This is a genomic window from Telluria sp. ZB4P36 (assembly GCF_059685865.1).
The window spans coordinates 112,699-168,450 of the sequence record NZ_JCASIE010000012.1 but is presented as its reverse complement, the minus strand read 5'-3'; the positions used below and the strand labels follow the sequence as shown (position 1 = coordinate 168,450).

The window sequence follows — 55,752 nt, the reverse complement described above, 5'->3', positions numbered from 1 at the left end:
GCAGGCCTTCGAGGCGGTCGGTCAGGCCTGGCTGACCGAGGCCCAGCTGGAACGCATCATCGAGACCGACGGCCCGCTCGAGGACGAGTTCTACTCGACCCAGTTCATCGAGCAGATGGATGGGCAGGTCTGGGGCCAGGGATTCGCGCCGCCGGTGTTCTGCGACGAGTTCCGCGTGGTCAGCCAGCGCATCCTGAAGGAGCGCCACCTCAAGCTGCTGCTGGAGAAGAACGGCCGGCGCTACGATGCGATCTGGTTCGGGCATACCGACAGCCTGCCGGAGCGGGCGCGCGTGGCGTTCAGGCTGGATGCCAACGAGTACAACGGCGTGACCAAGGTGCAGCTGCTGGTGGAGCACGCCGAAGCGGCCTAATTACTTCTTGGATGGCGGCGGCCCGAAATCCGAGCCGCGGTCGAACACCACTTCCCACTGCCCCGGCGCCTTCAGGCGCCAGATCGAATTGAAGCGGCCGATCCGCTGGCCGGCCGCGTTGTAGATCGGCCCGCCGCTGTAGGCCAGCGTCCCCGAATCCACCACCTCGACCTCTTCCGGCTCCCACGAGAACGGCGGCTGCGGCTTGTCGTAGAACTGGCGCCAGCCCCTGGCGATCGCGCCCTTGCCGCGCAACGGTCCTTCCGCGCCGAAGAAAATCGCTTCGTCCGCGATGAAGCGCTTGAAACCCTCGAAATCGCGCGCCTTCATGGTGGCGGCGAAAGCGCGCTCCGCTTCCATCACCTGTTTCTTCAGGTCATTGTTGGAATCGCGCGCATTGCCGGCCGTAGCCAGCATCAGACATGCAACAAGAAGAGAAAGCGAACGCAGACGCATCAGTGTATCCTCCCGAACCTTTTCTGTATGGAAAGGTTGACGATTCTGTCACGGGTGCGCGCCGCTTACAACCGGTAGTTGCAATGCATCCGAAATCGGAGTATAACAACTCCAATTACGGAGATTCCTATGAGCTTAGCCTACGCCTACCCCAAGAGCCGCTTCGAACCGGCGGTGCTGGTCGACCTGAATTCGCGGGCCGAGCGCGAGCGCCTGTCGCGTTCGGCGCTGATCGGTTTCTTCAAGCTGGCGGCAGCCTGGGGCGTCCGTGACGACGACGCGCGCGAGCTGCTCGGCGGCCTGTCCTCGTCGTCGTATTACGACTGGAAGAAAAACCCCGACCGGGTGCTCGAAGTCGACCGCATCACGCGCGTGTCCTACCTGCTCGGCATCTACAAGGCCCTGCACATCCTGTACGGCGACAAGCTCGCCGACGAATGGGTCCACCTCCCCAATACCAATCCGGTGTTCGCCGGCCGTACGCCGCTGGCCTATATGCTGGCGGGCGGCCTGATCGCCATGCAAACGGTGCGCAAGCTGCTGGACGCCCGCCGCGGAGGCCTCTGATCTTGCCGCCGCTGCACAAACTCACCCAGCTGCGCCAGTACGACACCTGCCGCCTGATTCCCTCCCGTTTTGCCGATGCCGAAGATTCCGTGCTGGCGCCGCTGGCCGACAGCGACGCGACCCTGGCGGACCTGTTCGACCTCGACAACGCGACCAATGAACGCCTGCGCGGCGAGTCCGGCCTGCTGCCGGGGATCGGGATGGACGAACTGGTGTTCGGCGTGCCGAACTTCCGCATCATCAATGCGGCCTTCACCTATGCGCGCCCGGAAGGCAGCCGCTTCAACGACGGCGAGCGCGGCGCCTGGTACTGCGCCTTCGCGGCCGAGACGGCGCTCGCCGAAGTCATCTTCCACAAGACGGTCGAGTACTCCGAGATCGATCGTTTCGACGACAGCGTCAGCTACCAGATGCTGCTGGCCGATTTCAGCGCCGGTTTCCACGACCTGCGCGGCGTCGACGCGTACAGGAGCTGCCTGGATCCGGACAGCTACATCGCCTCGCAGGCGCTGGCCGCCGAGCTGCTCGAAGCCGACTCGATGGGCATCATCTATCCGAGCGTGCGCGACCCGAACGGCACCTGCCTCGCCTGCTTCCGCCCCGCACTGGTGGGCAATGTACGCAAGGCGCAGACCTATCGGTTAACATGGGCGGGTTCGCCGCAACCGGCGGTCGAGATCACCTAGATTTTTTAAGCGTATGAAGACGAATCCCGAAAAAGACACCGAACTGCACGACAAGATCAACCGCGAAACCGGCCGCGTCAAATGGCGCGAACTGGAACGCCACTTCGCCAGCGGGTCGGTGATCTACGTGAGCGAGGAACTGGACCTGATCGACGTCGCACTGCGCGTGGCGCACGACGACAAAGCGAGCATCCTGAAGTGGATGACGGCGGGTACCGTGGCCAAGGTCAGCGACCTGCAGGCCCAGACCTGGACGGCGGCCGATGCGACGCTGTGGGCGTCGGTGGTGAGTCCGTTCGTGCTGGTGCAGCCGGAAAAGAAGTCCTTGCACTGAGCGGGCCGGCGCGCGCTCAGCGCTTGCCCTCGGCCCGATGCGTCAACGCATGCGCCGCCCGCCGCATATACTGGGCCGCCTTCTCCGGATCCTTCTCCATCATCCCCAGCTGCTGCCAGGCCTCCGGATAATCCAGCTGGGTCGCTTCAATCAGCCAGCGCCGCGCCTCCGCCTCGTCCTTCGGCACGCCATCTCCTTCGAGCAGCATATTCGCCAGCAGGAACATCGCCTCCGGCATGCCGCGCGCCGCCGCCACGCCCAGCCAGTGGGCGGCGAGCGCCGGCTTGCCGCCGTCGCGGTAGGCCATCCCGCGCCGCAGGGCGATGTCGCCCTCGTCGCCATGCTGGGCCAGCGCAGGCTGGAGCAGCATCAGGGCGGCCAGCGCCGCAACAAATAAGCGCTTCATTTCGACAGGTCGATCGCGTACAAGGCCATGCCCTTGCCGCGCCCATCGTCGGCGGCGATCTGGCTGACATTGTGCAGCCCGGCCGCATGGGCGAGTTCCGCCATGCCCGGCGCCGACGAGAACACCACCGGCCCGGCGGTCTTTACTGGAGCGAAGCGCCAGCTGCGCGCGGACGCGTTGGCCGCACGGGTCAACTCCTTCGCCGCTCGCACGTAGGCGATCATGACGTCGCGGTTGTTGTCAGGCGACGCGATCACGGTCTTGCTGCCGTCCAGTCCCGGGAAGTGGCCGCCGCCGCTGGCACGGTAGTTATTGGTCGCGACCAGGAATTCCTGCCCCAAGGCCACCGGCTTGCCGCGCCAGGACAGCTTGTGGATACGCTCGCCCGGGGCGCGCGTCACGTCGATCTCGTAGGACACCTCCGGCGAGGTGACGGTATCGAAGTTATAGCTCGGCACCGCCAGGTTGACCAGCACCTGCGGCTCGGCCCTGCCCGGGTCGATGGTATGGAAGCGCTGCGCCGCCTTCTCCAGCCAGGCCTTGAACTGGGCGCCGTTCACCTTCACGGCGTACAGGGCGTTCGGGTAGAGGTACAGGTCGGCCGCGTTGTTCAGCGCCAGGTCGCCCGCCTTGACGTCGGTGTAGTCGGCAGGCCCGGCGGTGCCGCTCTTGAAGGGCGCGGTCACCGACAGCACCGGCAGGTCCTTGTATTGCGGCAGGTTGGCGGCGACGTACTTCTGCACGTACTCGGTCTGCGCCTGGTTGATCACCTGCAGGGCCGAGATCTCGCCCACGTCGGCAAAATAGCTCGACATGCGGAAGTCGGTCCGGCCGACCGGCGTCTTTACATACCGGATGGTCGCTTCATGCTCTTCCCGCACCAGGGCCATGACGGCCGGATCAGCCTCGACGTAGGTCTTATTGCCAGTCTGCGCGGCGCGTGCCTCGACCCGGGTCTTGTCCTGCTCGACCCGCCAGCGCTTGCCGTCGTGCTTCAGGTGCAGGCCGATCACCCCGAGGTGCTTGCCCCACAGGTTTGCCATCACGGTCGGCACGCCATGCACCAGGCCTTTGGCCTTGTCCACGCCCGGCAGGTTGAACTGGGCCACGGTGCTGTCGGCGGCCGGGAACAGCTGGTGCGAATGCCCCAGCAGCATGGCGTCGATGCCCGGCACTTGCGCCAGGTACCAGTTGGCGTTTTCCATGGCCGGCGTGTAGGGGCTGTCATCGAGGCCGCCGTGCGAGATCGCGACGACCAGGTCGGCGCCCTTCCTGCGCATCTCGGGAACGTATTTCTGCGCCGCCTCGCGCACGCCGCTGGTGTAGACGCGGCCCGCGAGCCAGCGCTTGTCCCATTCCATGATGGTCGGCGGCGCGAAGCCGATGATCCCGACCCGCACCGTGGCCTTGACCGGCCTGCCCTTCGCATCCAGCGCATCGAGCTGCTTGTCGATGATGGCGTAGGGGTTGAACAGCGGCTTCATGGTCTTCACGCTGTAGACGTTGGCCAGCACTGTCGGGAAGGCCGGGCCGGCGCAGCGCTTCGGCTGGTCGACGCCGGCGACCTGGAAGCGGCTGCCGGTCACCTGGTTCAGGAATGCGAGGCCGTAGTTGAATTCGTGGTTGCCGATGCCCGCGCCGTCGTACTTCAGCGCATTCATGATCTTGTAGATGCCCAGGGTCTGGTCGCAGCGCAGAGGATTGACCTGGGCCTGGTAATCGGCCAGCGCGGTGCCCTGGATGGTGTCGCCGTTGTCGAGCAGGAAGGTGTTCGGGAATTCCTTGCGCGCCTGGTGGATCAGCGTGGCGGTACGGTCGAGCCCATGCGAGGCTTCGGGCGCCAGCTTGTAGTAGTCGTAGCCGACCAGGTTGGCGTGCAGGTCGGTGGTCTCCAGCACCGCCAGCGTGGCCGTGGTGCCGGCGGCCGGCTTGGCGGCAAGCGCCGGCACGCTGAGGAGCACGGGGGCGAAGGCGATGCAGATTTGATAACGCAAGGTGGTGGCCATGGCATGTCGGTTGAACAGAACCGGGCGATGATATGCCAGCACTATGCTACGGAGCAAGCAACGGCGAGCGTAGCAGCCGGTCTTGCTGCGTCCTGGGGTATAATCGAAGGTTCGATTCAACCTATTCAAGAGATTGCCCGAGACCATGGAAGCTGAACGCATCAATGCCATTTCCGCCCTGCTGAACGACCTGACCAGCCGTGAAGCCGAACTTCGGAGGTATCTTTGACTTCGATCGCAAGTCAGAGAAACTAGAACAGGTCAACCAGGAACTGGAAGACCCGACCGTCTGGAACGACCAGAAGCGCGCCCAGGACCTGGGCAAGGAAAAGAAAGCGCTGGAAGCCGTCGTGCTGACGCTCGAGAAAGCGAAGGCCGACCTGGCCGACGCCACCGACCTGTTCGAAATGGCAAAGGAAGAAGGCGACCACGATACCCTGGAATCGATCGGCGGCGACGCCGAGGCGATCCAGAAGATCATCGAGTCGATGGAATTCCGCCGCATGTTCAGCAATCCGATGGACCATGCGAACTGCTTCATCGACATCCAGGCCGGCGCCGGCGGCACCGAAGCCCAGGACTGGGCTTCCATGCTGCTGCGCCAGTACCTGCGCTATTGCGAACGCAAGGGTTTCAAGGCCGAGATCCTGGAACAGTCCGAGGGTGAAGTCGCGGGCATCAAGACCGCCACCATCAAGGTCGACGGCGAGTACGCCTACGGCCACCTGCGCACCGAGACCGGCGTCCACCGCCTGGTGCGCAAGTCGCCGTTCGACTCGGCCAACGGCCGCCACACCTCGTTCACTTCGCTGTTCGTGTATCCGGAGGTGGACGATTCGATCGAGATCGAGATCAATCCGGCCGACGTGCGCATCGACACCTACCGCGCATCCGGCGCGGGTGGCCAGCACATCAACAAGACCGACTCCGCGGTGCGCCTGACGCACGGCCCGTCGGGTATCGTGGTGCAGTGCCAGAACGACCGCTCGCAGCACCGCAACAAGGCCGAGGCATGGGACATGCTGCGCGCCAAGCTGTACGAACTCGAGCTGCGTAACCGCATGAGCGAGCAGCAGAAGCTCGAAGATTCCAAGACCGACGTCGGCTGGGGCCACCAGATCCGCTCCTACGTGCTGGACCAGTCGCGCATCAAGGACTTGCGTACCGGCTTTGAAACCGGCAACACCAAGAACGTGCTGGACGGCGACCTGGACGATTTCATTTCCGCTTCGCTGAAGCAGGGCGTGTAAATGACGACGGCACCACGCGCCTTCCTGTTCGACATGGACGGCACCATCGTCGACAACATGGCCTTCCACACGGACTCGTGGCTGGCATTCTTCGCGCGCCGCGGCCAGGCCCTCGACGCGGACGCCTTCTTCCGCGCGACGGCCGGCCGCCAGGGCGGCGAGATCATCCGCAGCTACCTGGGCGAGCACCTGTCGGCTGAGGAAGTCGCGGCGCTCAACCACGAAAAGGAATCGGTCTACCGCGAGCTGTACGCGCCCCACCTGAAGGCGGTCGACGGCTTCGATGGCTTGATCGCACAGGCGCAGGCGAACGGCGTGAAGCTGGCCGTCGGCACCGCCGCGCCGCCGGCCAACGTCGACTTCACGCTCGACGGCCTCGGCCTGCGCCGCCGCTTCGATGCCATCGTCGGCGCGACCGACGTGGCGCGTGGCAAGCCGCATCCGGACGTGTTCCTGAAGGCGGCCGAACTGTGCGGCGTGGCGCCCGAGAACTGCATCGTGTTCGAAGACGCGCCGCTGGGCGTGGAAGCGGCGCGCCGCGCAGGCATGTCCTGCATCGTCCTGACAACCACCCTGCCCGCTGCCGCGTTTACCGGGTTCGACAACGTCATCGCCATCGTGCGCGACTTCTCCGAACTGAAGGCCGAACTCCTGTTCGCCTAAACACCCAATAAGAACTGCCTATCCCATCATGACTACGGAAAACCAAGACCAGTCGCCCGTCGTGGCGCTCGACGAGAACAAGATCATGGCCGAGCGCCGCGCCAAGCTGGCCGCGCTGCGCCAGCACGGCAACGCCTTCCCGAACGACTTCGTCCCGCAGGACAAGGCGGCCGACCTGGTCGAGACCTACAGCGGCAAGACCCGCGAAGAGCTGGAAGCCGAGCCGGTGAACGTGGTGATGGCCGGCCGCATGATGCTGCGCCGCGAAGCCGGCAAGAAGGCGGCCTTCGCCACCCTGCAGGACAGCTCGGGCCCGGCGGCTTCGGGCCGCATCCAGATCTACGTCACGCTCGACAGCGCCGGCATCGATGCCATGGACGCCCTGCGCACGTATGACTTGGGCGACATCCTGGGCATCGAAGGCACGCTGTTCAAGACCAAGGTCGACGAGCTGACCGTCAAGGTCACCAAGCTGCGCCTGATCGCCAAGGCCCTGCGCCCGCTGCCGGACAAGTTCCACGGCCTGGCCGACCAGGAGACCAAGTACCGCCAGCGCTACGTCGACCTGATCATGAACGAAGAGACGCGCCGCACCTTCAAGGCGCGTACCGCCGCGATGTCGTCGATGCGCCGCTTCATGGAAAAGAACGGCTTCATGGAAGTCGAGACCCCGATGCTGCACCCGATCCCGGGTGGCGCCGCGGCCAAGCCCTTCGTCACCCACCACAACGCGCTCGACATGGAAATGTACCTGCGCATCGCGCCTGAGCTCTACCTGAAGCGGCTGGTGGTGGGCGGCTTCGACCGCGTGTTCGAAGTCAATCGCAACTTCCGTAATGAGGGCGTGTCGGTCCGTCACAACCCGGAATTCACGATGATGGAATTCTATGCGGCCTACACCGACTACAAGTGGATCATGAACTTCACCGAAGAGGTGATCCGCCAGGCCGCGATCGACGCCCACGGCAGCGCTGTCTTGACCTACGGCGGCCGCGAGCTGGACCTGTCCAAGCCCTTCCAGCGCCTGACCATCGTCGAAGCGATCGACAAGTACGCGCCGGGCTATACGCCTGAGCAGCTGAACTCGATGGACTTCCTGAAGCAGGAACTGCTGAAGTTCGGCGTCAAGCCTTTCGCCACCGCCGGCCTGGGCGCGCTGCAGCTGGCGCTGTTCGAAGAAACCGCCGAAGCCCTGCTGTGGGAACCGACCTTCATCATCGACTATCCGGTCGAAGTGTCGCCGCTGGCACGCGCCTCGGACACCCGCGAAGGCATCACCGAGCGCTTCGAGCTGTTCATGGTGGGCCGCGAGATCGCCAACGGCTTCTCGGAGCTGAACGATCCGGAAGACCAGGCCGCGCGCTTCCTGTCCCAGGTGGCAGCGAAGGATGCCGGCGACGATGAAGCGATGTTCTACGACGCCGACTACATCCGCGCGCTGGAATACGGCATGCCGCCGGCTGGCGGCTGCGGCATCGGCATCGACCGCCTGATGATGCTGATCACCGACTCGCCGAACATCCGCGACGTGCTGCTGTTCCCGCACCTGCGCAAGGAAGACTGAGCTTTCGTGCTCGAGTAGAAAAGGGCGGCCCGCGCAAGCAGGGCCGCCCTTTTTTCTGGATGAACGCTTACTGCACGATGGTGTAGCAAGGCGTGTAGGCCTTGCCCGGCAACTTCATGCGGCTCTGCTCCACGAAGGATGCCAGCAGCGCATCCATCGGCTCCATGATTGCGCTCTCGCCCTGGATCTCGTACTTGCCGTACTGCTCGATCGCGCGGATGCCCTCTTCCTTCACGTTCCCCGCAACGATCCCGGAAAACGCCCGGCGCAGATTCGCCGCAAGCATGTGCGAATCCTGGGCCCGGTGCAGCTTCAGGTTGCGCATGTTCTCGTGGGTCGGACGGAAAGGCTTCTGGAATTCCGGATCGATCTTGAGGCGCCAGTTGAAGTAATACGCGTCGCTGTGGGTCTTGCGGAATTCGCGCACCGCCTTGATGCCGGCATACATTTCGCGGGCCACCGCATCCGGATCGTCGATGATGATCTTGTAGCGCTTCTGCGCCGCCTCGCCCAGCGTGAGGCCTATGAACTGGTCGATCTGGTCGAAATAGGCGCGCGCCGTGGCCGGGCCCGTGAAGATCAGCGGGAAAGGCATTTCGGCGTTTTCCGGATGCAGCAGGATGCCGAGGATGTACAGGATCTCCTCGGCCGTGCCGGCACCGCCCGGGAATACGATGATGCCGTGGCCGGTACGCACGAAGGCTTCGAGGCGCTTTTCGATGTCCGGCATGATTACCAGGTCGTTGACGATCGGGTTCGGCGATTCGGCCGCGATAATGCCGGGTTCGGAAATGCCGAGATAGCGTCCGCCGGAAATGCGCTGCTTGGAATGGCCGATCGCGGCGCCTTTCATCGGGCCTTTCATCGCACCCGGACCGCAGCCGGTGCAGATATCCAGATCGCGCAGGCCAAGGGCATAGCCGACTTCCTTCGTATAGTTGTATTCGATCCGGTTGATCGAATGGCCGCCCCAGCAGACCACCAGGTTCGGATTGCGCTGCGGCTGCAGCACATTGGCGTTGCGCAGGATATGGAACACCGCGTCCGTAATACCGTCCGGACGGTTCAGGTCGAATTTGGGATTCGAGGTGATTTCGAAATGCACGTACACGATATCGCGCAGCACGGCGAACAGGTGCTCGTGGATACCGCGGATCATCTTGCCGTCGACGAAGGCGATCGCGGGGGCGCCGCGGATATCGAGCTTGATGCCGCGCTCGCGTTGCAGGATGCTGATCTCGAAGCTGCGGTAGCGCTCCATCAGCTCCTTGCCATCGTCGATCGAGCTGCCGCAATTGAGCACGGCCAGTGCGCATTTGCGGAAAATATCGTACAAGCCGGCTTTGCTGGTGTCGAGCAGTTTCGTGACTTCGGCTTTCGACAGGACTTCCAGGCGGCCTTCCGGAGAAATCAGGATATCGAGTACTTCACTTGTCATGGTTTGTGTTCCCTTTCACTCTGTAATACGGTTTGGCCTGACTGCCAATATACGCCAAAGTGCAACATTTTGCGCCCCGATTGGGCGCATTCCATGATGCGTTGCGCACCGTCCGCGGGCGTCAATACCACATCCAGAAAAAGTTCGCTTGCGATGAGCGATTTACACTAAAATGCGTGCCTATTGGAATTTCCGGGACACGGATTTTCCAGATAAAAAACGTTCGACTCAGATAAACATTTTCGGGAGGAACCGCATGAGCGGTGCAGCTACTTCAGCCAAGGGACCTATCCCAGAGTTCAAGCAGATCATGGGCCATCCAGCGCCACTGTGGATGCTCTTCATGACCGAGTTCTGGGAGCGCTTCGCGTTCTACGGCATTCGTTGGGCCCTGGTGCTCTATATCGTCGCCCAGTTCTATGGCGGTGACGCCGTCGGCCAGGCCGACGCCAACCTGACCTACGGTTCCTACCTCGCACTGGTGTATGCCGGTGCGGTCCTCGGCGGCTACGTGGCCGACCGCGTCATCGGTTACCAGCGCTCGATCCTGGTCGGCGCCGTTTTCATGGCGGCCGGCCTGTTCATGATCACCCTGCCGGACCCGGACATCTTCAAACTCGGCCTGGCCACGATCATCGTCGGCAACGGCATGTTCAAGCCGAACATCTCGGCCATGGTCGGCCAGTTGTACTCGATCGACGACACCCGCCGCGATTCCGGCTTCACCATCTTCTACATGGGCATCAACGCCGGCGCCTTCTTCGCGCCGATCGTGACCGGTGAGCTGGCCGAACGCCTCAGCGATGGCGCCATCCCGGCCTACAAGGCCGTGTTCTTCGCGGCCGGCATCGGCATGCTGCTGGCACTGGTGTGGTTCTACGTCGGCCGCAAGCAGCTCAAGGGCATCGGCGCCCCGGTCGGCGAACTGGCCAGCCCGAAGCGCCTGATCGGCGTGATCATCGGCTCCCTGGTCGTGATCCCGGTCGTCTACTTCCTGCTGCGCGCAGGCGCCGCCAACCTGCAGATCGTGCTGTCGATCATGTTCGTGATCCTGGCGCTGATGCTGATCGTCGAAGGCGTCCGCGAAGGCAAGGTATCGCGCGACAAGACCATCGCGATGATGATCATCTTCTTCTTCAACATCCTGTTCTGGTGCTTCTTCGAACAGGCCGGCAGCTCGTTCACCTTCCTGGCCGACCAGATCGTCAACCGCAACATCTTTGGCTGGGACATGCCGGTGGCGTACTTCCAGTCGGTGAACTCGGTGGCGATCATCCTGTTCGCGCCGATCATCGCCATGATCTGGGTCGCGATGGGCAAGCGCAACGTCAACCCGTCGATCCCGCGCAAGTTCGGCCTCGGCATCATCTTCAACGGCCTGGCCTTCGGCCTGCTGATGTACGCGCTGTCGCAGCTGCTGGACCCGGTCGGCCAGATCCCGGCCTGGACCCTGCTGGCCGTGTACACCATCCAGTCGATCGGTGAGCTGTGCCTGTCGCCGATCGGCCTGTCGATGGTCACCAAGCTGGCCCCGACCCGCCTGGTGGGCCTGGGCATGGGCGGCTGGTTCCTGTCGACCGGCATTGGCAACAACCTGTCGGGCATCTTCGCTTCGCACGTTTCGGGCGAAACCGGCATGTCGGTGGCCTCGGCGCTGGACGGCTATACCTCGGGCTTCTGGATCCTGCTGGGCGGCGGCGTGCTGCTGTTCCTGCTGGCCCCGCTCATCCAGAAACTGATGCACGGCGTGAAGTAAGCAGTTTTTCGCTTCGAATAAAAACGGCAGCCCACGCGGGCTGCCGTTTTTCATGGGGCCGGCGTTTCAGCGCCGGTCCAGCGTCGATTCCATCTCGCGCATCTCGGCCACCATCCAGTCCCGGAAACGCTGCACCTTGAGCATGTGCTCCTTGTGCGGATTGACCAGGAAGCGGTAGCCGCTCTCGAAGCGCGCGCTGCGGCAGGGGATCTGGCGTAGCGCGCCCGACTTGATGTCCTCGAAGGCGATCCCGTAGGGTACCAGGGCCACGCCCTGCCCGGCCACGGCGGCCTGCACCAGCACACCCCAGTGCGTGTACACGCGTGAGAAATCGTACTTGCCCTTGAGCGCGCGGTTCTCGTTCAGCAGCTGCAGCCAGGCTTCCGGCGACTGCACCACCAGCAGGTTATGCTGCGGCAGGTCGGCCAGGCTCAGGGCTTCCTGGCCGGGCGCCAGCAGCTCGGGGCTGTAGACCGGCACCAGGCGCTCGCGGAACAGCACCGCCGGGTCGCCTTCGCTCACCGGGCCATAGCGCACCGCCACGTCGGTGCTGTCGGCCTGCAGGTCCACCGGCGCGTCGTTGGAGTCGATGCGGATGTCGAGTTCCGGATAGAGCTTGGTGAAGCGGTGCATGCGCGGCACCAGCCACTTGATCGCGAACGAGTGCGTGGTCGAGATCCGCAGCACCGCCTCTTCGTCGCCACGCTGCAGCGCAGCGACCTTGGCGCGCAGGTCGGCCAGCATGCGTCCGGTGGCGATCGCCAGCTCCTCGCCCTTCTCGGTCAGGGAGATGTGGCGCGGATGCCGCACGAACAGCGGAAAGCCGACGTTCTCCTCGAGCTGTTTCACTTGCAGGCTGACCGCCGCCGGTGTCTTGTGCAGCTCGCGCGCGGCCAGCTTGAAACTGCCCCAGCGCGCGGCGCAGTCGAAGTCGATCAGGCCCGACAAACTGCGTAAGGGCTTCATGCCGTCTCCTTGCATAAGTTTTTCTTATTCAACGCCTGCACTTTTTCTCGGTTGAAGGTTTTTGCTGCTTTGCAGAAAATATACTCGATCCTACAAGGGAAAGTCATGCAAAAGAATAGTTTGGTGATCGGCGGGACCCGTTATTTCGGCAAGCTCCTCGTCCAGCGCCTGCTGCGCGCAGGCCACCGCGTGACCATTGCCACCCGGGGCTACGCACCCGATCCTTTCGGCGAGCGGATTTCCCGCATCCGCGTCGACCGCCGCAACGAACACGCGATGCGCAACGCTTTCCGCGACTGCCGCTTCGATGTCGTCTTCGACCAGATGTGCTACTCGCCGCTGGATGCCGCCATTTCGGTGCGCGTCTTCGCCGGCAAGGTCGGCCGCTATGTCATGACCTCGACCATCGACGCCTACCGCGACCTGGCGCCGCGCGACACCGCCTTGCGCGAGGCCGACCTGCCGGTGCTGGCCCAGCGCATCGATACGGCCTATCCCTGGCACGACCCGGCGCGCGCCATCGAGAGCTACGTCGCCGGCAAGGTGCAGGCCGAGGCCTACCTGGAACGCGACGGCAGCCTGCCGTTGGCGACCGTGCGCCTGGCCCACGTGCTGGGCGGCCCGGAAGACTTCACCGGGCGCCTGGCCCATTACGTCGACCTGGTGCGCCTGCGCGGCACCCTGCGCTACACCAACGCGGCGGCCAAGGTCTCGTTCATGGAAGCCCAGGAAGCGGCGGATTTCCTGCTGTGGACCGGCATGCAGGACTTCCGCGGCGCGGTGAACGCCGCTTCCGACGGCGCGTTGTCGGCGTTCGAGCTGCATGCCTGCGTGGCCAGGGTGCTCGACGAAACGCCACGCGCCGTGAAGGTGGCCGCGGAAGCCCCGGGCCTGCTCTCCCCCTTCGATTTCGCCACGCCTCTGGCGCTCGACACCTCGCGTGCCAAGGCGCTTGGCTACCGTTTCGGCCATACGGCCGAATGGCTGGAAGACGCCATCCGGCATCACGACCTGGCGCACGTCTGAGCCGCCGGTCGGCTCCTTAAGGCGTGCCCGGACCGTATTCCCAGGTCCAGGGCATGCCCGACTCCCCCATCAGGCGCTGCACGATGCCGGGAAACAGCGCCTCCGCCCGTACGTCGTTCGACAGCAGGACGACGCAGCGGCGCTTCCGCTCCAGGCACACCAGCATATTCCCCGTCGTGTCGTTGTGCCCACCCTTGAAGAAGCCCGCGCCCTGTGGGCCGGAAAAGCTGATGACCCCCAGGCCGGCGGCAAGCGTGGGATGTCGGCGTTCCGGCGGCGCGTCCGGCTGCAAGCTGGGAAACTGCGTCGCGGTCGCGATGGGCAGGTGGGGACGCAGCATCTCCGCGCGCGATGCCGGAGCGAGGCCTTCGCCACGCATGAAGGCGGCCGCGAACAGCGCCATGTCCTTGATCGTCGTGTCCATGGACCCGGCGGCACGCACCCGGCTGCGTTCGTCGTGGGGTTCCGGCTTGCCCTGGGCATCCCAGCCATCGGCCAGGTTGGCGGCGAAATCGGGCCGCCACATCATGCTGGTGTTGCGCATGCCGAAGCGGTCGAAGATCCGCCGCTGCATCTCGTCGCCCAGGCGCAGCCCCAGTCCACGCTCGAGGACGAACTGCAGCAGGATCAGCCCTTCGCCCGAATAGGCATAGCGCGCGCCCGGATCGAAATGAAAGCGCAGCCGTTTATCCGGTTCGACGAAGGCGAAATTGGCGAAGCCCGAGGAATGGGTGAGCAGGATCCGCGGCGTCAGCCGCCGCCAGCGCTCGTCGCCCGCCAGATGGCTCCAGGGACCGTAGGCGGATTCGTCGGGATAATCCGGGAGCGGATGCGACAAATACTGCGCAATCGACCGGTCGAGGTCGAGCTTGCGCTCTTCCGCCAGCTGCAGCACCGTGTAGGCGAACAGCATCTTGGTCAGCGAAGCGCCGTACATGACGGTATCGGTCGTGAGCGGCTGCCGGGCGGCGTTGCGCACGCCCCAGCTGGCCGTGAAGGCGACTGTTCCCTCATCGATGAATGCCAGGGCCAGGCCTTGCACCTGGGCCCTGGCCATCGCTTCACGCACATGGCGGTCGATCGACGGCGGCGCCGTCATCCGTTCGGCGCTCCAGGCCGGGACATGGAAAAGCAGACTGCAGGCGGTGATGACGGTGGCGAGGCGCATGCTCGTTCTCCCGGCGGTCCAATGCTCAGTGTGCGGTTTTCGAGAATACATTCATGATAACGACGCCGGCGACGATCAGGGCCATGCCAATCACCGCCGGGGCATCCAGCTTCTGGCCGAACAGGATCCACCCTGCCAGCGAAATCAGGACGATGCCGACGCCGGACCAGATGGCATACGCAATACCGACCGGAATCGCTTTCAGGGTCATCGACAGGCAATAGAAAGCGATCGCATAGCCGACCACGACGACGATGGAAGGGACCAGCTTCGTGAATCCCTCACTGGACTTCATCGCGGACGTTGCAATGGTTTCCGCCACGATGGCGATGGCGAGGACGGCCCATTTGTTCATGTCGCCTTCTTCGCCTTTTCCCGCGCTACCCAGTACAGCAGCGCGATGATCAAGCCATACGGTATCAGGGTCAGCAGGTTCGCATCCGGACCCGCGAAGAAGGGATTCGAGGCTTCCGCCCACTTGGCCATGCTGCTGTCGAAATCGGTCAGCACGCCGGCGGTGATGGCGATGATGATGCCGGCCAGCGCACCGCCCGCGATGTAGCCCGACGCCAGCAGCGTGCCCGAGCTGCGGTCGCCCGCGGCCTGGCGCTCTTCCGCGTTCATGGCCGCATTCTGAGGCAGCTTGTTGTTGCGGCGGTCGGCCAGCCAGCGCACCATGCCGCCCACCGCGATCGGCAGCGTCGAGATCAGGGGAAGGTAGACGCCCACCGAGAAGGCCAGCGCATGCACGCCCGCCATCTCGAGCACCACCGAGATCATCACGCCGAACAGCACCAGGGTCCAGGGCAGCTCCTGGTCGAGGATGCCCTTGATAATGTAGGACATCAGGACAGCCTTGGGCGCATCGTACTTCTTCACCTCGGTGCCGTCCGGACGGACCTTGTGGGTGCCGTTGATGCCCGGGTCGACCAGGTAGGCCAGCTTGCCGTCGTCCGCCACCAGGTATTTGCCGGCCGGGCCGCCATTGGTGTCGGTCTTCTGCCAGACCTTGTAGGTCTTGCCGTCATCGGCCGCCTGCGGGCCTTGCAGCTGCGCGGTCTCGGTCAGCCTGGAGGCATCGACCGTGAGGCCCGGCGCCACCTGGGCCGCCGGCACGTACACGGTGCCTGCTTCGTTCAGCTTGAGCAGGATCGGGCCGAGGATCAGGGCCGAGGCGAAGGCGCCGCACAGGATCGCATACTGCTGCATGCGCGGGGTCGAACCGACCAGGTAACCGGTCTTCAGGTCTTGCGAGGTGGTGCCGGCATTGCTGGCCGCGATGCAGACGATGGCGCCGACCGACAGCGCGGTGACGTAGTACTGGCCACCGGTCCAGCCCATCAGAAGGAAGATCAGGCAGGTGAACAGCAAGGTGGCCACCGCCATGCCCGAGATCGGGTTCGAGGACGAGCCGACTTCGCCGGTCAGGCGCGAGGACACGGTCGCGAACAGGAAGCCGAACACCAGGATCAGGAGCGCGCCCAGCAGGTTCATGTGCAGCGGGGTCGCCACCGTGATGATGGCGATGATGGCCAGGCAGCCGATCAGCACCCATTTCAGGGGGATGTCACGGTCGGTGCGCAGGGTTTCGCCGCTTGCCTTGGCCGCGGCCGAACCCTTGCCCATTCCCGCCAGGCCGCCGCGCAAGCCGCTCCAGATGGCCGGCATCGAGCGCGCCAGCGCGAACAGGCCGCCGGCGGCCACCGCGCCCGCGCCGATGTAGAGCACATAGGCATTGCGCACGTCGTCCGGGCCCATGTCCTTGATCAGGGTGGTCGCCGGCGCCAGCGGCACCGTCAGCAGCTCGCCGAAGAATTTGATCATCGGGATCAGCAGCAGGTAGGACAGCACCCCGCCCGCCGCCATGGTGAAGGCGATGCGCGGGCCGATGATGTAGCCGACGCCGAGCAGTTCCGGCGAGACTTCGGCGCCGGCCGAGCCGCCCCGGAGCGGGTTGCCGAATTCGAAGTTGACGTAGTCGCGCCAGCCCTTGAAGGACACGCTCAGGGTCTTGTACAGCAGGCCGATGCCGAAGCCGCCGAAGATCAGCATGGCGCGGCGCTTGGCGTCGCGGGCCGCATCCGAACCTTCGATGCGCTCCTCGCCGGCGGCGGCGCGCGAGGTCTCGGTGGCCGCGGCCTTGAGCACTTCGGCGCAGGCCGTGCCTTCCGGGTACTTCAGTTCGCGGTGGGCGTCGACGATCATGGTGCGGCGCATCGGGATCATCATCAGGATGCCCAGCAGGCCGCCCAGCACGCCCACCAGCATCACGCGCGATAGCTCCAGGTCGAAGCCGAGGATCATGATGGCCGGCATGGTCACGCCCAGGCCGAAGGCCAGCGATTCGCCCGCCGAACCGGCGGTCTGGGTGATGCTGTTCTCGAGGATGGTCGATTCGCGCGCGCCGAACTTCTTCGCGGTGTGGAACAGGGTGATGGCGATGACCGCCACCGGGATCGAGGCGCTGACCGTCAGGCCGACCTTCAGCACCAGGTAGAGCGAGGAAGCGCCGAAGATCATGCCCAGCAGCGTGCCCATGATCAGGGCGCGCAGGGTCATCTCGGGCAGCTGCGCGCTGGCGGGTATATACGGCTTGAAGGCAGCGCTGCTGGATTCGGGAGGCGGATCGTAAGGCATGGGATGCATACTTATGTCGGGCTGAAGGCGTGACTATCGCATATGCCGAAATGGAATGAAAGCAGTTTAGGGGGTTAGAATGCGCGGGTACAATGCGTCGAAACGCAGCGTACATACAGCCCGACTTCGAGAGTAACGTAGTGACCAAATCCGCCCAGCAGCCCGCCAGGCGCCCCCGGCGCCTCCGCACGTTCCTGTTCTTCACGCTCGCCGCCTTGGTCGGCGTCGTGGCCGCAGCCGTCATGTACGCCATGACGGCGATCCTGCCGAACGTGCCCAAGCTGGACGCGGTGCTGGACTACCAGCCCAAGATCCCGCTGCGCGTCTACACCGCCGACAATCACCTGATCGGCGAATTCGGCGTCGAGCGGCGCGACTTCGTCACCATCGACAAGATTCCCACCCGGATGAAACAGGCGCTGCTCGCCATCGAGGACGCGCACTTCTACCAGCACAAGGGCATCGACTGGCGCGGCGCGGCGCGCGCGGTGTTCACCAACCTGCGCGAAGGCTTCGGTTCCGGCGGCGCCTCGACCATCACCATGCAGGTGGCGCGCAACTTCTTCCTGTCCAAGGAAAAGGTCTTGTCGCGCAAGATCACCGAAGTGGCGCTGGCCTACCGCATCGAGGATGCGCTGACCAAGGACCAGATCCTCGAGCTGTACATGAACCAGATTTTCCTCGGCAACCGCTCCTACGGCTTTTCCAGCGCCGCGCGCAGCTACTTCGGCAAGTCGCTCGACGAGCTGACCCTGGCCGAAACCGCGATGCTGGCCGGCCTGCCGCAGAACCCTTCACGCCACAACCCGATCGCCAATCCGAAGCGCGCGCAGCAGCGCCAGCACGCGGTGCTCAAGCGGCTGCTTGAACTCGGCCAGATCACCGAGCCCGAATACCGCCAGGCCCTGGACGAGCCCCTGCGCCTCAAGCGCGGCGGCCAGGTCTTCGATACCAAGGCCGACTACGTGGCCGAGCTGGCGCGCCAGGCCGTCTTCGCCCAGTTCGGCGAAGAAGCCTACGAACGCGGCATCGTGGTCACCACCACCATCCTCAAGGCGGAACAGGATGCGGCCTACGAGTCGGTGCGCCGCAACGTGCTCGATTACGACCAGCGCCACGGCTACCGCGGCCCGGAGGCGCGCATCGAGCTGCCCCTGGATCCGGTCGAGCGCGAGGAAGCGATCATCGAGGCCCTGCAGAAGCGCACGCCGAGCGACGGCCTGCTGCCGGCGATGGTCGTCGCGGCCTCGCCGAAGCAGGTGCGGGTCGAGCTGCTCAGCGGCGACGAAGTGACGATCGAGGGCGCGGGCCTGAAGTTCGCCGCCCGCGGCCTGGCCGAGAATGCCAGGGAAGCGCTGCGCATCGCGCCCGGCGCCATCGTGCGCATCACCCGGAAAAAAGCCGACAAGGGCGGCCAGGACGGCTGGTCCATCACCCAGGTGCCGCAGGTGGCCGCCGCCTTCGTCGCCATCGACGCCGAGACCGGCGCCTACCACGCGTTGGTGGGCGGTTTCGACTACAACCTGCAGAAATTCAACCACGTGACCCAGGCCTGGCGCCAGCCCGGTTCCGCGATCAAGCCCTTCGTGTACACCGCGGCGCTCGACAAGGGCTATTCGCCGGGCACCCGCATCCTCGACGAGCCGCTCGAGATGCCGGGCGAGAACGCCGGCGAGACCTGGACGCCCCAGAACGACGACGGCGTGTTCGATGGACCGATCACGCTGCGCTACTCGCTGGCGCATTCCAAGAACGTCCCCACGGTGCGCCTGCAGCGCGCCCTCGGCACCGACTACACCCACGATTTCCTGGGCCGCTTCGGCTTCGACCTGGCGCGCCATCCGAAGAACCTGACGCTGGCGCTGGGCACCGGCGCGGTGACGCCGCTGCAGATGGCCGGCGCCTATGCGGTGTTCGCCAACGGCGGCTACCGGGTCAAGCCCTACCTGATCGCCCAGATCCGCGACGGCAACGGGACCATCCTGCAAGAGAACAAGCCGGCCGCGCCGCAGGACGCCGACCGCGTGCTCGACCCGCGTGCCGCCTTCATCGCCAACAGCATGCTGCGCGACGTGACCCGCTACGGCACCGGCGCGGCCTCGGTGAAGCAGCTGGGACGGACCGACATCGCCGGCAAGACCGGCACCACCAGCGACGCCATCGACGGCTGGTTCGCCGGCTACGGCGGCAAGGTGGTGGCGGTGGCCTGGATGGGCTATGACGAACCGCGTTCGCTCGGCGGGCGCGAATTCGGCGCCACGCTGGCGCTGCCGATCTGGATCGACTACATGCGCGTGGCGCTGGCGAAAGTGCCGCCGCAGGAAGAACAGCTGGAGCCGGAGGGCGTGGTGCGCGAGGACGACGACTGGGTGCTCGAGGAGTTCATGGAAAGGCCCGACCTGCGCGCCATCGATATCGATCCGGGGCTCGACAATCCGCCGGTACAAGTGGACCCGGTCACGGGCGAAGCGGCCGCGCCGGCGCCGACGACTCCCGAGCCTCCGCCTCCACCTCCACCCCCATCCACGATTTTCTGATGCTATGCTGACGTCGTTCCTGTCCAGTGCGGGAACAACGCGGGCCCGCTCCAGGTCTGTTATCGGAGGGTCCGAATTCATTCATCCTGAGGAGAACAGCATGGCCTACGTCGACGGTTTCGTCCTTCCCCTTCCCAAGGCAAACATCGAACGCTACCGCGAGCTCGCGAACCTGTCCGCCACGGTGTGGCGCGAACACGGCGCACTCGAGTACCGCGAATGCATCGCCGACGACGTCAAGCCGGGCCAACTGACCTCGTTTCCGCAGAGCGTCAACCTGAAAGACGACGAGACCGTGGTATTCGCCTGGATCGTCTATGAATCGCGCGCAAAGCGCGACGAGGTCAACGACAAGGTGATGAAGGACCCGCGCCTCGCGCCCATGATGTCGCCCGGCGGCCTGCCCTTCGACGGCAAGCGCATGTTCTGGGGCGGCTTCGAGATGCTCATTGACCGTTGAGCGAACGTTGAGCGGATTTAGTCCCAGGCCTCGATGATCCAGTCGGCCAGCTTGCCGTTGGCCTGGCGTGGCAAGGCGGCGCCGAACGACCAGGCTGCGGGACATTCCGGCGTGGACAGGCGCTCGGCTATCCACGCCGTCAGCTCGGCGCGCAAATCGGCCGTGTCCTTGCCTGCGCGTGGCACCACGAAGGCTTTCAGGCGCTGGCCTTCGTCCGGCCGCATGGGGCGTACCGTCACCTCGCCGACCATCGGGTGCATGCCCAGCACGTCGGCCACGTAGTTGGGAAAGACGTTGATGCCCCCTACCTGCACGGCGTGGTCGACCCTGCCGACGGGCCGGAAGCGGCCTGCTGCGCTCCAGGACAGACGGTCCTGCAGCGGATACACGGCCTTGCTGCCGTCCGGCTGCGTACGGCGCAAGAGCGCGGGATCGCCGCTGGGTTCCCAGTACGGGAACAGCCGGTAATCCTCGTCCGGGCTGTCGCGCCAGCCGACACCGGCGGTCTCCGAGCTGCCGTAGACCTGCACCAGGCGTGCCATGCCGCTTGCGGCGACCGCGCGCGCGACCTCGTCGGGACATGGCGCTGTCGAGCTCACACCCGTCACGCCCCCGGCCAGCGAAGCGGCCACGGGCGCGAACGCGCGCCAGAAATCTGGGAAGCCGACCACCATGTCGCCCGGCGCCAGCTGCCGCGCCACCGCGCCGGGCGTGGCGCCGCGCAGGTCGACGACCGCCTCCGGGCCGAGCCCGAGCGCGCGCGGCAGCAGGACCGTGAACAGGAAACCGTAGATGTGGTGCGACGGCACCAGGCCGACGATGCGCCGGGTTCCGGGAAACAGCGCCGCCAGCACAGCGCTCTCCTGCCACAGGCCGGCCAGCGCATGGGTACAGGTTTTCGGCGCGCCCGAACTGCCGGAAGTGCGGAAACTGATCAAACCGCTGCCCTTGTCCAGCCCGGCGGCCGCGGCGTCGAGCCAGGCGTCCAGCCGCGGATCGGCCAGCGCCCGCTCCTCGCCGATGCAGCCGATCCCCAGCACCTGCTCCATCGCCGTCGCCAGCCCAAGGATTTCGAGCGAATCTGCGCCGAGCTCGGCCATCAGGTCCAGTCCCGGCGGCCACGGCAAGGGACGGCGCAGTATACCCGGCCGCATCAGCGCCAGTTCGCCGGCCAGCAGGTCGGAGACGACGCGCAGCAGGGTCGGCCGGTGTGTCCACCAGCGCGGTTCAGGGGGTGTCAATACGCTCATGTCGGGGCCTCGCGGAGGGAGTGCCGATGGTGCCGACGCCGCCCCATGCTGTCAAGTCCTTAGCGGGCTCCCTCAAAAGTGATGTTTGACAACGCAAACTGTCAAAGAGAGGAACGCACAATTGACAAGGACACTGACGGCATGTCAACATCAATTTCCTCAAATCAATGAGCTCGCTCGCACGGACCATGAATGCACCCACCCTGTCGTTTTCGGCGCCCGACCTGGTCACGCAGCTCGACAACTGCTCGCCGGAACAGCTCGACCAGCTCGACTTCGGCGTGATCGGCTTCGATGCCGATACCAATGTGCAGCGCTACAACGCCTTCGAATCGCAGGCGGCCGGCCTGTCGCCGCAGCGCGTGGTCGGCCAGCCGCTGTTCACCAACGTGGCGCCCTGCCTGAACAACTTCATGGTCGCCCAGCGCTTCGAAGACGCGCTGGACGGCGGCAGCGCGCTGGACGTCACCATCGACTACGTCCTGACGCTGCGCATGCGCCCGGTCAAGGTGGCATTGCGCCTGCTGGCCAGCCCGGCCAGCGCCAACCGCTACGTGCTGGTCCAGCGCCAGCCGCGCTGAGCACGGAACAGGCGGCCAGGTGGACACGACTGAAGTGCACGAACAACTGCGCGCCGAGCACGAGGCGCTGATCCAGTTCCTGTACCTGGCGCCGGTCGGCCTGGTGCAGGCCGACATCGACGGCGGCATCGTCATGATGAACCCGATCTCGGCCCAGCTCCTGATGCCGCTCTCGCGCGACGGCGGCCTCGACAACCTGTTCACGGCGCTCGAGAGCGTCGCGCCCGAGCTGCGCCACCTGTGCGCCGATTACGCCCGGCCGTCCGGCAAGATCTGCGACGGCCTGCACCTGCACCTGAACGCCGGCGGCGTCGGCAAGAAGGTGCCGCAGATCCTTGCGCTCACCCTGCTCAAGCTCGACGCCTCGCGCCTGATGGCGGTCATCGACGACGTCACCCTGCAGGTGCGGCGCGAACGCCAGCTGCGCCAGAACGACGCCTGGCTCAACGCCATCCTGACCGGCATTACCGACTACGCGTTGGCCGGCCTCGACGCACAGGGCGCCATCACCGAGTGGAACCCCAGCATCGGCCGTGTCACCGGCTTCGGCCAGGAGGCGGTGGGCCGGCCCTATTCGATCTTCTATCCGCCCGACGCGATGACGTCCGAGCACCTGCTCGACCGCCTGCGCGACGCCGAGCGCGACGGCTGGAGCCTGGACGAAGGCAGGCGCGTGCGCGCCGACGGCAGCGGCTTCTGGGGCAGCGCCCTGATCGCTCCTCTACCGGAGCGCGAGCCGCCCGGCGGCGCGGAGCCGGACGGCCCGGCTTACTGCCTGATCCTGCGCGACATCACCGACAAGCGCGAAGCCAGCGAGCGGCGCCGCCGCGAAACCTTCGGCGACTACCTGACCGGCCTGGCGAACCGCCGCGCCTTCTTCGAGGCGGCCGAACAGGAGCTCAGCCGCAGCAAGGCGCTGCCGCGCCCGACCGCCGTGATCGCGCTCGACGCCGACCACTTCAAAGCGATCAACGACGGCCACGGCCACCCGGGCGGCGACGCGGTGCTGCAGCAGCTCGCCGCGATCCTGGGCGAGACCTTCCGCGAGGTCGACGTGGTGGCGCGCATCGGCGGCGAGGAGTTCGCCGTGCTGCTGCCGTCCACCGACCTGGCGCGTGCGGCGGTGGTGGCCGAGCGCCTGCGCGCCGCGGTCGCGGCCCAGGTCGTGCACTTCGACGGCGCCCGGATCCGCTACACCGTCAGCGCCGGTGTCGCCAGCCTGGACGACGGCGACGGCGGCATCGACCTGCTGCTCAAGCGCGCCGACCAGGCCCTGTATGCCGCCAAGCGCGCCGGGCGCAACCGGGTGGAACGCTGGCGCCCCGAACTGGGGTCGAGTCCCGTCCACCAACCCGAACAAGATGAAGGTATGAGCGATGCTGCCTGACCCGAGCGACGCCTACGAAGCCTTGATGCAGTTCCTGTACCGCGCGCCGATCGGCCTGGCCCAGATCGCGCCGGACGGCACGGTCGACATGCTCAACCCGATGGCATCGAACCTGCTGATGCCGCTCGCGCGCAACACCGGCCTGGACAACCTGTATGAGGTGCTGGCTCCGGTCGCGCCCCAGCTGTCGACACTCGCGGCCGGGTTCGGCGATCCCTCGGGCGTCATCTGCGAAGGGCTGCGCGTGCCCCTGCCCCTCGAGCTGACGTCGGGCAGCCCGCAGGTGCTGGCGATCAGCCTGATGAAGCTCGACGGCGAACGCCTGATGGCGGTGGTAACCGACGCCACCCAGGAAGTCCAGCGCGAGCAGGAAACCCTGCTGCGCCGCCTGCGCAATGCCGCGCGTACCGACGCGCTGACGCGCATGCCGAACCGCGAAGCCGTGCGCGAACATTTGCAGCACCTGGTCGCCCGGCCGCTGGCAAGTGGCGAGTTTGCTGTGCTGTTTATGAACTGCGACCGCTTCCGCCGCATCAACGACACCCTCGGCCAGGCCGCCGGCGACGAGCTGCTGGTGCAGATCGCCGACCGCATCCGCGGCGCACTGCGCCCGCCGAGCGACCACATCGATGCTTCCAGCGGTTCCGGCCAACTGGCGGCGCGCGTGGGCGGCGACGAATTCGTCGTGCTGCTGGACGGGATGCGCTCGCGCGAGGACGCCGAGCGCGTCGCCGGCCGCATCCTGGATGCGCTGGCGCGTCCCTACCGCGTGCATGGCCAGGAAGTCGTGTGCGGCACCAGCCTGGGCCTGGCATGGGGCGCCGACGGCGCCGAGGGCGGCGCGCGCGATGCCGACGAAATCCTGCGCGATGCCGGCATCGCGATGGTCGAAGCCAAGCGCGCCGGCGGTGCGCGCCACCTGGTGTTCGAAGCCTCCATGCGCGAACGTGCGGCACGCCGCGCCGGCATCGAGGCCGAACTGCGCCAGGCCCTGGCGGAAGAACAGCTGTTCGTGGTCTACCAGCCGGTGGTCGGTCTGCTGGCGGACGGCGGCACCGACCATGCGGCCGGCGTCGAGGCCCTGGTGCGCTGGCGCCATCCGGTGCGCGGCGTCGTGCCGCCGATCGAGTTCATCACCGTCGCCGAAGAATGCGGACTGATCGGCGCAGTGGGCGACTTCGTGCTCGAGCGCTCCTGCCGCGACTTCATGGACTGGCGCGCGCGCCTGGGCGGGGCGGCGCCGCGCCTGATCGCGGTGAACCTGTCGCGCGCCCAACTCGGCCAGCCGGGCTGGATCGACAGCGTGCGCCGCGTCCTGCAGGTCAGCGGCATACCGCCCGAGCAGCTCCAGCTCGAAGTCACCGAGAGCCTGGCGGCCCAGGACCAGGCGATCCAGCAGCGCCTGCACGAGCTCAAGGCGCTCGGCATCCAGCTGGCACTCGACGATTTCGGCACCGGCTACTCGTCGCTCTCGAGCCTGCACCTGCTGCCGGTGGACACGGTCAAGGTCGACCGCTCCTTCGTGAGCCAGGCCGATACCAGCCACCACCACCGCGTGCTGATCGAAGCGACGGTGAAGGTGGCCCAGAGCCTGGGCATGAAGACCGTGGCCGAAGGCATCGAGACCCAGTCCCAGGCGGACGTCGTGCGCGCGCTGTGCTGCGCCAAGGGCCAGGGCTACTTCTACAGCCGCCCGCTGCCGTCCGACGCGCTGCTCGCATGGCTGGCCGGCCACGAGGAAATGGCGGCCTGAGCGCTGAACTGATCGGTTTGTGCGGCCGGTCCTGCGTGATCTGCCGCCCTGTTCCTATTTCAGGCGCGCCGGCGCCCTCGCATGTTTGGCGGACCCATCCATCAAGCACCGCCACCGGCATGGGCGGCAGCAATAACGGCGTCGTGCGCGACAGCACCACGGGCAATCGCGTCCCGTCCTCGGCCGGCCAGGCCCGCACCGCTGTGTCGAACACCACCAACGCGAACACCGGCCGCTGAGTCCGGGGCGGCACCGCACAATACGTACGTTCGGTCCTACAGCGACTGACGCCCTGTTCCTATTTCACGCACACCAAGCACCTCGCATGATGATCTGACCCATCCACGTTGAGGAGAAAACAAATGAACAAGATGCAAACCGCCCTGCTGGGTGGCATCATGGCCCTGGCATTGACCGCCTGCAAAACCACCGGCACGGACACCACTTCGGGCTCGTCGATGGGCTCGGGCGCCACCGGCACCAGCAGCCCGTCGGGCCAGAGCGGTACCAATACCGGAACCACCAACGATACCGGCACCGGCACCTCGGCGACGCCGACCACCACGACGCCGCCGGTCACCAACTCGTCGACCTCGGGTACCGGCCGCTGAGCGGCAACCACCGGACCGGCGCGCGCTCTCCCGCGCCTGTCCGCGGTCTTCCGGCCGGATGCTCCCGGTCCCGCAGCCCGGCTGCGGCCGTCTTGCGGCCGTACGGCCGGGCTGCCGCTCGTCCCTACGGCTGCCCCCGCATCTTCCCGATATGAAAAACTGGCTCGCACGCCTGTTTGGCGGACCGCCCCGCCCGGACACCAGGGAATCGCCGGCACAGTTCGCTCCAGCGCCCGCCGGCGTTGTAAATCCACCACCGGCCCTCGATCTCGACCTCGCTTTTTTTCGCTGGCTGGCGGGCGGCAGCACCCACGTAGGCGATGCACCGGAACAATTGATTCTCAACGAATTGGCACGCCTGGCGCGCCAGCCGGAGGCCGCGGCCGAGCTGGTGCCGCGCGTGCCCGCCGTCATTCCGCAACTGCTGCGCAGCCTGCGCGATGAAGCCTTGCCGGGCGCCGAACTGGCGCGCCAGGTGTCCCAGGACGTCACCCTGGTCGCCGAAGTCATCCGCGAAGTCAACAGCCCGTACTACCGCCCCGCGTCCCGGATCGTCAACATCGAAGGCGCGCTCATGCTGCTGGGCCAGAACGGCCTGCGGATGCTGCTGGCGCGTGTCGCCTTTCGCCCGGTGATCGGGGCCCAGGCCGGACGGATGGCGCGCCAGGCGGCGCCCCAGCTCTGGAGCCAGTCCGAGAACTGCGCCCTCGCCGCCGCGCTGGCCGCGCCCGCCCTCGGCGCCGATCCCTTCGAGGCCTACCTCGCGGGATTGATGCAGAATGTCGGGCTGATCGTCGCGTTCCGCCTGATCGACCAGGTGGCGGGGACGGCGCCGCTGCCGCAGTCCGATGCCTTTGCCCATGCCTTGCTGGACAGCGCGCGCACGCTGTCGGCCCGGATCGCCCTGCTGTGGGAGCTGCCGCCGGCGGTGAGCCAGGCGATCCTGCAGGCCGGCCACGCAGATGCAGCGGCGCTGGCGCTGGCGCTGCACGAAGGGGATCAGCTGGCCAAGCTGCGGGTGCTGGATGCTGCCGGCATGGAGGGAACGAAGCAGCTGGCGGCGACGCTGTCCGGGGCGCAGTCACGCATCTTCCACAAACTGCGTGCGGACGATCAGTAAGCGTCGATCGCCGCGCGCCAGTCACGCAGACCCGATCAATCCACGGAACACGCCGGCCGCGTAGAACATGCTCGCATCCTTGATGGCACAGCGGCATGAAATGCATGGCCGGCAGACAGGCCGCGGCATCGAAAGGGCCGTCCGGTGCCACGTCGACGTAACCCTCCAGCCCGCCGCCCGGGGCGTCCTGCCCCGGCAAGCGCCCGACCATTCGTCTATAATGGTCCGCCACTGTTGCGAACGTCACTGCGCGCTCAATGCCCTTCGATCTCAAGAAAAATCTTCCCAAGCCCGGAACCCGTTTTGCCCTGCCGGCGCTGCACGGCTCGGGCGACGCCTATGCGCTCGCCAGCGCCGCGCTGGCACTCAAGGACAAGCAGCAGATGCTCACCGTCCTCGTGGCCAATGCCAGCGACGGCCAGCGCCTGCTCGACGAGATTCCCTGGTTCGCGGACGGCAAACTGTCTTGCCACCTGCTGCCGGACTGGGAAACCCTGCCCTACGACGCCTTCTCGCCGCACCAGGACCTGGTCTCGGAACGCCTCGCCACCCTGCACGAGATCCGCAACGGCCAGTGCGACGTGCTGCTGGTGCCGGCCACCACCGCGCTGGTGCGGCTGGCCCCGCCGTCCTTCCTGGCAGCCTACACCTTCTTCTTCCGCCAGGGCGAACGCCTGGATGAAGCGAAGCTCAAGGCCCAGCTGACCCTGGCCGGCTACACCCACGTTTCGCAGGTGATGTCGCCGGGCGAATACTCGGTGCGCGGCGGCCTGATCGACCTGTTCCCGATGGGCTCGGTCCTGCCCTACCGCCTCGACCTGTTCGGCGACGAGATCGAATCGATCCGCACCTTCGATGCCGACACCCAGCGCTCGTTGTATCCGGTGAAGGAAGTACGCCTGCTGCCGGGGCGCGAATTCCCGATGGACGAAGCCGCGCGCACCGCCTTCCGCGGCCGCTGGCGCGAGCGCTTCGAGGGCGATCCTTCGCGCTCGCCGGTTTACAAGGATATCGGCAGCGGCATCGCCTCGGCCGGCATCGAGTACTACCTGCCGCTGTTCTTCGACGAGACCGCGACCCTGTTCGACTACCTGCCGCCCGATGCCACGCTGGCCCTGGTGGGCGACATCGAGGCCGCGATCCAGCGCTTCTGGCTCGATACCGAGTCGCGCTACAAATTCCTCAAGAGCGACCGCGAACGCCCGATCCTCGAGCCGCGCGAGCTGTTCCTGGGCGCCGAGCAGTTTTTCACCTGCGCCAAGCCGCACGGCCGCTGGACCATCGCGCGCGATCCCGCGGCGCCGGCCTCGGAGCTGTCCGCACCGCTGCCCGACGTTTCGGTCAACCGCCGCCTGGACGATCCGCTGACGAACCTGCGCGCCTACCTGCTGCGCACCGACACCCGGGTAATGATCGCCGCCGATTCGGCCGGCCGCCGCGAGACCCTGCAGCAGTACTTCCACGAGTACGGGCTGGAGCTGGCTCCGGTCGAGGGCTTCGAGGGCTTCCGCGCCACCGGCGCGAAGCTGGCGCTCGGCGTCGCGCCGCTGCAAGCCGGCTTCGAGCTGACCGAGGAAGCCGCCGGCCGGCTGGTCTTCATCACCGAGACCGAGCTGTACGCCGGTTCGGGCCGCCGCGCCGGCAAGAAGAAGCAGGAAGCGACCAGCCAGGTCGAGTCGATGGTGCGCGACCTGTCCGAGCTGAAGATCGGCGACCCGGTGGTCCACATCAACCACGGCATCGGCCGCTACATGGGCCTGATGAGCATGGACCTGGGCGAAGGCGAGACCGAGTTCCTGCACCTGGAATATGCCAAGGAGACCAAGCTGTACGTGCCGGTCTCGCAGCTGCACGTGATTTCGCGCTACTCGGGCACCTCGCCCGAGGACGCACCGCTGCACAGCCTCGGCTCGGGCCAGTGGGACAAGGCCAAGCGCAAGGCCGCCGAGCAGGTGCGCGACACCGCCGCCGAGCTGCTCAACCTGTATGCGCGGCGCGCCGCGCGCCAGGGCCACGCCTTCGAGTATTCGAGCATCGACTACGAGAACTTCGCCGGCAGCTTCGGCTTCGACGAGACGCCGGACCAGGCCGAGGCCATCCACAACGTCATCAAGGACATGACCTCGGGCCGTCCGATGGACCGCCTGGTGTGCGGCGACGTCGGCTTCGGCAAGACCGAGGTGGCGCTGCGCGCGGCCTTCATCGCCGTCATGGGCGGCATGCAGGTCGCCATCCTGGCGCCGACCACCCTGCTGGCCGAGCAGCACGCCCAGACCTTCGCCGACCGCTTCGCCGACTGGCCGGTCAAGATCGCCGAGCTGTCGCGCTTCCGCACCGGCAAGGAGATCAACAATGCGATCAAGGGCATGGCCGACGGCACTCTCGACATCGTGATCGGCACGCATAAACTGCTGTCGCCGGACGTGAAGTTCACCCGCCTCGGCCTGGTCATCATCGACGAGGAACACCGCTTCGGGGTGCGCCAGAAAGAAGCGCTGAAGGCCCTGCGCGCCGAAGTCGACGTACTGACCCTGACCGCGACCCCGATCCCGCGTACCCTCGGCATGGCGCTCGAGGGCCTGCGCGACTTCTCGATCATCGCCACCGCGCCGCAGAAGCGCCTGGCCATCAAGACCTTTGTGCGCAGCGAAGACGGCTCGGTGATCCGAGAAGCCTGCCTGCGCGAACTGAAGCGCGGCGGCCAGATCTACTTCCTGCACAACGAGGTCGAGACCATCGAGAACCGCCGCGCCACGCTCTCGGCGCTGCTGCCGGAGGCGCGCATCGGCGTGGCCCATGGCCAGATGCACGAGCGCGACCTGGAAAAGGTGATGCGCGACTTCGTGGCGCAGCGCTTCAACATCCTGCTGTGCACGACCATCATCGAGACCGGCATCGACGTGCCGACCGCGAACACCATCATCATGCACCGCGCCGACCGCTTCGGCCTGGCCCAGCTGCACCAGCTGCGTGGCCGCGTCGGACGTTCGCACCACCAGGCCTATGCCTACCTGCTGGTAAGCGACGTGAGCGGCCTGACCAAGCAGGCGCAACGCCGCCTGGACGCGATCCAGGCGATGGAAGAACTGGGCAGCGGCTTCTACCTCGCGATGCACGACCTCGAGATCCGCGGCGCCGGCGAAGTATTGGGCGAGAGCCAGTCGGGCGAGATGCTCGAAGTCGGCTTCCAGCTGTACTCGGACATGCTGAACGAGGCGGTGCGCTCGCTCAAGGCGGGCAAGGAGCCCGACCTGGCGGCGCCGCTGTCGAGCACCACCGAGATCAACCTGCACGTGCCGGCCCTGCTGCCTTCGGACTACTGCGGCGACGTGCACGAGCGCCTGTCGATCTACAAGCGCCTGGCCAATTGCGACAGCCAGGACAAGATCGACGGCATGCAGGAAGAGCTGATCGACCGCTTCGGCAAGATGCCGGAACAGGTCCAGGCGCTGATCGAGACCCATCGCCTGCGGATTGCCGCCAAGGCGGTCGGCATCGTCAAGATCGACGCCCACGGCGAAGCGGCCAACCTGCAGTTCATGGAAAAGCCGCCGATCGACCCGATCAAGATCATCACCCTGATCCAGAAGAACCGCCACATCAAGCTCGCCGGCCAGGACAAGCTGCGCATCAGCGCCAGCATGCCCGATCTCGCCGCCCGCGTGACGCAGGTAAAACAGACCATCAAACAGTTGCTAGCCTAATCCCATGACCATGAACCTGGTGCTCCAGGGGCCGCAGGCCTCTTCCGACACGCTCGACCGACTGGCTGCAATCGCCGCCCCGGCGCGCGTGACCCGCCTCGGCGACAACGCAGTCCGGTGCGAGGATGTGGCCTTCTCCGCCGAACTGAAACAGCGCATCGACGCGGCTGCCTTCGAAGCCCAGGTCGATGCCTGCTTCATCGAAGCCGGCCGCAGCTTGCGCGACTTCGGCCTGGTGGCGATGGACATGGACTCGACCCTGATCACCATCGAGTGCATCGACGAGATCGCGGACATGCAGGGGCTCAAGCCCCAGGTGGCCGAGATCACCGAGGCGGCCATGCGCGGCGAACTCGATTTCGCCGCCAGCCTGGCGCGCCGCGTGGCCCTGCTCGAAGGCCTCGACGCCGGCGCCCTGCAGCGCGTCTACGACGAGCGCCTGCGCATCTCGATGGGCGGCGAAGCGATGCTGGAGGCGGTGCGGGCGGCCGGGCTGAAGACCCTGCTGGTATCGGGCGGTTTCACCTTCTTCACGGAGCGCCTGCAGCAGCGCCTGTCGCTCGACGTCACCCATGCCAACGTGCTGGAAGTGGCGGACGGCAAGCTGACCGGCCGTGTGCTCGGCGGCATCGTCGATGCGGAAGAAAAGATGCGCACCGTGCAGCGCGTGTGCGCGCAATACGGACTCGACCCGCGCCAGGCCATCGTCATGGGCGACGGTGCCAACGACCTCAGGATGATGGGCATCGCCGGCCTGTCGGTAGCCTTCCGCGCCAAGCCCGTCGTGCGCGCCCAGGCATCCGTGGCACTGAATTTCTCGGGCCTGGATGGCCTCCTGACAATCTTGCAGAAATAATTCTCATGGACGCGTGAACCCTCGCCGTTTGCATTAGTTTCCTGCGAATAGATAGTTCTGCGCCCAAGTACGAGCCAGCGCAAAGGCTGTGACGCGCGCGCTTGGGTGAGCGACGCTGCTGGTCTATGTTGGTGATGCGGCCGCGCCGCGGCTGCACCTCGTTCGACAGGAACACGCCATGTCTATCCCGGCTTCCCGCGCGTCGTATCTTTCTCGTTCCGGCCCCCGTCGCGGCCGCCGGCAATTCCTGCTCGGTGTATCCGCGCTGGCCGGATCGCTCGTCATGGCCCCGCCTTTCGCCCAGGCGCAATCATGGCGTCCGGGCTGGTGTGCGACCTGGGGCTGTGCGCCCGCTGGGCCGCCGCCGTCGGCCGGCACCATGAGTTTCACGGCGCAAACGCTGCGCATGATCGTGCGCGCCAGCATCGGCGGCAACCGGGTACGGGTGCGGCTGTCGAACGAGATGGGCAGCGCGCCGCTGACGATCGGCGCGGCGCAGATCGGCCTGCGCAATGCCGGCCAGGCCGTGGTGGCCGGGTCCAACCATGCCCTGACTTTCAGCGGCCGGACCTCGGTCACCATACAGCCGGGCTCGCCCATGGTGTCCGATCCCGTCGAGCTGCAGATCGCGCCCTTTGCCGACGTGGCGGTCAGCCTGTATTTCCCGGGTACCGTGTACGCCACCTCGATCCACCGCGATTCCTGGCAGACCAACTACGTGTCCACTGCAGGGAATTTCACGGCCAATACCGGCTTCACTGTCTCGCGCTCGATCGCCTCCTGGCCTTTCCTCACCGAGCTCGACGTCGACGGCGGCGCGCGCTGCGTGGTCGCCATCGGCGATTCGATCACGGACGGCCAGGGCAGCACCGGCAACCAGAACCGGCGCTGGCCCGACTATCTTGCGCGCCGCCTGCAGGCGGAACTCGGTGCGGCGGGCCGGATCGGCGTGGTCAACCGCGGCATTGCCGGCAACCGCCTGCTGCTGGACGACCCGAACGCCTTGCTGGCCGGCCGCGACGTGCTGGAACGCTTCGACCGCGACGTGCTCGCGACGCCCGGTGTCAGCGCCGTCATCGCGGCGATCGGGATCAACGACATCGTGTACGCTTCGGGGACGGCGCTGAGCGAGATGCGCGACGACCTGATTGCCGGCTACCGCCAGCTGATCGCGCGCGCGCACGCACGCGGCATCGGGGCGATGGGGGCGACCCTGCCGCCAATGGCCGGCTTCGTCTACTACACGGCGGCGCGCGAGGCGGTGCGCCAGCAGGTCAACAGCTGGCTGCGCACGGCGAACGAATTCGACACGCTGATCGACTGGGACATGGTGCTGCGCGATCCGGCCGCGCCGACACGCCTGCGCAGCGCGTACAACAGCCGTGACTGGCTGCACCCGAACGATGCCGGCTGCCAGGCCTTGGCCGCCGCCGTGCCGCTCGGCGAACTCACGGCCATGCTGGCGTGATGCGAGTGTAACAAGCTGTAAAGCCGCGCGGCAAGACGACCGGGTTTTCTTATTATGGGAAAATCAGGAGGACCGCCATGAAGAAACTCATCATCGTCAGCGCATCGCTGGCCGTATTGGCCGGCTGCGCCGCGCCCGGCCCGAACCCCTACGCCAGCCAGGCTTATTCCCGCTCGGGCGACCCGAGCCAGTGGCACGTGGTATCGGTGACGCCGGTGCCGCTCGGCACGGGCGCGCGCGCCGCCGCTGCCGGCCAGACGGGCACGAGCACGACCTACAGCAGCACGCCGGTGATCGTCCAGCAGCAGCCCGTGTATGTGCAGCAGGCACCGGTGTATGTGCCGCAGCCCGTGTACGTGCCGGAACCGGTGTACCAGCCGCGCTACTACTACCCGCCGATCTCGATCGGGCTCGGTTTCGACTTCGGCCGTGGCTGGGGACGCCATCGCGGCTGGGGTGGCCATATCGGGACGCGTTTCCCGTATCACTGGCGCCGCTAAGCGAACGCTCGGACGACCAGGGCCGGCAGGAATGCCGGCCCTTTTTTTGGATCAAGCCTCGTGGTGGTGTTTTTCGTACTCGTCCGCCTCGGCCTTGGTGGCGTGGACGATGCCGTCCGGGTGCTCCGGCGGGGTGTACAGCGTGTACAGGCGCATCGGCTCGGTCTGCGAGGTATTGATGACGTTGTGCTCGGTGCCGGCCGGGATCACTACCGCCACGCCGTCTTCCAGCGCATGCTTCTCGCCGTCCAGGATCGCCACGCCCTCGCCCGCTTCGACGCGGATGAACTGGTCGTGGCCCTCATGGTGTTCCATGCCGATTTCCTCGCCCGGCTGCAAGGTCATGATGACCAGCTGGCTGCGTTTCGTGGTGTACAACACTTCGCGGAAGTTGTTTCCGTTGAGGGTACGCTCTTCGATGTTGATGCTATAGCCCGACATTGTTCTTCTCCTGAAAACGAAACTTGCGGCGCTTGCCGCTTCGTCCACATTGTATAAGAGCCAAGCAAAACGCGTACGGCGCAGGCTTGCCTATTGGCGCTGTCACCATTGCCTATGGATGACTCCGATCGCGATGCGCAGCAATTGTTCAACAGAAGAAATCCGTCCGCCGTCGAGTGCCCAGCGCCAGCCCAGGTAATTCGGTAAATAGCGCGAGGCCACGCCGTGGAAACGGGCCAGCCATTCGCGCAAGCGCTGGTGATAGGCATTGACGTTCTGGACATGGATGGCGCCGGCGCTGCCGCGCCGGACCCGCTCGCCCGCGTTCAGGTTCACTGCCTCGTGGGCGACGCCATGTTTGCGGGAGAAAGCACGGTAGGCGGCGTTCGCATCACTGACCAGCAGCACGTGCCTGTCGAGCTTGGGCAAGAGGTGGTGCTCCAGCTGGGCCACCGTCAGGGCACCGCGGCCGGCGAGTGCGTCGATGGTTTGACCGCTGCGGTCACGCGCAACGAGGATGCAGTCGAGTTCGCGTGAGATCCCGCGCCTGCTGGCCCGGCCACCTCTCTTGCGCGGCGGCCGCTCCAGTTTGCGCGCGCCTTTCTGGGACTCCAGCATGAACATTTCGTCGGCCTCGACGATGCCGTTCAGGCACCGCGGCCGGTCGTGCCTGACCCGATCCAGGAAGCGGTGACGCCAGCGAAAGGCGGTATTGCGGTGCACCTCCACCTGCTTGGCCGCCGCACGGATCGGTTTCGAATCGAGTATGGCAACCAGGTAGTCAAGCCATTTGTCACGCAGCCGCAGCCGTGCCAGCGGCGTGCCGCTCAGGTCGTTGAAGGTGCGCCTGCATTCGCGGCAACGGTAGCGCTGCAAGCCGTTGGCCTGTCCATGCCGATAATAGCGTTCGCATGCGCAGCGCGGACATTGGCGTTTAGCCGCGCCAATCTGCCCGATCAGGGCGATTACCTGGTCGAGCCCGGCGGCAGGATGCAGGGCTGCAAGCGTTTGCAGTCGTTGTGGCCCGTTCAGGGCGGGCAGCTGTGCAAACCATTTTGTGAAGCTGGGCGCTTTCATGGCCGGTTCCTGTCGATGCGGACAGAACTTGGACCATGCGAGAGCTCAGCAGTTCAATCCTCATCTATAGCTAGTGGTGACAGCGCCTGCCTATTACGTCACAGGTAATTGCCGCGATGCGCGGCCGGGAAGACACTGCACGCACTGACAGCCATCCCGGCAGTCGCATGAAAGGAGAATGCCATGAGCTCGATTTATCCAAGCCGTTTCCTCCGGGTCGCATTGATCGCCGATGCGCTGGCCTGCGCCGCACTTGTCGTGTTGCAGTTGAGCCTGCCTGATCTGCTCGCCAGCCACCTGCAGTTGCCCTCCATGTTACTGACGGGGAGCGGCGTATTTCTCGCGGCGTACGTGGGCCTGCTGATCGTGCTCGCCAACAGCAAGTCGGTCAGGAAAGCGATGGTCGGGCTTGTCGTTATTGGCAATGTCGGGTGGGCCGTCGGCTGCCTGGCGCTTGCCTCGCTCCCCGGACCGAACCGGCTGGGTATCGCCTACCTGGTAGCGCAAGCCGTCTTCGTACTCGTCATCGCGCGGGTCGAATGGCTAGGGCTGAAGCGATCGCCACTTGCAGCGCAGGCGCGTGCCGCGCTGGCCTGAGGCACTTACCTACATAAATCTTCAGACAGGAGAACACCATGAGTGCATTCGCGGTCGGCCACCTGACCAGGGTGGAAATGGGCCCAGCCATCGTCGCCTACCTGAAAGGAATCGATGCGACCCTGGCCCCGTTCGGCGGGAAATTCCGGGTGCATGGCGATCCCGTCGAGCTGCTGGAAGGAGAATTCCGCGGCGACCTGATCGTTATCGAATTTCCCGACATCGAGGCGGCGCGGCAGTGGTACGCATCGCCCGCGTACCAGGCAATCCTGCCGCTGCGGACCGGCCACGCCAGTGGAGCGATATTCCTGGTTGCTGGTGTGCCCGACGACCATGTGGCCACCGACATTCTTACAGGCTGAAGCGTCCGTTGACAAGCCCGTGACCGCAAGCGCTCCTATTCATCCCTGAGCAACTGCTCCACCCGGCGCGGATAGTGGTTGAGGAAATCCCGGGTGGTCGCGTAATGCTCGGTGTCTTCGTAGGCGATCGGTGAAATGCCGCTGTCGTCGAAACAGAGGATGCGCGCGTTTGGATACGCCAGCAGGATCGGCGAATGGGTGGCGATGATGAACTGGGAATCGTCCTTCACCAGCCCATCGATGATGCGCAAGGCGGCAAGCTGGCGGTTCGGCGACAGCGCGGCCTCGGGTTCGTCGAGCAGGTAGAGTCCGCCTTCGCGGAAATTCAGCAGCAGCTCGGCGAAGGCTTCCCCGTGGGAGCGCCGGTGCAGACCGGCGCCATTGCGGGTACTCCCGTTCACCTCGTCCATGTAGCTGAACACATTGAACATGCTTTCGGCGCGCAGGAAGTAGGCGTGTTGCGCCTGCCGGTATCCCTTGCTCAGCCTCAGGTGCCGGTGAAGGGGTGAAACCTCTTGCTGGGGACGGTGGACGCTGCGTGGCCCACCCTCGGCTGGCAGCCCCAGCGCTACCGCAATGGCTTCCAGTACGGTCGATTTCCCGGCGCCGTTCTCGCCGACGAAGAAAGTGACCTTGGGGTCGAAGTCCAGCACGCCCATGTCCCGCACTGCAGGAATGGTGAACGGATAGGTATCGAGATCCACGTCTGCGTGCGGATCGATCGACACCGAGCGCAAGTAAGGTTTTATACCGAGCATCGTGGCCCTCTCATGGCGTAAGGAATGACGTCGCAGCTGCAGCAGCCTTTCCCATGGGGTAGGGAAAGACCTACAAGAATACAAGTCCTCTTGAATTGTGCAGCGCAGCATCCTGACTTATTGTAGGCGCATCTGCTCACGCATCAGGGAGAAATTATGCTCGAGAAATCGAATGACAGCCATGAAGTCCAACTCGGGGCAGCGCTTGCTGAAGAGGATATGCTCACCAGCGATCGATTGGTCTTCCTTCATGAACTACCCTCCGTTCCGGTGTATGCGGAAAGTTTGCCGACTGGGCTGATCGAGGACGAGATCTGACCCCTACTAGCGCCGCGCCATCGCTCTTCATTGGCTGTCAACCGTGCGCAGGTGCCGCGCATACCCGCTTCATACTGTTCGCTCCCGATTGCTCGCAGAGGATTAGCCATGTCAACAGTCAACCTGGATGAACTCGAAGGGGCGGCCATGATGGTCGAGGATGGCGGCGGTACGGTCACGGCCATGGTGTCGCGCGAGACCGGCATGATCCACCTCCTGAACGACGAGTACACGGACGAGGAGGCGCCCATGCCGACGACAAGCGGCAGTAACGAAGCCTACGTTCCTGTGCCGTCCGCGGGTACGCTCGGCATCGGAGACGGACTTGTTCTTCGCTTCGCCGCCACCTACCTGGCCGAGGACCAGGACACGGTGCGCGACCTGCTCCGCGACCGGAACACCGAAGGCTTCGCCCGCCTGCTGGAAGAGCGTGGCGCAGCTGAAGATTGGGAACGATTTCACGAAGAAGTCACGCGGACCGCGCTGCAGCGCTGGTGCGAAGAGAACGGCTTACAACTGGCCGGCTAGCCTCCCGCCCTAGCCGAACAGGTCGTGGGCATCGAGCAGCGCATAGGCGATCTCCGGCCGTTCGCTCAGGCAGCGGCGTACTGCCGCCGGCACCGATTGGCGCGCCTTCTTGCACAGGCCCGGCTTTTCTTCCAGCACGACGATGATCCCACGCACCGTGCGCACCTCGTTCGGTCCCGGCTCGATGCGCAGCTCGGTGCCCAGGTTTTTCCGGATCAGGGCCTGCACGTGCTTCAGGTCTTCGTAACTCTCGACGCGCTCGATACGCTCGACCAGCTTCTGTTCCTGCTGGCGGGTCAGCGCGAGCGGACGGTGGTCGGCCTGCGGGTCGGCCATGACGCGCTCGCGCTCGCACACGCAGGCGCCGGGTGGGCACTCTACGCGGACAGGAAAGGGAAACGGCGAAACGGGTTCAGTCACGCTGTCATTGGATGGCGTCAGGGGTCGGCGGCAATTCTACCTCAGTCGACGCCACCGCCACGCCCTCCAGCAGTCCCCGCATGCGCGCGTGGTGCGAGCCCTTCCAGTACACCCGGCCACAGGCATCACAGGTGGTGAATATATCGTGGGTCTCGGCCACGCGCGGCGGCAGGCGCGCCAGCACCTCGTCCTTGGCAACGGGACGCAGCGGCAGGTTACAGTGCAGGCACAGCGTGAACGGACGCATGCCCCCGCCCAGGCGCAGGCGCGCGAACAGTTCGCGCAGCTGTTCCGGCGGGTCGATCGCATGCAGGTAGCAGCCGAGTTCCACGGTCCGGCGCTTGAGCAGCTCGCGGTCGCGCGTGAGCAGCACCCGGCCCTCCTCGCGCGCGATCGCTTCGATCTCGTCGTCGTGGTAGTGGTTGTCGTAGAGGGTGTCGTAGCCGGCCATGCGCAGCAGCCGGGCCAGGCCACCCAGGTGGGCGTCGGCGACGAAGCGCAGCCGCCCTTCCGGCCAGGCCCGCAGTGGCCGCGCCAGGTCAGGCGCGAGTTGTCCGAACGCCGGATAGACCGCCACCCGGTCGCCCTCGTGCAGCAGCTGCTCGAAGCCGGCCGGCTCGCCGTTGACCAGGATGAGCTCAGCCTCGGTGTGCGGCACGCCGAGCGCCTCGATCATGTGCTTGACGGTGGCCTCGCGCGCACAGGGCGTGTCGAATTCACGGCCGCGCCGCTCGCGCGGCAGGAAGTCGCCCAGGCTGTCATAGAAGCGGAAGCTGGCGTTCACCATGGCGGCGGCAGGATCGCGGTCTCGTCCAACGCCGCTCCATGCAGCAGCTGCAGCGCGTTCGGCACGGCTTCGAAAGCCGCCGTGTTATCGAAGATGCACCAGCAGCTGCGCCCGGCGGCGGTCTGGCGCGCCAGTTCGCGCCGCACCGACTCGACGTACTCGGCCGAATAGCGCGAGTAATAGATGCGCGGGCTGCCGTGCAGGCGCACGTACACGGTGTCGCCGCTGGTCGGCACGTGCGGGCCGGGCTGGCCGGCCGCCGGGTCGGCGATCACGCGCGCGACGCCGCTCTCCGTCAGCAGCGCGGTCGCAGCCTCGGAGAACCAGCTCGGATGGCGGGCTTCGAAAGCCACCGCACAGCCGAGCAGCTCCTGCAACTGGTGGAAGAAGGTGCGCGCCGGCTCGTCGACGAAGCCGAATTTCGGCGGCAGCTGGACCAGCAGGCAGCCCAGCTTGTTGCCGAGCTGGCCGGCTTCGGCGGCAAAGCGCTCCAGCAGCGCCCCGGCATCCTCCAGGCGGGCCTCGTGCGTGATCGTGCGTGGCACCTTGACCGCGAAGCGGAAATCCTCCGGCACGCAGGCCGCCCACTTGGCGTAGGTATCGGGCTTGTGCGGGCGGTAGAAGGACGTGTTGATCTCCACCGCCGGGAACACGGCGGCGTAGCGCTCGAGGTGGCTGCCCTCGACGGGAAAGTGGGCGGCGTCGGCCTTCGGCAGGCTCCAGCCCGCGCAGCCGACCAGCAGGCGGCCGGGTGATGTCGGTTGATCGGTCATGGTCTGGCAAAAATGGCAATGGCCCGATTCTACGGAATGCCGGAGTGCGGCGGCGCATGCCAGCGGATGCAGGATGATGGGCTTACAATAATCGCCACGTTGAACGGAGGAGAAAGCGATGAATGCGTCGATCAATGCGCCCATCCATATCGTCTGCCCGCAATGCGATGCGGTGAACCGGCTGGCCGCCGAGCGCCTGCGCGATGCGCCGGCGTGCGGCAAGTGCAGCCAGGCGCTGTTTAATGGCCGTCCGCTCGACGTCGACAGCGCACGCTTCACGAAACACGTCACCCGCAACGACATCCCGGTGCTGGTCGATTTCTGGGCCGAGTGGTGCGGACCCTGCAAGATGATGGCGCCCCATTACGCGCAGGCGGCGCAGCGGCTCGAGCCGGCGCTGCGCCTGCTGAAGGTGGACACCGAGCGCAGCCAGGACCTGTCGGCCCGGTTCGCGATCCGCAGCATCCCGACGATCGCCCTGTTCCGCGGAGGCCGCGAAGTAGCACGCCAGGCCGGCGCCATGGATGCCGGCCGGCTGGTCGCCTGGGTCGAATCGCAGCTGCGCTGATCTTGAAGAAAGGCGTTATCGCCCTCATGTTGGCAAAACAGCAGCACTCGCTGCTACAATGCGTCGCATACGGGGCGTTCCCGGTTTCCCACAGAGGAGAAAGCTGATGTCGCAAGACCTGGTAATGGATCGCGGAACCGAGGACGCCAAGCAGTTCGCGCGCATCCTGTATGTCGCACACGCCCTGACTTTCCTGTTCTCGGCCGGCCTGCTGTCGATCCTGGTACTGATCGTCAACTACGTCAAGCGCCCCGAGACCCAGGGCACCATCGTGTATTCGCACCACAGCTGGATGATCCGTTCGTTCTGGTGGTACCTGGTCTGGTCGGTCGTCGCCTGGGTGATGGCAGCCACCATCATCGGCATCCCGATCGCCGTCGTCGTGTGGGGCGCGGCCTGGTTGTGGGCCGCCTACCGCATCATCCGCGGCTTCGTCGACCTGAACAGCAACCGGTCGATGCCGGGCTGAGTGTCAATGAGCCGGCACCACTGCCGGCTCACAGCTTTGCCAGCGCCTGTTCGATGTCGGCGATCAGGTCGTCCGTGTCTTCCAGCCCGATATTGAAGCGCACCAGCACGCCCTCTTCCTGCCATTGACTGCGGATCGCACGGATCCGGTAAGGCATCACCAGGCTGTTCGGACCGCCCCAGCTGTAGCCCAGGCCGAACAGCGTCAGGGAATCCACGAAGCGGTCGGTTTGCACTTCCGTATAGCGCGGATCGAACAGCACCGAGAACAGGCCGCCTGCGCCCTGGAAGTCGCGCTTCCAACTGGCGTGACCCGGACAATCCTCGAAGGCCGGATGCAGCACCTTGGCGATCTCGGGACGGGCCTTGAGCCATGCCGCCACCTTGCGTGCGCCGGCGTCATGGGCCTCGAAGCGCAGCTTCATGCTCGGCAGGCCGCGCATCACCAGGTAGGCATCGTCGGCGCCCACACCCAGGCCGAGGCGCATATGCGCCTGCGCCAGCTGGTCGTTCAGCGCGCGGTCCTGCGTGATCACCGCGCCCATCAAGAGGTCGGCGCCGCCCGACTGGTACTTGGTCAGCGCGTGCATGACGATGTCCGCGCCCACGTCGAAGCCGCGCAGCGCCAGGCCGGCCGACCAGGTGTTGTCGAGCGCGACCGGCACGCCCTTCTCCTTCGCCGCCCGGCAAATCGCCGGCAGGTCCGGCACTTCCATCGACACCGAACCCGGCGCCTCGGCCCAGACCAGCTTGGTCTCCGGCCGGATCAGCGCCGCGATGCCGGCGCCGATCATCGGATCGTAGAAACGTGCGCTCACGCCGAAGTCCTGTGACAGCCAGCGTCCCAGTTCGCGGTTGGGGTTGTAGACGTTCTCGGGCAGCAGCACGTCGTCGCCGCTCTTGAGCAGCGCGAAGTTGATCATCGCGATCGCCGACAGGCCCGAGGGCGCCAGCAGGCAGTGCTTGCCGCCCTCGATCCGGGCGAGCCGCGCTTCCAGCGTGAAGGTGGTCGGCGTGCCGTGCAGGCCGTAGGTATAGGAGGTCTTGTCCTTCCACTGGCCCGAGCGCATCGCGGCGACGTTCTCGAACAGCACCGTCGAGGCGCGGTGCACGCCCGGCGGGAAGGCGTCGAAGCCGCCCGGGGCTTCGTAATCGCTGTGGATCAGGGAAGTCTGGACGGTCTTCTGGGTCATGTTTGCTACCGGTGTCAGGCCACCGTGGCCCACAGGTCGTGGGCGTCGGCCTTGGTGATCATCACGTCGATGAACTGGCCCACGGCCGGCTTGGCCTTGCCCGGCGCCAGGGCGCGCTTGATGTGGACCACGCCGTCGATCTCCGGCGCGTCGGCGGCGGTACGGCCGATCGCTTCGCGGGCGCCGACTTCGTCGACCAGCACGCGCATGGTCTTGCCGACCTTGGCCTGCATGCGCTTGAGCGAGATTTCTTCCTGCAGCAGCATGACGCGGGCGCGGCGCTCTTCGCGCAGTGCTGAAGGCACCGGATTGTCGAGCAGGTTGGCGGTCGCGCCTTCCACCGGCGAATAGGCGAAGCAGCCCAGGCGGTCGATCTGCGCTTCGCGCAGGAAGTCCAGCAGGTATTCGAATTCCGCTTCGGTCTCGCCCGGGAAGCCGGCGATGAAGGTCGAGCGGATGGTCAGGTCCGGGTTCATCTTGCGCCAGGCCAGGATGCGGTCGAGGTTCTTCTCGCCGCTGGCCGGGCGCTTCATGCGCTTCAGGACGTCCGGGTGCGCGTGCTGCATCGGGATGTCGAGGTAAGGCAGCACGTGGCCGTCGCCCATCAGCGGGATCACCTGGTCGACGTGCGGGTACGGGTAGACGTAGTGCATGCGCACCCAGGCGCCGTACTGGCGCGCCAGCTTGCCCAGTTCTTCGGTCAGCTGGGTCATGTGGGTCTTGACCGGGCGGCCGTTCCAGAAGCCGGTGCGGAACTTGACGTCGACGCCGTAGGCGCTGGTGTCCTGCGAGATCACCAGCAGTTCCTTGACGCCGGCCTTGAACAGGTTTTCGGCTTCCTGCAGCACCTCATGGATCGGGCGCGACACCAGGTCGCCGCGCATCGATGGGATGATGCAGAAGCTGCAGCGGTGGTTGCAGCCTTCCGAGATCTTCAGGTAGGCGTAGTGCTTCGGGGTCAGCTTGACGCCGTGGTCCGGCACCAGGTCGAGGAAGGGGTCGTGCGGCTTCGGCAGGTGCAGGTGGACCGATTCCATCACCTCGGCGACCGCGTGCGGGCCGGTCACGGCCAGCACCTTGGGGTGCACCTTGGTGATGATGTCGTCGCCCGCGGCATCCTTCTTGGCGCCCAGGCAGCCGGTGACGATGACCTTGCCGTTCTCGGCCAGCGCCTCGCCGATCGCGTCGAGCGATTCCTGCACCGCGGCGTCGATGAAGCCGCAGGTGTTGACGATGACCAGGTCGGCGCCGTCATACGACTTGGCGGTCTGGTAGCCCTCGGCGCGCAGCCGGGTCAGGATCTGCTCGGAATCGACCAGCGCCTTCGGGCAGCCGAGCGACACGAAGCCGACTTTCGGCGCGGCGACGCCTGCGGCCGGGCTCGGGATGACGAGCGAAGGGGCTGGCTCAGCGACGGCAGCATTGGCGGAGGACGGAATACGGCGAAGTTCGGTCATGGGCGGACGACAAGGAATCTGGGCAATCCGCGATTGTACCCGAAGCGGGTCCCACGGGGGAACCGGTGGGGAGGAATGCCGGCCCAGGACAGGGCCGGCGAGTGTCGTAAAACGACGACTTCTTGCTTACTTCTTATCGGCCGGCGGCGGAGTCATGCCCGGGAACGGGAAGGCGCCGAACATGGCCTTGCTCTGGTTCTGCATCTGCTCCTGCATCTGCAGGAACAGGTTCTTCGACTGGTCGATGTAGTTGTTCATCATGCCCTGCATCATCGGGCCCTGGACGTTCATGAACTGGGTCCACATTTCCGGGCTGAAGGGCTTGCCCTCCAGGGCACCGGCGGCATTGCTGGTGAACTTGTTCTGGATGTCGGTGAAGGCCTGCACGTTCTTCTCGAGGTAGGAACCCATCATGCCCTGCATGGCGTGACCGTAGTAGCGGATGATCTGGGCCAGTACCGAACTCGAGAACATCGGGACGCCGTTGGCCTCCTCTTCCAGGATGATCTGGAGCAGGATGCTGCGGGTCAGGTCTTCGTTGCTCTTGGCGTCGACGACGGTAAACTCGTCGGCGTCGAGCACCAGCTGCTTCACGTCGGTCAGGGTGATGTAGGAACTGGTCTGGGTGTCGTACAGACGGCGGTTCGGATACTTCTTGATCAGGCGTTCAGCACTCTTTTTCACACTACTCATTTCATGTCTCATGTTGTGCGTTGCGGTAGCGTCGACCGCACGCTATTTTTCTTGATTGCTTACCAAAGAAGCCGGTCCGGAGCCCGTTCCGCAAGGACGATTGTTGCCCAGCGGGACGGACAAGCCCACACCATACCACGACCTGCGCGCAGGTGCAGCAATTATTAGACTACAAACTTCCGTGGTTATTTTGATATGTGCGCGGTCAGTCTGCCCTGGCCTTGACGTAGCGGCCCGGCGCCGCTTCGGTCGGCTGGTAGCGTTCGTTCCCGAAGGCCGCTGGCGCCGCCACGTCGGCGCCGCCGTTCTCGGCCAGGAACTTGGCCCACTCCGGCCACCAGCTGCCCTTTTGCTCGGTGGCGCCGGCGAACCAGGCCTCGGCCGTCTTCGGCCGGGCCTTGCCTGACTTGTCGTTGATCCAGTAGCTGCGCTTGTTCTTCGAGGCCGGGTTGATCACGCCCGCGATGTGGCCCGAGGCGCCCAGCACGTAGCGGTTGGCCTTCGGGTTCCTCGGATTCAGCAGGTCCATCGAGGCGAAGGCCGCTTCCCAGGGCACGATGTGGTCTTCCTTGGAACCGTAGAGGAAGACAGGGCACTCGATCTTGCCGAGGTCGACCGGCACGCCGCAGACGCTCAGCGCGCCCGGCACCTTGAGCTTGTTTTCCAGGTAGGTGTTGCGCAGGTACCAGCAGAACATCGGGCCCGGCAAGTTGGTGCTGTCGGCATTCCAGTACAGCAGGTCGAAGGCCGGCGGTTCCTTGCCCTTGAGGTAGTTCTGCTGCACGTAATTCCACACCAGGTCGTTCGGCCGCAGGGCCGAGAAGGTGGTGGCCAGGTCGCGGCCCGGCATCAGGCCGCCGCTGCCCAGGGCCTGCTCGCGCAAGGCCACCTGGGCTTCGTCGACAAAGACTTCGAGCACACCGGTGTCCTGGAAGTCGAGCAGCGTGGTCAGCAGCGACAGGCTGCTAGCGGGCTGCTGGCCGCGCGCCGCCAGCACCGCCAGCGCGGTGGCGGCGATGGTGCCGCCGACGCAGAAACCGAACACGTGGGTCTTGTCCTGGCCGCTGATCTCGCGCGCCACCTCGATCGCCTTGATCGCGCCCGTCTCGACGTAGTCGTCCCAGCCGGCGTTGCCAAGCGTGCGGTCCGGATTGCGCCAGGAAACCATGAACACGGTATTGCCCTGCTCCACCGCGTAGCGCACCAGCGAGTTTTCCGGCTGCAGGTCGAGGATGTAGAACTTGTTGATGCAGGGCGGGATCATCAAGAGCGGCACCGCCTTCACGGTCGGGGTCGCCGGGGTGTACTGGATCAGCTGGAACAGCTCGTTCTCGAACACGACCCGGCCAGGCGTGGTGCCGACGTTGCGGCCGACTTCGAAGGCCGATTCGTCGGACTGCGAGATGCGGCCCTTGTGCATGTCGGCCAGCATGTTCGCCAGGCCCTTGGTCAGGCTTTCACCCTTGGTCTCGATCAGCTTCTTCTGCGCTTCCGGATTGGTGGCGAAGAAATTGGCCGGGGACATGGCATCGACCATTTGCTGGACCGCGAAACGGATCTTCTGGCGCTCGCGCGGGCCGGCCTCGACGGCATCCGCCAGGGCCAGCATGAATTCCGAATTCAGCAGGTAGGACGCGGCGGAAAACGCCGACATCGGATGTTCGCGCCACTCGGAGGACGAGAAGCGCTTGTCATGGAACTCGGGCGTCTTGCCGCTGACGAAGTCCTGCCACAGCTGGCCGGCCTTCTTGAGGTAGTCGTCGCGGATGGCTTCGAGTTTGGCCGGTGCGATGCCGGCGCCGACATCCTTCAGCACGCCGGCCAACGGGTTGACTCCGGCGGCCTGGGGCGCCATGCCCGGCATGGTCGGCATCGTCATCCAGCCCTGCCAGAGGCTGGGGTCGGCGAACTGGGTCATCCAGGAGGCGGCAAAAGCTTGGGGGTCAGGCATGTTCATGTCGGCGTCCGTTGTTTAGAATCGGGGTACAGTACAGAGTAGAAACCTTGGAGAAGCTCATGTGGATCGTCGCCGTTGCCTGGATTTACGTGGTCGCCCTGATGGCAGCGACCGAACCGACCATCGTGCACGGCTTGATGACCTTCCTGTTCTATTGCGCCCTGCCATTATCCATTGTTTTTTATCTCACGGGGTCAAAACGGCGGCGTGCGCGGCGTGAAGCGCAGGCGCGCAACGCGACAGCAGGGTCGGCGGGCGACGGTGGCGGTGGCGGCGACTGAGCATTCTCGCCCAGGCCCGCACCACTCATTTGATCCAGATCAGGCTGGCCTGGCGGCCGGTCACGCCGTCGCGGCGGTAGGAATAGAAGCGCTGCGGCGCGCTGGCGGTGCAAAGATCGCCGCCATGAACACGCGTGACGCCGTCACGCGCCAGCATCAGGCGCGCCAGCGCCGGCATATCTGCCAAGAATTTTACCGCTTGGTCAGATTTTTGCCTGAACGCGGCCAGGGTCGCTTCTCCCGGCATGGCAGCCATGAAGGCGGCGCGCACGTCCTCGCCCACCTCGAAGGCTTCCCGCCCGATCGCCGGCCCCATCCAGGCAGTGATCTCGCCGGCGCCGGCCGCGCGCATGGCGCGCACGGTCTCGCCCAGCACGCCAGCCGCCAGCCCGCGCCAGCCGGCATGGGCCGCGCCCACTACTTTACCGTCGAGGTCGGCGAACAGCACCGGCAGGCAGTCCGCGGTCAGGATCGCGCAGACCACGCCCACATCCGTCGCGATGCTGGCGTCGCCGGTACGCACCGGCTGGTCCGGACCGACCGTGCAGGCGTCGACCACGTCGGCGCCATGGACCTGGGCGATCCAGGCAGGACGGCCCGGCAAATAAGCCTGGAGGCGTTCGCGATTGAGCCGCACGGCTGCCGGGTCGTCGCCGCAATGCATGCCGAGGTTGAGTCCCCCGCCACCCTTGCCGTCGTCATACGGACCCTGGCTGCCGCCGCCATCGCGGCTGGTGGCCAGCGCGCCGACGTTTGCCGGCAGGTCGGGCCAGTCGGGCCAGACCAGTGCAGAGCGCTCCATCATTCCTCGGCGTCGTCGTCGCCCGGTTCCGGAATGCCGGCCTTGGCGATCAGTTCGGCGAAGTCGGCAGCCAGCGGCACCGTCCATTCGCAAGGCTCGCCCGTGCCCGGGTGCACCAGGCCGAGGCGGCGCGCCTGCAGGGCCTGGCGGTGGAACACCGGTACCAGGTGCTGCTTGCCGTAGACCGAGTCGCCCACCAGCGCGAAGCCCAGGTGCTGCATGTGGACGCGGATCTGGTGGGTGCGGCCGGTCTCCAGGCTGCAGCGCACCAGCGAGACCGGACGGCGGTCGAGGTCGCCGCTGGCGACGCGCTTGTAGTGCGTGATGGCCGGCTTGCCGAACATGCCCGAGGACACCGCCATCTTGACGCGGTCGCGCGGGTGGCGGCCCATCGAGGCATTGATGGTGCCGGACAGCTGCGGCGTACCCCAGACCAGCGCGAAGTACTCGCGCTTGACGGTGCGCGCCTGAAGCTGGCGCACCAGGTCGGTCTGCGCGGCCAGGGTCTTGCCGACCACCATCAGGCCGCTGGTGTCCTTGTCGAGGCGGTGCACGATGCCGGCGCGCGGCACGCCCACCAGTTGCGGGCAGTGGTGCAGCAGGCCGTTCAGCAGCGTACCCGACCAGTTGCCGGCGCCCGGATGCACGACCAGGCCGGCCGGCTTGTTGATGACGAGGATGTCCTCGTCCTCGTGCACGATGTCGAGTGCCATGGCTTCCGGGGCGAAGGCGGTGTCTTCCGGCGCGGCCTGCGGCTCGATCAGCACGGTTTCGTCGCCGTAGGCGGTATCCTTGCCGCGCGCGGGCTTGCCGTCGACCTTGACGAAGCCGCCTTCGAACCACAGCTGCAGGCGGCTGCGCGAGAATTGCGGCACCAGGCCGGCGACCACCTTGTCGAGGCGCTGGCCGCAAGCCTCTGGGGTCAGCTGCAGGGTGATCGGCGAGAGGTCGGTACCGGCGCCGAGCTCGAACCCGCCCTCCAGTTCATCGTCCAAGGTCTCGTCCAGATCGGGGTCGAGAGGCATTTCCGCCGAATTCGGCGCAGGAGTTAATATCACGTGAGTCCCATCGGCTATAATCAGCCGTTCGTTGAATCTAGGTAAAACTTTCTTGCAAAGAGCTATGCAAAAAAAATTGTCTGTGTTGGTTGCCGCTTTGGCCCTGAGTCTGTCCGCCTGCAGCATCCTGCCGAAGTCGGATGACGACACCAAAAATTGGACAGCGGAGAAATTATACGCTGAGGCACGCGATGAGATGAGCGGCGGCCACTATGAAGCGGCAATCAAGCTGTTCGAGCGGCTGGAATCCAACTACCCGTTCGGCACCTATGCCGCGCAAGCGCAGATGGAAATTGCCTACGCTCATTACAAGGCCCAGGACCAGGCCCAGGCCCTGGCCGCGGTCGAGCGCTTCATCAAGCTGCACCCGAACCACGCCCAGGTCGACTATATGTATTACCTGCGTGGCCTGATCAACTTCAACGACCAGCTGGGCTTCCTGAGCTTCATCTACTCGCAGGACCCGACCGAGCGTGACCCGAAGGCCACCCGCGAAGCCTTCGCCGCCTTCAAGGCCCTGGTCGACAAGTTCCCGAACAGTAAGTATCGCGAAGACTCGATCGCACGCATGAACTACCTGGTCAACGCCATGGCCCAGTACGAAGTGCACGTGGCGAATTACTACTACCGCCGCGGCGCCTTCCTTGCTGCACTCAACCGCGCCCAGCTCGCCGTGCAGGAATACAGCGATGCGCCGGCCCGCGAAGAAGCGCTGTTCCTCATGGTGCGCTCCTACGACAAGCTCGGCATGCCGGTGCTGCGCGACGACACCCAGCGGGTGCTGCTGCTGAACTACCCGAACAGCCGCTTCCTGAATCCGAACGCGGTGGGCGACGCGCCGTGGTGGCGCTTCTGGTCGAAGTCGGGCCCGAAGGCCGCTCCGAAGGACGCCCTGTAATCAGGCTGCCAGTTTCCGGCGGAACACCCAGGTGTGCTCGCCGGAAGCCGCAGCGTCGAAGGCATAGCCGTCGACGTCGAAGCCCTTCAGCTGTTCCGGGTCCTTGATGCCGTGCTGGGCCGCATAGCGCGCCATCATGCCGCGGGCGCGCTTGGCGAAGAACGAGATGATCTTGTACTTGCCGTTCTTCCAGTCCTCGAACACCGGCGTGATCACCGGCGCCTCGAGCAGCTTCGGCTTGACCGACTTGAAATATTCTTCCGACGCCAGGTTGACCAGCGCCTTGGCCTTGGTCGCCGCGATCTGGGCCTTGAGCGCCTCCGTCACGCTGTCGCCCCAGAAGGCATACAGGTTGTTGCCGCGCGGGTTCTTCAGGCGCGTGCCCATTTCCAGGCGGTAGGGATGCATGCGGTCCAGCGGACGCAGCAAGCCATACAGGCCGGACAGTATGCGTAGATGCTTTTGCGCGTAGTCGATTTCTTTCGCACTCAGGCTGCGCGCATCGAGGCCGGTGTAGACGTCGCCATCGAAGGACATGATCGCCTGGCGCGCCCCGTCATGGTCTTCGCTCCAGTGCGCATAGCGCGATACATTGAGCATGGACAGCGTATCCGACAAATCCATCAACTCGGCGACCTGGCCCGGCGAATAGCCGCGCAGCACCTCGATCAGCTCGGCGGCGCGCGGGATGAAGTCCGGTGTGGTGCTCTTCTTGGTGGTGCTTGGGGATTCGAGGTCGAGGGATTTTGCGGGCGACAGGACAATCAGCATCGGTTCAGACAGTTTCTAGAAAAAAATTTCCCACATGATACCCGTTCCATCAAAACCCATCGTCATCGACACCAATGTCTGCCTCGACCTGTTCGTGTTCCACGACCCGCGCTGGGCGCCCCTGCTGGCCGCGCTGGAATCCGGCGCCCTGGTCGCGGTGACGCGCGCCGACTGCCGCGACGAATACCTGGCGGTGCTCAAGTACCCTCACCTGCCGCTCGACGAAACCAGCCGCGCCCGGGCGATCGAGCGCTTCGATACCCTGCTGCGGGTGGTGGCGCCGGACGCGAAGCACGTGCGCCTGCCGGTCTGCACCGACCGCGACGACCAGAAATTCCTCGAGATCGCCCGCGACGCCGGCGCCGAGGTGCTGGTCACCAAGGACAAGGCCCTGCTCAAGCTGGCCCGGCGCACCGCGCGCGAAGGGCTGTTCAAGATCATGCTGCCCGAGGCCTGGCTCAAGGCACATTCCGCAGCCGCGCTAGAATAAGGCCATTGCGATTCTTTCTTCCATCATGAGCACCCCAGTCCTGCGTACCCGCCTGCCCGCCGTGGGCACCACCGTCTTCACCCAGATGTCCCAGCTCGCCATGGAGCACGGCGCCGTCAACCTCGGCCAGGGCTTCCCCGACTTCGGTTGCGATCCGAGGCTGATCGACCTGGTGGACGAAGCCATGCGCGCCGGCCATAACCAGTATCCGTTCATGAGCGGCGTGCCGGCCCTGCGCACGGCGATCGCCGCCAAGCTCGAGACGCTCTACGGCCGCCGCTACGACGCGGCCGCCGAGATCACCGTCACCAACGGCGCCTCGCAGGCAATCCAGAACGCCATCCTGTGCAGCGTGCACCCGGGCGACGAGGTGATCGTCATCGAACCGGCCTATGACTGCTACCTGCCCGCGATCGCGCTGGCGGGCGGCGTGCCGGTGCCGGTGGCGATGCAGGTCGGCCAGCAGGGCTACAGCGTGTCCTGGGACCGGGTGGCAGCCGCGGTCAGCCCGCGCACCCGCTTGATCATCGTGAATTCGCCCCACAATCCCACCGGCTCGATCCTGCGCAGCGCCGACCTGGAGGCGCTGGCCGCGATCGTGGCGGGCACCGAGATCCTGATCCTGTCCGACGAGGTGTACGAGCACATGGTCTTCGACGGCGCGCAGCACGCCTCGGTGGCGCGCGACCCCAGGCTGGCCGAGCGCGCCTTTGTGATCTCGAGCTTCGGCAAGACCTACCACGTGACCGGCTGGAAGGTCGGCTACGTCGCCGCCCCCGCCGCGCTCACCGTGGAATTCCGCAAGGTCCACCAGTACAACGTGTTCACGGTGAACACCCCGATGCAGCACGGGATCGCCGCCTACATGGCCGACCCGGCGCCCTACCTGGAGCTGCCGGCCTTCTACCAGAAGAAGCGCGACCTGTTCCGCGACGGCCTGGCCGGCTCGCGTTTCGAACTGCTGCCGGCGGATGGCACCTATTTCCAGTGCGTGCGCTATGGCGCGATCTCGGATTTGCCGGAAGCGAAGTTTGCGAAGTGGCTGACGGTGGAGGCGAAGGTGGCGGCGATTCCGGTGTCGGCCTTCTACAGCCAGCCGACCGAATCGGGTGTGGTGCGTTTCTGCTTTGCGAAGAAGGACGAGACGCTCGAGAAGGCGCTGGAGACCCTGAGCCGCCTGTAGTTGCCCCGTGAGTTCGCGCATCCGTGCGACCGGGAGTCCGGCGTCTCCAAGGAAGACCTGGTGGCCTGGGGATGCATCTGCATCGACTGCATGCGCAACGGCCACGGGGCGACCACCGCCTGCGCCTGGTCGGCGCGTGTCCGTGTGGCTCAGAACGTCTGACAGGCCCGGCCGCTCTGCGGCATGGCCTTGGCCGCCTGTGCCTCGAGCACGCGTTCATACGGCCCCGGGTCCGCGACCTCTCCCGACAACAGCCCATGCAGGATCTCCTTGCTGCGCCAGACATGCTGGCGCGCCAGCTCGCGATAGGCGACGAACAGCGTGGCTGACGAATCGACCGTCATCCAGACGGTGGAGTGCTGCGGGAAGATCAGGCAGCCGCGCTTCCGGTAGCCGCGGTTTACGTGCAGGAAGGCGGCCGTGTCGCAGTTCATCAGGTCCGGCGCGGTGTCGGTGCCGCGTATCCAGCAGTCCGACAGCACCGAGCGCGCGGTGCTGCTGTCGCCGGGGATCATTTCCTTGGTGGCGAGCTGCCGCTTCATGAACGCGGACAGGTCGAGCGCCGGCTTGGCGATCAACAGCCTGACTTCGCTGTCGCCGAGGCCGTGGCAAGGCCGCGTGTCGCCCTGCCTGGCGGGCCGATGACGGATGCAGCCGAGCAGCAAGGGGTGTTCGTTGAACCAGGCGTGCAAGTCGTAGCCAGCGACCTTCTCTTTCGCGTCGAGTGTGATGCAGTGTTGATCGAAGTTTTCCAGGCCCGGGAAACTGATGTAGCGCGGGAACAGGCCGTCGGGCGTGTTGATCAGCCGCCGGCGCAGGCCGCACAAGTCGGAGAAATGGCCTTTGTCGTCGCCCGCCGCATCCGAGATGAGGATATTCTTGACGCCGCGTTTGAGCAGCGAATAGGCACCTAGGTTCTCGGCATTGCCGCCGTCGATGAGGCGGATGAAGACCGAGCGCTCGCGGTCGCGGCGCTCGGCCGGCATCGGCGCCGAGTCGAGGATACGCGCCACCGGCCGGTCCAGGTAATAGAGCGGGAAAGGCAGGGCCCGGTGGACGCGCCGGGCCGTGGTCGAGACATTGTAGTTGGCGATGTCCAGGCCCCAGTCGAGGTTGGCCAGGTGCAGGGCACTCCCTGCAATGGTGCGGAACACGGCGTTCTTGAACACCAGCTGGTTGGCATCGAGGAAGGCTGCGGAACTGCGTACCCCGTCGAGCACCGACATGCCGTGAATGGTCGGGGAGGCGGACACGTAGCCATAGCGTCCTGAACCATGGGAGACCGCCGTCATCTCGAACATGTCGCTGTTGGTGATGTCCTCGCGCCCTTGGCGTAGCCAGCCGTACAAGCTGCGGTGCTGCGGAGCTGCCGCGTTCAGGATCCAGAAGGGCATGCCGTCGCCGCCTGCCGCGCGCAGCTTCAGCAGGCCGGTCCGCAGTTCCTCGAAATCCAGCGCCAGCGGATCGGGATCGAAGACGTCGCTGCGGCAGTCCAGTACCTGCTCGCGGGCGCCAGCCAGGTAGCCGCACCAGTTGGCGCGGCGCGAGACCACGTAGGGCGACAGGTCGGCCGTGTCGGCCAGGGTGGCGCCATAGGAGAGGCCGATGCCGTCCTGGTAGGAGATGGCCGAGGGCGAGGTCGCCACGCCCCAGTCGAACAGGGTGTTCGACACGAAGCTCGGGATCACGGTGGCAAGGCTCCCTCCCACGGTCGGCAGCGAGATGCTGTGGCGCCAGGAGCTGGTCCCGTCCATGCTGCAGTCTCCCGGACGCATCAGGTCCTGCGTGCATTTCAGGAGCGCCTGGTAGCCGGCATCTGGAATCGGCTTTTTGCCGCCCGGCGGGTAGGTGCGCAAGCCCTGGCGCTCGCAGTGATGCACCGAGCTGCCGATCCTGGTAATGAGGTCGTCCATGGCCTCGGTCGGCGGCAGAACAGCGACGCAGTCGCGGAACAGTTCCGCCGTGGCGACCTGCCCCGGTCGCAGCGCACCAGGGCGCGTCAGCGGGAACAGGCGATGTGTGTAGTAAAAATAGGCGGCGTAGCTGCCGCCCGACACGCTGCTGAGGTAGTCGGCACGGTCCAGCATCCGGAGGTCAGACAGGCCGGCCATTACGCCCACGGCAAAGGCAGCGGCCTTGCTCCCTCCACCCGTCAGCGCGACGCCGAATTGCGCCGACTTGCGCGTCGTGGTCGTGAACGGCGCCTCCAGGTACTGGCGCAGGCAGCGTTCCTGCCGTGTGTACGCCTGGGCTTCCAGGCGCTTGTTGCGCACATCGTCCGTTTCGTCCGCGGGCGCCGCTTCCGGCTCGCCGAGCGCCAGGCATGCCGCGCCCGGTGTGTCATCCTTCTGCCCTACTGGTGCCGCCGTCACCTGCTGGCCGGATGCCAGCCCGGTGCGGCAGACGGTGCTGTTGTCCAGCAAGGGCGGCTCGTCCAGGCGGCCCGCCTCGCGCGCCGCCGCCGCCAGGGTGGCAGGCGTGCATTCCTTCAGCGGATAGGAGAAGTGCAGCTTGCTTTCGGATTCCGGGAAACGGTGCACGCAACCGGCGAGCATCACGCCACAGCACAGCCACGATACGGTAGCGCGCAGAATAAGGACGAGCTTGGCCATCAGGACACCTCCGGTCGGGCGATTGAGAAGAATCGGACGACAACACCGGCCCTGCCTCGTTCCACCATCATGCGGGCTCTACCGGTTTTAACCAGTAATATAAGCTTTCTGAATATACTTAATGTCAATTTTTTGTGGCAAGCGGGCCTTGCTGGTCCAAATACGACAACTGCCGGACGGCTTCTGGTGCCCTGCCAGCGAAGCGGGCGCGGGAAAAGGCGCTTGGTGCGCACTAGCTTGCGCACCGTGAGCGTCGCCCCTAGGGCGGATGCTTTGCTGCGCGAGCCAGCCATTACAACGCTTCAACTATGTCGTTTTCTACATCCATGATCGAACAATTGAATTGACATAAATATACTGAACCATTAATCTTGGTTAAGATCTCATCACTTCTCTCAGTATCTTCTGGTCAAGATTGCTCCTCCGCACAAGAGGCTGAGAATGAGCGGTGTCCCTGCCTGCATCGTATTTCCGGAGATAAAAGAGTGAGAGACATTCATGCCTCCAGAGCGCCTACAAGCAGGTCGATCTCCCTTGCCGGAACCGCATCCACATGGAGTGCCGCGCCCCGTGAGTCGCTTCTGCATATTCCCATCCATACAAAACTAATCAACCTGGGACAAACCCCCAGTTTCGGGCAACTCCGCGCAATCCCTCAATTCGCCGTGACGCGAAAGTGAAGGAAAATCGGCGGGAGCCGAGGCATCAAATTATTCAAGTTAGACATAGCGGGCTTCGGTTTCACTGGAACTCAACGAGACGACCTTGCGCCAAAGACAATATGGAGTTTATTTTGGTCGGTAATTCCCTGATTCACAAACACTGTATTGATGATAAAGGAATGAAGAACCATGAATACTCATGACAGGGAAAAGATCGCGTTACGCCCGGTGGCAAACTTGAGCAACGACTCATCGACGTACGAACTAGAAAGGATTTCTTTCGTATTCTCGTTTTTTGACCAGCCGACCGAGTTCCACTCAGAATCCACCACAGTCGGGCCGGGCGAGACATTCCAATTTCGCGCAAAAACCAAAGGGCACTGTAGCGGCATGTTTTGTATCGCGGAGGCAAGACTCCCCAATGCGTCGACCAGGCTGCTGTTTGGCAGAACCGAGTTTTTTGGGGAAGGCAGCTGGGATACAAACGTGTTTACCGTCAGCGGCGATTTAAGTGAACAACCGTGTGGTTTCAAAACTGCTGAAGAGAATGAGGTTGACACACGCACGAGCGGTTTTCAGGCTGCCGCTGTCTGTGAAACGAACGGGAGCAGTTCAATTTTGCCTCAGACACACATCTGGCTTTTCAAAGCGGATACGGGAGACCTCTTGTACGGCCTGCACGCACGCGGTGAATCCGTGAAGTGGCAACGAGGCAGGGTCCCGGCGGTATCAGCGACAAATCCATTAGCTTTCATCGGTGCGGGGGCAAACATCAATGGCGCGTTTGCCGCGGTGAGCGACGCATGGTTTGAATGCGGAGGCGGCGCGAAAAGAAAGGTCTATGTTTGCACCGGCAGTCCGGCAGGGGTCGCTGTTATCGATTCAGTCTGTCCACTTTGACATATACCGACGCAACGCCGAACTTGCCAAGCGATATTCGCAGTAATCGCTGCGGACCCCGCTTATGTGATTCCCGCGAGGTGAAGAATGAAGATAAAATACTTGCCGCTCATCGCCCTATTATTCTGCCTGACCGAAGCCGCATTTGCCGAGAGTGATGGCTGCCTGATTACAC

54 protein-coding genes (1 of these 54 only partly in view) are annotated in these 55,752 nt (G+C 65.4%); 31 read left to right on the top strand and 23 right to left on the bottom strand.

The window, feature by feature from the left end; all coding sequences use genetic code 11:
• Positions 1–373: the end of a single-stranded-DNA-specific exonuclease RecJ gene (recJ, locus tag AC56LK_RS16585; RefSeq protein ID WP_497185604.1), read on the top strand. The gene continues 1,277 nt to the left of window position 1, outside the view; only the last 373 of its 1,650 coding nucleotides appear in the window; its start codon lies off the left edge, out of view; the stop codon is at positions 371–373.
• Here the strand turns inward: recJ and AC56LK_RS16580 are convergent, their stop codons facing one another.
• On the bottom strand, positions 374–790 hold the full coding sequence (locus AC56LK_RS16580; protein WP_497185592.1) for a YybH family protein: 417 nt from the start codon (positions 788–790) through the stop codon (positions 374–376). It abuts the gene before it with no gap.
• 168 nt (positions 791–958) lie between these two features.
• Here AC56LK_RS16580 and AC56LK_RS16575 point away from each other — a divergent pair, with 168 nt between their 5' ends.
• The 3 genes from AC56LK_RS16575 to AC56LK_RS16565 are packed head-to-tail and all read left to right on the top strand — an operon-like array spanning position 959 to position 2,416.
• Positions 959–1,396, top strand: coding sequence for an antitoxin Xre/MbcA/ParS toxin-binding domain-containing protein (locus tag AC56LK_RS16575; RefSeq protein ID WP_497185591.1), 438 nt, complete (start codon positions 959–961; stop codon positions 1,394–1,396).
• A 2-nt stretch (positions 1,397–1,398) separates the two neighbouring features.
• Entirely contained in the window at positions 1,399–2,082 is a 684-nt protein-coding gene (locus tag AC56LK_RS16570) for an RES family NAD+ phosphorylase (RefSeq protein ID WP_497185590.1), read from the top strand.
• A gap of 13 nt (positions 2,083–2,095) precedes the next feature.
• On the top strand, positions 2,096–2,416 hold the full coding sequence (locus AC56LK_RS16565; protein WP_497185589.1) for a DUF2288 domain-containing protein: 321 nt from the start codon (positions 2,096–2,098) through the stop codon (positions 2,414–2,416).
• Between the two features lie 16 nt (positions 2,417–2,432).
• Here the strand turns inward: AC56LK_RS16565 and AC56LK_RS16560 are convergent, their stop codons facing one another.
• Together AC56LK_RS16560 and AC56LK_RS16555 are read right to left on the bottom strand one after the other, a co-directional pair.
• Positions 2,433–2,822 (bottom strand): tetratricopeptide repeat protein, encoded by a 390-nt coding sequence (locus AC56LK_RS16560; RefSeq protein WP_497185588.1) that lies wholly within the window; start codon positions 2,820–2,822, stop codon positions 2,433–2,435.
• A complete protein-coding gene (locus AC56LK_RS16555; protein WP_497185587.1) occupies positions 2,819–4,828 on the bottom strand; it encodes a bifunctional 2',3'-cyclic-nucleotide 2'-phosphodiesterase/3'-nucleotidase in 2,010 nt (669 codons plus the stop codon). The genes AC56LK_RS16560 and AC56LK_RS16555 overlap by 4 nt, the downstream gene beginning before the upstream one ends.
• 145 nt (positions 4,829–4,973) lie before the next feature.
• Here AC56LK_RS16555 and prfB point away from each other — a divergent pair.
• The 3 genes from prfB (at position 4,974) to lysS (ending at position 8,305) form a co-directional block, all read left to right on the top strand.
• Positions 4,974–6,078, top strand: a protein-coding gene (gene prfB / locus AC56LK_RS16550; protein ID WP_436106212.1) for a peptide chain release factor 2 whose coding sequence is annotated in 2 segments (ribosomal slippage) — positions 4,974–5,054 and positions 5,056–6,078 — 1,104 coding nt in all. Because the reading frame shifts where the segments join, the coding sequence is not laid out codon by codon here.
• The gene (locus AC56LK_RS16545; protein ID WP_497185586.1) at positions 6,079–6,741 is read left to right on the top strand and encodes an HAD family hydrolase; all 663 of its coding nucleotides are present in this window, start codon (positions 6,079–6,081) and stop codon (positions 6,739–6,741) included. It abuts the gene before it with no gap.
• 28 nt (positions 6,742–6,769) lie between these two features.
• The gene (gene lysS / locus AC56LK_RS16540) at positions 6,770–8,305 is read left to right on the top strand and encodes a lysine--tRNA ligase (RefSeq protein WP_497185585.1); all 1,536 of its coding nucleotides are present in this window, start codon (positions 6,770–6,772) and stop codon (positions 8,303–8,305) included.
• 67 nt (positions 8,306–8,372) lie between these two features.
• Here lysS and ppnN read toward each other — a convergent pair whose 3' ends face one another.
• Entirely contained in the window at positions 8,373–9,743 is a 1,371-nt protein-coding gene (gene ppnN, locus AC56LK_RS16535; protein WP_497185584.1) for a nucleotide 5'-monophosphate nucleosidase PpnN, read from the bottom strand.
• Between the two features lie 256 nt (positions 9,744–9,999).
• Between ppnN and AC56LK_RS16530 the strand changes: the two genes are divergently transcribed.
• A complete protein-coding gene (locus AC56LK_RS16530) occupies positions 10,000–11,499 on the top strand; it encodes a peptide MFS transporter (protein ID WP_497185583.1) in 1,500 nt (499 codons plus the stop codon).
• A 66-nt stretch (positions 11,500–11,565) separates the two neighbouring features.
• On the opposite strand, the gene AC56LK_RS16525 is transcribed toward AC56LK_RS16530, so the two are convergent.
• Positions 11,566–12,465: a LysR substrate-binding domain-containing protein gene (locus AC56LK_RS16525; protein WP_497185582.1), complete on the bottom strand. Its 900-nt coding sequence runs from the start codon at positions 12,463–12,465 to the stop codon at positions 11,566–11,568.
• Positions 12,466–12,570: 105 nt separating this feature from the next.
• Here AC56LK_RS16525 and AC56LK_RS16520 point away from each other — a divergent pair, with 105 nt between their 5' ends.
• Positions 12,571–13,491, top strand: coding sequence for an NAD-dependent epimerase/dehydratase family protein (locus AC56LK_RS16520; RefSeq protein ID WP_497185581.1), 921 nt, complete (start codon positions 12,571–12,573; stop codon positions 13,489–13,491).
• A 16-nt stretch (positions 13,492–13,507) separates the two neighbouring features.
• On the opposite strand, the gene AC56LK_RS16515 is transcribed toward AC56LK_RS16520, so the two are convergent.
• The 3 genes from AC56LK_RS16515 to AC56LK_RS16505 are packed head-to-tail and all read right to left on the bottom strand — an operon-like array spanning position 13,508 to position 17,305.
• On the bottom strand, positions 13,508–14,659 hold the full coding sequence (locus AC56LK_RS16515; protein WP_497185580.1) for a serine hydrolase domain-containing protein: 1,152 nt from the start codon (positions 14,657–14,659) through the stop codon (positions 13,508–13,510).
• A 25-nt stretch (positions 14,660–14,684) separates the two neighbouring features.
• Positions 14,685–15,014 carry an SMR family transporter gene (locus AC56LK_RS16510; RefSeq protein WP_497185579.1) on the bottom strand — a complete coding sequence of 110 codons (330 nt, stop codon included), beginning with the start codon at positions 15,012–15,014 and terminating at the stop codon, positions 14,685–14,687.
• Complete coding sequence (locus tag AC56LK_RS16505) at positions 15,011–17,305, bottom strand: OPT family oligopeptide transporter (RefSeq protein ID WP_497185578.1); 2,295 nt, start codon at positions 17,303–17,305, stop codon at positions 15,011–15,013. Before AC56LK_RS16505 ends, AC56LK_RS16510 begins: the two co-directional genes overlap by 4 nt.
• A 131-nt stretch (positions 17,306–17,436) precedes the next feature.
• Between AC56LK_RS16505 and AC56LK_RS16500 the strand changes: the two genes are divergently transcribed.
• Together AC56LK_RS16500 and AC56LK_RS16495 are read left to right on the top strand one after the other, a co-directional pair.
• Entirely contained in the window at positions 17,437–19,833 is a 2,397-nt protein-coding gene (locus AC56LK_RS16500) for a penicillin-binding protein 1A (protein WP_497185577.1), read from the top strand.
• 100 nt (positions 19,834–19,933) lie between these two features.
• Complete coding sequence (locus AC56LK_RS16495) at positions 19,934–20,293, top strand: DUF1428 domain-containing protein (RefSeq protein WP_497185576.1); 360 nt, start codon at positions 19,934–19,936, stop codon at positions 20,291–20,293.
• 17 nt (positions 20,294–20,310) lie between these two features.
• Here AC56LK_RS16495 and AC56LK_RS16490 read toward each other — a convergent pair whose 3' ends face one another.
• Positions 20,311–21,543 carry an AMP-binding enzyme gene (locus tag AC56LK_RS16490; protein WP_497185575.1) on the bottom strand — a complete coding sequence of 411 codons (1,233 nt, stop codon included), beginning with the start codon at positions 21,541–21,543 and terminating at the stop codon, positions 20,311–20,313.
• Positions 21,544–21,731: 188 nt separating this feature from the next.
• Here AC56LK_RS16490 and AC56LK_RS16485 point away from each other — a divergent pair, with 188 nt between their 5' ends.
• The 9 genes from AC56LK_RS16485 to AC56LK_RS16445 all read left to right on the top strand — a co-directional run bounded on the left by AC56LK_RS16485 (position 21,732) and on the right by AC56LK_RS16445 (position 33,523).
• Positions 21,732–22,124, top strand: a complete 393-nt coding sequence (locus tag AC56LK_RS16485) for a PAS domain-containing protein (protein ID WP_497185574.1) — start codon at positions 21,732–21,734, stop codon at positions 22,122–22,124.
• 19 nt (positions 22,125–22,143) lie between these two features.
• Positions 22,144–23,511 carry a GGDEF domain-containing protein gene (locus AC56LK_RS16480; RefSeq protein ID WP_497185573.1) on the top strand — a complete coding sequence of 456 codons (1,368 nt, stop codon included), beginning with the start codon at positions 22,144–22,146 and terminating at the stop codon, positions 23,509–23,511.
• On the top strand, positions 23,501–25,264 hold the full coding sequence (locus tag AC56LK_RS16475; RefSeq protein WP_497185572.1) for a putative bifunctional diguanylate cyclase/phosphodiesterase: 1,764 nt from the start codon (positions 23,501–23,503) through the stop codon (positions 25,262–25,264). The genes AC56LK_RS16480 and AC56LK_RS16475 overlap by 11 nt, the downstream gene beginning before the upstream one ends.
• Before the next feature lie 362 nt (positions 25,265–25,626).
• Positions 25,627–25,875, top strand: coding sequence for a hypothetical protein (locus AC56LK_RS16470; protein ID WP_497185571.1), 249 nt, complete (start codon positions 25,627–25,629; stop codon positions 25,873–25,875).
• Positions 25,876–26,026: 151 nt separating this feature from the next.
• Positions 26,027–26,995 (top strand): HDOD domain-containing protein, encoded by a 969-nt coding sequence (locus tag AC56LK_RS16465; RefSeq protein ID WP_497185570.1) that lies wholly within the window; start codon positions 26,027–26,029, stop codon positions 26,993–26,995.
• Between the two features lie 257 nt (positions 26,996–27,252).
• The gene (mfd, locus tag AC56LK_RS16460; RefSeq protein WP_497185569.1) at positions 27,253–30,699 is read left to right on the top strand and encodes a transcription-repair coupling factor; all 3,447 of its coding nucleotides are present in this window, start codon (positions 27,253–27,255) and stop codon (positions 30,697–30,699) included.
• Between the two features lie 4 nt (positions 30,700–30,703).
• A complete protein-coding gene (gene serB / locus AC56LK_RS16455) occupies positions 30,704–31,555 on the top strand; it encodes a phosphoserine phosphatase SerB (RefSeq protein WP_497185568.1) in 852 nt (283 codons plus the stop codon).
• Between the two features lie 283 nt (positions 31,556–31,838).
• The gene (locus AC56LK_RS16450; RefSeq protein WP_497185567.1) at positions 31,839–33,023 is read left to right on the top strand and encodes an SGNH/GDSL hydrolase family protein; all 1,185 of its coding nucleotides are present in this window, start codon (positions 31,839–31,841) and stop codon (positions 33,021–33,023) included.
• Positions 33,024–33,100: 77 nt separating this feature from the next.
• On the top strand, positions 33,101–33,523 hold the full coding sequence (locus AC56LK_RS16445) for a hypothetical protein (RefSeq protein ID WP_497185566.1): 423 nt from the start codon (positions 33,101–33,103) through the stop codon (positions 33,521–33,523).
• Positions 33,524–33,574: 51 nt separating this feature from the next.
• Here AC56LK_RS16445 and AC56LK_RS16440 read toward each other — a convergent pair whose 3' ends face one another.
• Both AC56LK_RS16440 and AC56LK_RS16435 read right to left on the bottom strand, forming a co-directional pair.
• Complete coding sequence (locus tag AC56LK_RS16440; RefSeq protein WP_497185565.1) at positions 33,575–33,964, bottom strand: cupin domain-containing protein; 390 nt, start codon at positions 33,962–33,964, stop codon at positions 33,575–33,577.
• A 102-nt stretch (positions 33,965–34,066) separates the two neighbouring features.
• Positions 34,067–35,041 carry an IS1595 family transposase gene (locus AC56LK_RS16435; RefSeq protein ID WP_497185564.1) on the bottom strand — a complete coding sequence of 325 codons (975 nt, stop codon included), beginning with the start codon at positions 35,039–35,041 and terminating at the stop codon, positions 34,067–34,069.
• Between the two features lie 183 nt (positions 35,042–35,224).
• On the opposite strand from AC56LK_RS16435, the gene AC56LK_RS16430 reads away from it, so the two are divergent.
• Both AC56LK_RS16430 and AC56LK_RS16425 read left to right on the top strand, forming a co-directional pair.
• Positions 35,225–35,638 (top strand): hypothetical protein, encoded by a 414-nt coding sequence (locus AC56LK_RS16430; RefSeq protein WP_497185563.1) that lies wholly within the window; start codon positions 35,225–35,227, stop codon positions 35,636–35,638.
• A gap of 38 nt (positions 35,639–35,676) precedes the next feature.
• Positions 35,677–36,000: a DUF1330 domain-containing protein gene (locus tag AC56LK_RS16425; protein WP_497185562.1), complete on the top strand. Its 324-nt coding sequence runs from the start codon at positions 35,677–35,679 to the stop codon at positions 35,998–36,000.
• Positions 36,001–36,035: 35 nt separating this feature from the next.
• Here AC56LK_RS16425 and AC56LK_RS16420 read toward each other — a convergent pair whose 3' ends face one another.
• On the bottom strand, positions 36,036–36,758 hold the full coding sequence (locus AC56LK_RS16420) for an AAA family ATPase (RefSeq protein WP_497185561.1): 723 nt from the start codon (positions 36,756–36,758) through the stop codon (positions 36,036–36,038).
• A 156-nt stretch (positions 36,759–36,914) separates the two neighbouring features.
• Here AC56LK_RS16420 and AC56LK_RS16415 point away from each other — a divergent pair, with 156 nt between their 5' ends.
• Positions 36,915–37,076, top strand: coding sequence for a hypothetical protein (locus AC56LK_RS16415; protein ID WP_497185560.1), 162 nt, complete (start codon positions 36,915–36,917; stop codon positions 37,074–37,076).
• Between the two features lie 108 nt (positions 37,077–37,184).
• Complete coding sequence (locus AC56LK_RS16410) at positions 37,185–37,604, top strand: hypothetical protein (RefSeq protein ID WP_497185559.1); 420 nt, start codon at positions 37,185–37,187, stop codon at positions 37,602–37,604.
• A 9-nt stretch (positions 37,605–37,613) separates the two neighbouring features.
• On the opposite strand, the gene AC56LK_RS16405 is transcribed toward AC56LK_RS16410, so the two are convergent.
• From AC56LK_RS16405 to AC56LK_RS16395, 3 genes are read right to left on the bottom strand one after another with little or no spacing between them, the layout of a single operon-like run.
• On the bottom strand, positions 37,614–38,024 hold the full coding sequence (locus AC56LK_RS16405; protein ID WP_497185558.1) for a hypothetical protein: 411 nt from the start codon (positions 38,022–38,024) through the stop codon (positions 37,614–37,616).
• Positions 38,025–38,028: 4 nt separating this feature from the next.
• Positions 38,029–38,811 (bottom strand): Mut7-C RNAse domain-containing protein, encoded by a 783-nt coding sequence (locus AC56LK_RS16400; RefSeq protein WP_497185557.1) that lies wholly within the window; start codon positions 38,809–38,811, stop codon positions 38,029–38,031.
• Positions 38,805–39,584 carry a DUF72 domain-containing protein gene (locus tag AC56LK_RS16395; protein WP_497185556.1) on the bottom strand — a complete coding sequence of 260 codons (780 nt, stop codon included), beginning with the start codon at positions 39,582–39,584 and terminating at the stop codon, positions 38,805–38,807. The genes AC56LK_RS16400 and AC56LK_RS16395 overlap by 7 nt, the downstream gene beginning before the upstream one ends.
• 118 nt (positions 39,585–39,702) lie before the next feature.
• Between AC56LK_RS16395 and trxC the strand changes: the two genes are divergently transcribed.
• Positions 39,703–40,152 carry a thioredoxin TrxC gene (gene trxC / locus AC56LK_RS16390; protein WP_497185555.1) on the top strand — a complete coding sequence of 150 codons (450 nt, stop codon included), beginning with the start codon at positions 39,703–39,705 and terminating at the stop codon, positions 40,150–40,152.
• Between the two features lie 106 nt (positions 40,153–40,258).
• On the top strand, positions 40,259–40,621 hold the full coding sequence (locus AC56LK_RS16385) for a DUF4870 family protein (RefSeq protein ID WP_497185554.1): 363 nt from the start codon (positions 40,259–40,261) through the stop codon (positions 40,619–40,621).
• A 28-nt stretch (positions 40,622–40,649) separates the two neighbouring features.
• Here the strand turns inward: AC56LK_RS16385 and AC56LK_RS16380 are convergent, their stop codons facing one another.
• The 4 genes from AC56LK_RS16380 to phaC all read right to left on the bottom strand — a co-directional run bounded on the left by AC56LK_RS16380 (position 40,650) and on the right by phaC (position 45,920).
• Entirely contained in the window at positions 40,650–41,813 is a 1,164-nt protein-coding gene (locus AC56LK_RS16380) for a cystathionine beta-lyase (protein ID WP_497185553.1), read from the bottom strand.
• A gap of 14 nt (positions 41,814–41,827) precedes the next feature.
• On the bottom strand, positions 41,828–43,270 hold the full coding sequence (gene rimO, locus AC56LK_RS16375; protein WP_497185552.1) for a 30S ribosomal protein S12 methylthiotransferase RimO: 1,443 nt from the start codon (positions 43,268–43,270) through the stop codon (positions 41,828–41,830).
• A 126-nt stretch (positions 43,271–43,396) separates the two neighbouring features.
• Positions 43,397–43,963: a polyhydroxyalkanoate synthesis repressor PhaR gene (phaR, locus tag AC56LK_RS16370; RefSeq protein ID WP_497185551.1), complete on the bottom strand. Its 567-nt coding sequence runs from the start codon at positions 43,961–43,963 to the stop codon at positions 43,397–43,399.
• A gap of 205 nt (positions 43,964–44,168) precedes the next feature.
• On the bottom strand, positions 44,169–45,920 hold the full coding sequence (gene phaC, locus AC56LK_RS16365) for a class I poly(R)-hydroxyalkanoic acid synthase (protein ID WP_497185550.1): 1,752 nt from the start codon (positions 45,918–45,920) through the stop codon (positions 44,169–44,171).
• A gap of 59 nt (positions 45,921–45,979) precedes the next feature.
• Here phaC and AC56LK_RS16360 point away from each other — a divergent pair, with 59 nt between their 5' ends.
• Positions 45,980–46,201 (top strand): hypothetical protein, encoded by a 222-nt coding sequence (locus AC56LK_RS16360; protein WP_497185549.1) that lies wholly within the window; start codon positions 45,980–45,982, stop codon positions 46,199–46,201.
• Between the two features lie 25 nt (positions 46,202–46,226).
• Here the strand turns inward: AC56LK_RS16360 and pgeF are convergent, their stop codons facing one another.
• Both pgeF and AC56LK_RS16350 read right to left on the bottom strand, forming a co-directional pair.
• Entirely contained in the window at positions 46,227–47,003 is a 777-nt protein-coding gene (gene pgeF, locus AC56LK_RS16355) for a peptidoglycan editing factor PgeF (RefSeq protein ID WP_497185548.1), read from the bottom strand.
• Positions 47,003–48,028, bottom strand: coding sequence for an RluA family pseudouridine synthase (locus tag AC56LK_RS16350; protein ID WP_497185547.1), 1,026 nt, complete (start codon positions 48,026–48,028; stop codon positions 47,003–47,005). Before AC56LK_RS16350 ends, pgeF begins: the two co-directional genes overlap by 1 nt.
• A 97-nt stretch (positions 48,029–48,125) precedes the next feature.
• On the opposite strand from AC56LK_RS16350, the gene AC56LK_RS16345 reads away from it, so the two are divergent.
• Positions 48,126–48,959 (top strand): outer membrane protein assembly factor BamD, encoded by an 834-nt coding sequence (locus AC56LK_RS16345; RefSeq protein WP_497185546.1) that lies wholly within the window; start codon positions 48,126–48,128, stop codon positions 48,957–48,959.
• Here the strand turns inward: AC56LK_RS16345 and yaaA are convergent, their stop codons facing one another.
• Entirely contained in the window at positions 48,960–49,730 is a 771-nt protein-coding gene (gene yaaA / locus AC56LK_RS16340) for a peroxide stress protein YaaA (RefSeq protein ID WP_497185545.1), read from the bottom strand.
• Between the two features lie 34 nt (positions 49,731–49,764).
• On the opposite strand from yaaA, the gene AC56LK_RS16335 reads away from it, so the two are divergent.
• Positions 49,765–50,220, top strand: a complete 456-nt coding sequence (locus AC56LK_RS16335) for a putative toxin-antitoxin system toxin component, PIN family (RefSeq protein WP_497185544.1) — start codon at positions 49,765–49,767, stop codon at positions 50,218–50,220.
• A gap of 25 nt (positions 50,221–50,245) precedes the next feature.
• Positions 50,246–51,403: a pyridoxal phosphate-dependent aminotransferase gene (locus AC56LK_RS16330; protein WP_497185543.1), complete on the top strand. Its 1,158-nt coding sequence runs from the start codon at positions 50,246–50,248 to the stop codon at positions 51,401–51,403.
• A 149-nt stretch (positions 51,404–51,552) separates the two neighbouring features.
• Here the strand turns inward: AC56LK_RS16330 and AC56LK_RS16325 are convergent, their stop codons facing one another.
• Positions 51,553–54,015, bottom strand: coding sequence for a hypothetical protein (locus tag AC56LK_RS16325; RefSeq protein WP_497185542.1), 2,463 nt, complete (start codon positions 54,013–54,015; stop codon positions 51,553–51,555).
• Positions 54,016–54,866: 851 nt separating this feature from the next.
• On the opposite strand from AC56LK_RS16325, the gene AC56LK_RS16320 reads away from it, so the two are divergent.
• On the top strand, positions 54,867–55,577 hold the full coding sequence (locus tag AC56LK_RS16320) for a hypothetical protein (protein WP_497185541.1): 711 nt from the start codon (positions 54,867–54,869) through the stop codon (positions 55,575–55,577).
• Positions 55,578–55,752 lie beyond the last annotated feature (175 nt).

Coding starts and splice junctions, on each gene's coding strand:
- AC56LK_RS16580 (WP_497185592.1), bottom strand. CDS start 790: ATGCTGGCTACGGCCGGCAATGCGCGCGATTCCAACAATGACCTGAAG.
- AC56LK_RS16575 (WP_497185591.1), top strand. CDS start 959: ATGAGCTTAGCCTACGCCTACCCCAAGAGCCGCTTCGAACCGGCGGTG.
- AC56LK_RS16565 (WP_497185589.1), top strand. CDS start 2,096: ATGAAGACGAATCCCGAAAAAGACACCGAACTGCACGACAAGATCAAC.
- AC56LK_RS16560 (WP_497185588.1), bottom strand. CDS start 2,822: ATGAAGCGCTTATTTGTTGCGGCGCTGGCCGCCCTGATGCTGCTCCAG.
- AC56LK_RS16555 (WP_497185587.1), bottom strand. CDS start 4,828: ATGGCCACCACCTTGCGTTATCAAATCTGCATCGCCTTCGCCCCCGTG.
- AC56LK_RS16545 (WP_497185586.1), top strand. CDS start 6,079: ATGACGACGGCACCACGCGCCTTCCTGTTCGACATGGACGGCACCATC.
- lysS (WP_497185585.1), top strand. CDS start 6,770: ATGACTACGGAAAACCAAGACCAGTCGCCCGTCGTGGCGCTCGACGAG.
- ppnN (WP_497185584.1), bottom strand. CDS start 9,743: ATGACAAGTGAAGTACTCGATATCCTGATTTCTCCGGAAGGCCGCCTG.
- AC56LK_RS16530 (WP_497185583.1), top strand. CDS start 10,000: ATGAGCGGTGCAGCTACTTCAGCCAAGGGACCTATCCCAGAGTTCAAG.
- AC56LK_RS16525 (WP_497185582.1), bottom strand. CDS start 12,465: ATGAAGCCCTTACGCAGTTTGTCGGGCCTGATCGACTTCGACTGCGCC.
- AC56LK_RS16520 (WP_497185581.1), top strand. CDS start 12,571: ATGCAAAAGAATAGTTTGGTGATCGGCGGGACCCGTTATTTCGGCAAG.
- AC56LK_RS16515 (WP_497185580.1), bottom strand. CDS start 14,659: ATGCGCCTCGCCACCGTCATCACCGCCTGCAGTCTGCTTTTCCATGTC.
- AC56LK_RS16510 (WP_497185579.1), bottom strand. CDS start 15,014: ATGAACAAATGGGCCGTCCTCGCCATCGCCATCGTGGCGGAAACCATT.
- AC56LK_RS16505 (WP_497185578.1), bottom strand. CDS start 17,305: ATGCATCCCATGCCTTACGATCCGCCTCCCGAATCCAGCAGCGCTGCC.
- AC56LK_RS16495 (WP_497185576.1), top strand. CDS start 19,934: ATGGCCTACGTCGACGGTTTCGTCCTTCCCCTTCCCAAGGCAAACATC.
- AC56LK_RS16490 (WP_497185575.1), bottom strand. CDS start 21,543: ATGAGCGTATTGACACCCCCTGAACCGCGCTGGTGGACACACCGGCCG.
- AC56LK_RS16485 (WP_497185574.1), top strand. CDS start 21,732: ATGAATGCACCCACCCTGTCGTTTTCGGCGCCCGACCTGGTCACGCAG.
- AC56LK_RS16475 (WP_497185572.1), top strand. CDS start 23,501: ATGCTGCCTGACCCGAGCGACGCCTACGAAGCCTTGATGCAGTTCCTG.
- AC56LK_RS16470 (WP_497185571.1), top strand. CDS start 25,627: ATGAACAAGATGCAAACCGCCCTGCTGGGTGGCATCATGGCCCTGGCA.
- AC56LK_RS16465 (WP_497185570.1), top strand. CDS start 26,027: ATGAAAAACTGGCTCGCACGCCTGTTTGGCGGACCGCCCCGCCCGGAC.
- mfd (WP_497185569.1), top strand. CDS start 27,253: ATGCCCTTCGATCTCAAGAAAAATCTTCCCAAGCCCGGAACCCGTTTT.
- serB (WP_497185568.1), top strand. CDS start 30,704: ATGACCATGAACCTGGTGCTCCAGGGGCCGCAGGCCTCTTCCGACACG.
- AC56LK_RS16450 (WP_497185567.1), top strand. CDS start 31,839: ATGGCCCCGCCTTTCGCCCAGGCGCAATCATGGCGTCCGGGCTGGTGT.
- AC56LK_RS16445 (WP_497185566.1), top strand. CDS start 33,101: ATGAAGAAACTCATCATCGTCAGCGCATCGCTGGCCGTATTGGCCGGC.
- AC56LK_RS16440 (WP_497185565.1), bottom strand. CDS start 33,964: ATGTCGGGCTATAGCATCAACATCGAAGAGCGTACCCTCAACGGAAAC.
- AC56LK_RS16435 (WP_497185564.1), bottom strand. CDS start 35,041: ATGAAAGCGCCCAGCTTCACAAAATGGTTTGCACAGCTGCCCGCCCTG.
- AC56LK_RS16430 (WP_497185563.1), top strand. CDS start 35,225: ATGAGCTCGATTTATCCAAGCCGTTTCCTCCGGGTCGCATTGATCGCC.
- AC56LK_RS16425 (WP_497185562.1), top strand. CDS start 35,677: ATGAGTGCATTCGCGGTCGGCCACCTGACCAGGGTGGAAATGGGCCCA.
- AC56LK_RS16420 (WP_497185561.1), bottom strand. CDS start 36,758: ATGCTCGGTATAAAACCTTACTTGCGCTCGGTGTCGATCGATCCGCAC.
- AC56LK_RS16415 (WP_497185560.1), top strand. CDS start 36,915: ATGCTCGAGAAATCGAATGACAGCCATGAAGTCCAACTCGGGGCAGCG.
- AC56LK_RS16410 (WP_497185559.1), top strand. CDS start 37,185: ATGTCAACAGTCAACCTGGATGAACTCGAAGGGGCGGCCATGATGGTC.
- AC56LK_RS16400 (WP_497185557.1), bottom strand. CDS start 38,811: ATGGTGAACGCCAGCTTCCGCTTCTATGACAGCCTGGGCGACTTCCTG.
- AC56LK_RS16395 (WP_497185556.1), bottom strand. CDS start 39,584: ATGACCGATCAACCGACATCACCCGGCCGCCTGCTGGTCGGCTGCGCG.
- trxC (WP_497185555.1), top strand. CDS start 39,703: ATGAATGCGTCGATCAATGCGCCCATCCATATCGTCTGCCCGCAATGC.
- AC56LK_RS16385 (WP_497185554.1), top strand. CDS start 40,259: ATGTCGCAAGACCTGGTAATGGATCGCGGAACCGAGGACGCCAAGCAG.
- AC56LK_RS16380 (WP_497185553.1), bottom strand. CDS start 41,813: ATGACCCAGAAGACCGTCCAGACTTCCCTGATCCACAGCGATTACGAA.
- rimO (WP_497185552.1), bottom strand. CDS start 43,270: ATGACCGAACTTCGCCGTATTCCGTCCTCCGCCAATGCTGCCGTCGCT.
- phaR (WP_497185551.1), bottom strand. CDS start 43,963: ATGAGTAGTGTGAAAAAGAGTGCTGAACGCCTGATCAAGAAGTATCCG.
- phaC (WP_497185550.1), bottom strand. CDS start 45,920: ATGAACATGCCTGACCCCCAAGCTTTTGCCGCCTCCTGGATGACCCAG.
- AC56LK_RS16360 (WP_497185549.1), top strand. CDS start 45,980: ATGTGGATCGTCGCCGTTGCCTGGATTTACGTGGTCGCCCTGATGGCA.
- pgeF (WP_497185548.1), bottom strand. CDS start 47,003: ATGGAGCGCTCTGCACTGGTCTGGCCCGACTGGCCCGACCTGCCGGCA.
- AC56LK_RS16350 (WP_497185547.1), bottom strand. CDS start 48,028: ATGCCTCTCGACCCCGATCTGGACGAGACCTTGGACGATGAACTGGAG.
- AC56LK_RS16345 (WP_497185546.1), top strand. CDS start 48,126: ATGCAAAAAAAATTGTCTGTGTTGGTTGCCGCTTTGGCCCTGAGTCTG.
- yaaA (WP_497185545.1), bottom strand. CDS start 49,730: ATGCTGATTGTCCTGTCGCCCGCAAAATCCCTCGACCTCGAATCCCCA.
- AC56LK_RS16335 (WP_497185544.1), top strand. CDS start 49,765: ATGATACCCGTTCCATCAAAACCCATCGTCATCGACACCAATGTCTGC.
- AC56LK_RS16330 (WP_497185543.1), top strand. CDS start 50,246: ATGAGCACCCCAGTCCTGCGTACCCGCCTGCCCGCCGTGGGCACCACC.
- AC56LK_RS16325 (WP_497185542.1), bottom strand. CDS start 54,015: ATGGCCAAGCTCGTCCTTATTCTGCGCGCTACCGTATCGTGGCTGTGC.
- AC56LK_RS16320 (WP_497185541.1), top strand. CDS start 54,867: ATGAATACTCATGACAGGGAAAAGATCGCGTTACGCCCGGTGGCAAAC.